The following is a 41,615-nucleotide window of genomic DNA, read 5'->3' as shown; positions in this document are numbered from 1 at the left end:
GGCGGACTCCACTCGAACAATAAAAGAAAACTATTGAATATTCATGATTGTTGGCGCACATCGACATGACCCAATGAGGGGGATGTGCGAACCGCTATCTGCGGTTATACACGCCATCGTTGAAACAACCTGAACGATATTGTGTTTATGCCCGGCCAGGATCGCTGGATCCCGATCGGGACCGCGGATCATAGCCTAAACTGAGCCAGAGATCTTCTGTTTCTCACAGATTCTTCCCGATTTATCCACAGGAAGATCCGAAACCGGGTAAGTGTAAACGATCCTGGCGGGAGTGCCCCACGATTTAGCCCGCATATTGGAAAATTTAATGAGAACAGACAATTTTTTGCTTAAATGATCTAACGAAGATCCAGGACGATCCTTGCGCTTTGTTGATGAGACCGTATAATCCTCGACCCGGCGCGTGATGCTCTTCTTCCTGCGTCGTCCGTTGCTCATTTTCCACGCGAAATCGTGCGGAAATACGCGGGAAATAAGGAAAGAGAATTGACTCCGGAGTGTACAATTATTACAATCCGGCCTCTTTAATCACCCACGCTGAGGCGTTAGTCGTTCGAATCTCGTTCGGGTATACGCAAAAGTCAGTGAATTTATTCAAGTTTAGGTAGAAATCGCCATGAAACGCACTTTTCAACCGTCTGTACTGAAGCGCAACCGTTCTCACGGCTTCCGTGCTCGTATGGCTACTAAAAATGGTCGTCAGGTTCTGGCACGTCGTCGTGCTAAAGGCCGCGCTCGTCTGACCGTTTCCAAGTAATAAAGCTAACCCCTGAGTGGTTAAGCTAGCATTTCCCAGGGAGTTACGTTTGTTAACTCCCGCTCATTTCACTTTCGTCTTCCAGCAGCCACTACGGGCTGGCACGCCGCAAATCACCATCCTCGGCCGCCAAAATTCGCTGGGGCATCCCCGCATCGGTCTTACTGTCGCCAAGAAAAACGTTAAGCGTGCGCATGAACGCAACCGGATTAAACGTCTGACGCGTGAAAGCTTCCGTTTACGTCAGCACGAACTGCCTTCTATGGATTTCGTGGTGGTGGCGAAAAAAGGGGTTGCCGACCTCGATAACCGTGCTCTCTCGGAAGCGTTGGAAAAATTATGGCGCCGCCACTGTCGCCTGGCTCGCGGGTCCTGATAGCCCTCATTCGGGTCTATCAACGCCTGATTAGTCCGCTACTCGGGCCACACTGCCGTTTCACGCCAACATGCTCAAGCTACGGAATTGAGGCATTGCGCAGGTTTGGAGTGATAAAAGGCAGTTGGTTGACGGTGAAACGCGTATTAAAATGCCACCCTTTACACCCAGGTGGAGACGACCCCGTCCCCCCAGGACCCTTTGATACCAGAGAACACTAACGATGGATTCGCAACGCAATCTTCTTATCATCGCTTTGTTGTTCGTGTCTTTCATGATCTGGCAGGCATGGGAGCAGGATAAAAATCCTCAACCCCAGCAGCAGACCACGCAGACAACGAGCAGCCAGGGGAGTGCCGCCGACCAGGGCGTACCGGCCAGTGGCCAGGGGAAACAGATCACGGTTAAGACCGATGTGCTTGAGCTGACTATCAACACCCGTGGTGGTGATGTTGAGCAGGCGCTGCTGTTGACCTACCCGAAAGAGCTGAAGTCTACCGAGCCTTTCCAGTTACTGGAAACCACGCCAGAGTTTATCTACCAGGCGCAGAGCGGCCTGACCGGTCGTGATGGCCCGGATAACCCGGCTAACGGTGCGCGTCCACTGTACAACGTCGAAAACGACACCTTTGTACTGGCTGATGGCCAGAACGAACTCGTTATTCCGATGACCTACACCGACGCGGCAGGCAACACCTTCACTAAAACCTTCACCCTGAAACGCGGTGAATATGCAGTGAACGTGGGCTACAGCGTACAGAACGCCGGTGCGAAACCGCTTGAAGTATCGACCTTTGGTCAGCTGAAGCAGTCCATCAATCTGCCGTCTCACCGTGACACCGGAAGCAGCAACTTTGCGCTGCATACCTTCCGTGGCGCGGCATACTCCACGCCTGACGCGAAGTATGAGAAATACAAATTCGACACCATTGCCGATAACGAAAACCTGAACGTCAGCTCCAAAGGCGGTTGGGTGGCAATGTTGCAGCAGTATTTCGCAACGGCATGGATCCCAAATAACGACGGTACCAATAACTTCTACACCGCGAATCTGGGCAACGGTATTGCGGCTATCGGCTACAAATCTCAGCCGGTTCTGGTTCAGCCGGGTCAAACCGGTAAGCTGGCAAGCACCCTGTGGGTCGGCCCGGAAATCCAGGACAAAATGGCTGCTGTTGCACCGCACCTGGATCTGACCGTTGACTACGGCTGGTTGTGGTTCATCTCTCAGCCGCTGTTCAAGCTGCTGAAGTTCATCCACAGCTTCCTGGGTAACTGGGGCTTCTCCATCATCGTTATCACCTTCATCGTACGTGGCATCATGTACCCGCTGACCAAAGCGCAGTACACCTCCATGGCGAAGATGCGTATGCTGCAGCCGAAGATTCAGGCAATGCGCGAGCGTCTGGGCGATGACAAACAGCGTCAGAGCCAGGAGATGATGGCCCTGTATAAAGCAGAGAAAGTGAACCCGCTGGGTGGCTGTTTCCCGCTGCTGATTCAGATGCCAATCTTCCTTGCGCTGTACTACATGCTGATGGGTTCCGTTGAGCTGCGCCATGCGCCGTTCGCGCTGTGGATCCATGACCTGTCCGCACAGGACCCGTACTACATCCTGCCGATCCTGATGGGCGTGACGATGTTCTTCATCCAGAAGATGTCTCCGACCACCGTGACCGACCCGATGCAGCAGAAGATCATGACCTTTATGCCGGTCATCTTCACCGTGTTCTTCCTGTGGTTCCCGTCAGGTCTGGTGCTGTACTATATCGTCAGCAACCTGGTGACCATCATCCAGCAGCAGCTGATTTACCGTGGTCTGGAAAAACGTGGCCTGCATAGCCGCGAAAAGAAAAAGTCCTGATTCGGTAAGTTAACGCTAAAATAAGGGCGGTCGATTGACCGCCTTTTTTATTTGTATTGAACGAGAGCAACCATGAGCCATAACGACACTATCGTCGCCCAGGCAACCCCACCGGGACGCGGTGGTGTAGGCATTTTGCGTATCTCCGGCCTGAAGGCGCGCGAGGTCGCTGAAGCGGTGCTGGGTAAACTGCCAAAGCCGCGCTACGCTGATTATCTGCCGTTTAAAGACAGCGACGGTACCCCACTGGACCAGGGCATTGCGCTGTGGTTCCCCGGCCCGAACTCCTTTACTGGTGAAGACGTGCTGGAGCTGCAGGGTCACGGTGGCCCGGTCATCCTCGACCTGCTGTTAAAACGTATTCTGACTCTGCCGGGCCTGCGCATTGCGAAGCCGGGCGAGTTCTCCGAACGTGCCTTCCTCAACGACAAGCTCGACCTGGCGCAAGCCGAGGCGATTGCAGACCTGATCGACGCCAGCTCTGAACAGGCGGCTCGCTCTGCTCTGAACTCGTTGCAGGGCGTGTTTTCCGCACGCGTAAATCACCTTGTGGAAGCACTTACTCACCTCAGGATCTACGTCGAAGCAGCGATTGACTTCCCGGATGAAGAAATCGACTTTCTCTCTGACGGTAAAATTGAAGCCCAGCTCAATGACGTGATGGCCGATCTCGATGCCGTTCGCGCCGAAGCGCGCCAGGGGAGCCTGCTGCGTGAAGGGATGAAGGTGGTCATCGCGGGTCGTCCAAACGCCGGTAAATCGAGCCTGCTGAACGCCCTCGCGGGCCGTGAGGCGGCGATCGTGACCGACATCGCCGGGACCACCCGCGACGTGCTGCGTGAGCATATTCACATCGACGGCATGCCGTTGCATATCATCGACACTGCGGGTCTGCGTGATGCCAGCGACGAAGTGGAGCGTATTGGTATCGAGCGCGCCTGGCAGGAGATTGAGCAGGCCGACCGTGTGCTGTTTATGGTAGATGGCACCACGACCGACGCCGTAGACCCGGCGGAGATCTGGCCGGACTTTATCGCCCGTCTGCCAGCTAAACTGCCGATCACCGTAGTGCGTAACAAAGCAGACGTCACCGGCGAAACGCTGGGCATCAGCGATGTGAATGGTCACTCACTTATCCGTCTGTCGGCCCGCACCGGCGAGGGCGTTGACGACCTGCGTAACCATCTCAAGCAGAGCATGGGCTTTGACACCAGCATGGAAGGCGGCTTCCTGGCGCGGCGTCGCCACCTGCAGGCGCTGGAAGAGGCGGCACGTCACCTTGAGCAGGGCAAAGCGCAGCTGATTGGCGCATGGGCGGGAGAATTGCTGGCGGAAGAGCTGCGCCTGGCGCAGCAGAATCTGAGTGAGATCACCGGGGAGTTCACGTCGGACGATCTGCTGGGGAGGATCTTCTCGAGCTTCTGTATTGGTAAGTGACCCCCGTTACTGAAGGGTGATTTCCCCCAGGAAATCACCCTTGTCCAGTCGATTGCCGTACTCAAAGAGAGCCATCCGGCCGAAAGCTACTGAACCGTTTTTTATTAGCCGGTTATTGAACGCTACCCTGTGCGTGGCGGCGATCCTCACCTATGTAACCGTTTCCCTGGTGCTGCTGATGGAAACCATGGGTTTTAATCGCGAGCAGTATTCCACGATGGTCAGTATGGCGGTCTCGTTCTTGACGCCGTTTGCGCGCAATATGCTGATCGGGATTCTGATTGGCTGTAGCATGCTCTGCATCCCTTTACTTATGGTCCTCCAGCCCTTCACGCAGATCTGGCATAAACGGAACAGCCATAATCCGAAAATCCTCTGGCTACGCGAGACCATCAAGGCGTTATAGGGTGTCAGCGATCCAATTTTCGCCTAAGAAAATGTAAAGTTCGGTCCTCAGCCTTTTCTTACTATCATTTACTGATTAAAACAGGAGTTGAGTTAAGCGATAATGATGTAACCGTTTAACCGACTACGACCATTATCAAGGAGCGAAAAATGGCTACGCACTTTGCAAGAGGGATACTGACAGAAGGTCGTCTCGTATCGGCCAGAATTTCTTCAGCGTGTCACAGTGAAGCGCTCAAACTTCCTGAGCACCGTCGGTCGCGTTTTTTGGCGTCCCGGGCGCTTCTTGCTGAACTGCTGTTTATGCTGTACGGCACCAGTGAGCTGCCGGACATCATCATCCAACCTGAAGGTCGTCCGGTCTTTGCCGACCCGGAGCTGCCGCGTTTCTCCATTGCCTATACGGGCAATATTATTGGCGTGGCACTCACCACCGAAGGCGATTGCGGGCTGGATATGGAGCTTCAGCGCGCGACACGCGGTTTTCACGGCGCCAGCCCGCATGATGATTACCCGCTCTCCAGCAATGAACAGCTATGGGTGCGCAACCAGAACGATCCCACTGAAGCCCGGGCTCAGCTTATCACCTTGCGTCAGAGCATTCGTAAGCTCTGTGGTTGCGCGTCAGACGATGCCAGTCAGCTGCAACTCCTGCCGGGCTCCGGACGCCTGCGCTCCACGCAAGCCGCGCTGGTAGAAGCGCTCAGCGATGTTGAGGATGTACTGATCTGGTCTGTAGCAGTCACACCTGCCATTGAACGGCTGAAAATCTGGGAATTTGACAGTAAACAGGGATGGAGTAGCCTTCCGGATGTGCCCGAACGAGCCAACAAGCCCGCCGCGCGCCTGATGAGATTAACCAGTTTACCGGCAGAAAAAGCATATACCCTTAGCTGATCCGTTCAGGGTCATCATGATGAAACAGGAGTAATCATGTCTGAAACGTTGAAAGTCGTTACATTACTGGGAAGCCTGCGCAAAGGTTCATTTAACGGGATGGTTGCCCGTACGCTGCCACAGTTGGCTCCGGCGGGTATGGAGATTAGCGCCCTGCCGTCCATTGGTGACATTCCCCTTTACGATGCGGACGTGCAGCAGGAAGAAGGCTTTCCGCAGAGCGTCGAAGCGCTGGCTGAGCAGATTCGCCAGGCTGACGGGGTGGTGATTGTGACGCCAGAGTATAACTACTCGGTTCCGGGTGGTCTGAAAAACGCAATTGACTGGCTATCCCGCCTGCCGGAGCAGCCGCTTTCCGGTAAGCCGGTGTTGATTCAGACCAGTTCAATGGGTGCCATTGGTGGTGCGCGCTGCCAGTATCATCTGCGCCAGATCCTGGTATTCCTGGATGCAATGGTCATGAACAAGCCGGAATTTATGGGTGGAGTGATTCAGAATAAAGTCGACCCGCAGACGGGTGAAGTGGTGGATCAGAGCACGCGTGACCATCTCTCTGGCCAGCTGACGGCGTTTGGGGATTATATCAAGAGGGTGAAGGCTTAAGTGAGGTGCGGGCTGATGCCCTCACCCCAGCCCTCTCCCACGGGAGAGGGTGCAAACATGTTTATTTCGCGTCGATAAACACAATCTTCAGCACAAACAGCAGCGCCACAATGATGACGCACGGGCTGAGGTCGCGGAAACGACCAGTGCCAATCTTCATCACGCAGTAAGAGATAAAGCCCAGCGCGATACCTTCAGTAATAGAGAAACTGAACGGCATCATTACCGCGGTAATAAACGCCGGTACCGCTTCGGTTAAATCATCCCACTTCACGCGCGACAGGCTGGAGGTCATCAGTACCCCCACGTAAATCAGCGCACCGGCAGCCGCATACGGTGGAACCATGCCAGCCAGTGGAGAAAGGAAGATCACCAGCAGGAACAGAATACCCACCACTACCGCGGTCAGACCGGTACGGCCCCCTACGGAGACACCGGAAGAAGACTCAATGTAAGCGGTAACAGAAGAGGTTCCGATAAAAGCACCGCTGACAGAGGAGATGCTGTCCACAAACAGCGCCTGCTTCATGCGCGGAAATTTACCTTTCTCATCCGCCAGGCCCGCTTTGTCGGTCACGCCAATCAGCGTGCCGGAGGAGTCAAACAGGTTCACCAGCATAAAGGAGAAAATCACCCCCGCCAGACCCAGATTCAGAGAACCCGCCAGATCAACATGGCCAATAACGGTAGAGACGCTCGGTGGTGCGGAGACAATGCCGTTATAGTGAACGTCACCCAGCATCCAGCCCAGCAGGGTGGTCACTACGATGGATACCAGCACCGCCGCATGAATATTGCGGGAAGCGAGGATCGCGATGATAAAGAAGCCCAGCACGCCCAGCAGCACGTTATGGGAGGTCAGATGGCCTATGCTGACCAGCGTCTCCGGGTTAGCGACGATAACACCGGCATTTTTCAGCCCCATCATACCGATGAACAGACCGATACCGCTGGTGATACCCACGCGCAGGCTGACAGGAATGTTAGCAATCATCCAGTAACGCACGCGGAAAATAGTCAGCAGCAGCAGACCAACCGCGCCCCAGAAGATAGCGCCCATGCCGACTTGCCACGGCAGCCCCATCGCCTGAACCACCACGAACGCAAAGAATGCGTTAAGACCCATCGCCGGGGCCAGTGCGACCGGCAGGTTAGCAAACACGCCCATCAGAATGCTGCCAAGTGCAGCGATCAGGCAGGTAGTCACGAAGACGGCGCTGGTATCCATGCCAGCAACGCCCAGAATTTGTGGGTTAACAAAAACGATATAGACCATCGTCAGGAAGGTGGTAAAACCGGCGATCACTTCGGTGCGTGCCGTTGTGCCGTGCTCGCGCAGTTTAAACACGCGCTCAAGCAGACCCTGACCCGATGTCTGGGTTGTGTGTTGTTGACTCATCATCAATTTCCGAACAAGGAGGGAAAATTCGTCGCTATCCTATACCAAAATGCGACAATAGTGGCGGTTACGAGATACTTTTTTCATTGATTTTGCTTATACGGCAACGATTGCGTCTCGTTGAACTGCAGTACGTAAACGTTAAACTTGTAAAAAGGGAAAGGCATGTCCGGAATTGAAGCGGTATTTTTCGACTGCGACGGTACGCTGGTCGACAGTGAGGTCATTTGTTCCCGCGCGTATGTCGCCATGTTCCAGGAATTTGGTATTACGCTCGATCTCGACGAGGTGTTCAAACGCTTTAAGGGCGTGAAGCTGTACGAGATCATCGACATCATTAACGCCGAACACGGTGTGGATCTGGCAAAAACGGATCTGGAACCGGTGTACCGCGCCGAGGTCGCACGCCTGTTCGATTCTGAGCTGGAGGTCATTGCTGGCGCAAACGCGCTGCTGGATGCCATGACGGTACCGATCTGCGTGGTGTCTAACGGACCGGTCAGCAAAATGCAGCACTCGCTGGGTAAGCTTGAGATGCTGCACCACTTCCCGGAAAAATTGTTCAGCGGCTACGATATTCAACGCTGGAAGCCAGATCCTGCGCTGATGTTCCATGCGGCAAACGCAATGAACGTCAACGTAGAGAACTGTATTCTGGTGGATGACTCGTCCGCGGGCGCGCAGTCGGGCATTGATGCAGGAATGGAAGTGTTTTATTTCTGTGCCGACCCGCACAACAAGCCGATCGATCATCCAAAAGTGACGACCTTTACCGATCTGGCGCAGTTGCCGGAATTGTGGAAGGCGCGCGGGTGGAATATTACACGATAGGTTTTTGTAGGCCCGGTAAGCGCAGCGCCACCGGGCATTTTAACCACCGATTACTCTTTCGGATCTTTACCCGCCAGCAGTTTGTCCAGTTCGTCGCCGCCCACGTGACGGAAGTCCTGACCTTTCACGAAGTAGAAAATGTATTCGCAAATGTTCTGGCAGCGGTCGCCGATACGCTCGATAGAGCGCGCGCAGAACAGGGCGGTCAGTACGCTTGGGATCGTACGTGAATCTTCCATCATGTAGGTCATCAGCTGGCGCACAATGCCTTCATACTCCTGGTCGACTTTCTTGTCTTCACGGTAGATACGTACCGCTTCATCCAGATCCATACGCGCAAAGGCATCCAGCACGTCGTGCAGCATCTGCACCGTGTGGCGGCCCAGCGACTCCAGGCTCACCAGCAGCGGCTGGTGCTGCTGAGAGAATTTCTCCAGCGCGGTGCGGCAGATTTTATCCGCTACGTCACCGATACGTTCCAGCTCGGCGATGGTTTTGATGATGGCCATCACCAGACGCAGGTCGCTCGCCGTCGGCTGACGCTTGGCGATGATGCGCACACACGCTTCGTCAATCGCCACTTCCATCATGTTGACGTTTTTATCGCCTTCGATAACGCGCTTCGCCAGTTCGCTGTCCTGGTTATGCATCGCCGTGATCGCATCAGAAAGCTGTTGCTCGACCATGCCACCCATGGTCATGACCTGAGTGCGAATACTTTCCAGCTCTGCGTTGAACTGGCCGGAAATGTGTTTATTAAGATTGAGATTGTCCATAGCGCGCTCCTGAATCAACCGTAACGACCGGTGATATAGTCTTCTGTTTGCTTTTTAGCGGGCTTGGTGAACAGATCGTCCGTGTTACTGAACTCAATCAACTCGCCCAGGTACATAAATGCCGTGTGGTCGGAGCAACGCGCAGCCTGCTGCATGTTGTGGGTCACGATAACCACGGTGTAATCCTGCTTCAGCTCGGTGATCAGCTCTTCGATACGACCGGTTGAGATCGGGTCCAGCGCTGAACATGGCTCATCCAGCAGCAACACTTCCGGGCGGATCGCGATTCCACGCGCAATGCACAGACGCTGCTGCTGCCCGCCGGAGAGAGAGTAACCGCTCTGGTGCAACTTATCTTTGGTTTCGTTCCATAATGCGGCCTTGGTCAAGGCCCACTGCACGCGCTCGTCCATATCGGCACGGGAGAGCTTTTCAAACAGGCGTACGCCAAACGCGATGTTGTCGTAAATCGACATCGGGAACGGCGTCGGTTTCTGGAAAACCATGCCCACTTTCGCGCGCAGCAGGGCGATATCCTGAGCCTGGGTCAGAATGTTTTCACCGTCCAGGATGATTTCGCCTTCGGCACGCTGCTCTGGATAGAGCGAGTACATTTTGTTAAAGGTGCGCAGCAGCGTGGATTTACCACAGCCGGACGGACCGATGAATGCCGTTACCTGGTTCTTCGCGATATCCAGGTTGATATTCTTCAGGGCATGGAATTTGCCGTAGTAGAAGTTCAAATCACGAACCTGAATCTTACCCGGGGCAGTATCAACCATACTCATTGACTCATTTCCTCATTCGGCGCCGCGAGCTGCCGCGCCGTAAAAATTTAACCGTGTTTCTTCTTCGCGAAAATGACGCGCGCCAGAATGTTCAGCAACAATACGCAAAGGGTGATGATCAGCACCCCGGCCCAGGCCAGCTGCTGCCATTCCGCGAATGGGCTCATCGCAAATTTAAAGATCGTCACCGGCAGGTTGGCGATCGGCTGCATCATGTCCGTGCTCCAGAACTGGTTGGAGAGGGCGGTAAACAGCAGCGGTGCCGTTTCACCCGCGATACGGGCAATGGCCAGCAGAATACCGGTCATGATCCCGGAGACAGAGGCTTTAAGCGTAATCGCGGAGATCATTTTCCACTTTGGTGTACCCAGCGCATACGCCGCTTCACGCAGACTGTCCGGCACCAGTTTGAGCATGTTCTCGGTGGTACGAATGACGATAGGCACCTGCAGCAGCGCCAGCGCAATCACACCCGCCCAGCCGGAGAAGTGTTCCATTTGTGCCACAACAATGGTGTAAACAAACAGACCCACCACAATAGACGGCGCAGAGAGCAGAATGTCGTTAATGAAACGAATCACTTCTGCGAGCCAGGATTTACGGCCATATTCCGCCAGATAGATACCCGCCATGATGCCAAGCGGCGTACCGAATACCGTCGCCCACAGGATCAGCAATCCGCTGCCTGCCAGGGCGTTCGCCAGTCCACCACCCGCCGTGTTCGGCGGAGGCGTCATTTCGGTGAACAGCGCCAGAGACATGCCGTCGATACCGCGAACCACGGTAGAGAAGAGGATCCAGATCAGCCAGAACAGACCGAATGCCATCGTCGCCATCGAGAGCGTCAGCGCGATACGGTTTTTAAAACGACGCTTCGCCTGCATTTTGCGGCGGGATTCCGCAAGCTGAGCAGGGCTTTGCATTTCGAGAGTTGTCATTAGCGTGCCCCCTCATTTTTCGCGAGACGCAGGATCATCAGCTTGGAGATCGCCAGTACGATGAAGGTAATCACGAACAGGATCAGACCCAGCTCCATCAGCGCCGCCACGTGCAGCCCGGATTCCGCTTCGGCGAACTCGTTTGCCAGTGCGGAGGTAATACTGTTGCCCGGCATATAGAGCGAGGCACTGTCGAGCTGGTAGGTGTTACCGATGATAAAGGTCACCGCCATGGTCTCACCCAACGCACGCCCTAAGCCCAGCATCACGCCCCCAATCACCCCATTTTTGGTGAACGGAAGAACGATACGCCAGATCACTTCCCAGGTGGTGCAGCCAATGCCGTAAGCCGACTCTTTCATCATCACCGGGGTTTGTTCGAACACATCGCGCATAACTGCCGCAATGTACGGAATAATCATGATGGCGAGGATCACACCAGCCGCCAGAATACCGATACCGAATGCCGGGCCGGAGAACAGCGCCCCCACAAACGGAATAGCGGAAAGAACATTACCCACCGGCTCCTGGAAATACGTGGCAAACAGTGGCGCAAAGATAAACAGACCCCACATGCCGTACACGATACTTGGAATGGCCGCCAGCAGTTCAATGGCGATACCCAGCGGGCGTCGCAGCCAGCCCGGTGCCAGTTCCGTCAGGAACAGGGCGATACCAAAGCTTACCGGAACTGCAATCAGCAGGGCGATGAACGAGGTGACCAGCGTGCCGTAAATCGGCACCAGCGCACCGTAGATATCATTCGGCGCGTCCCACTCTTTGGTCCACAGGAAGGAGAAACCGAATTTCTGAATGCTCGGCCAGGAGGAGAAAATCAGAGACACGATAATGCCGCCCAGCAGCAATAGCACAATCAGCGCAGCCAGTTTTACCAGCGCGCTGAAAATCATGTCACCTTTTTTACCCGGAGGGTTAAATGCAGGCTTGGTTGCAGCCATAAATTACTCTTCTGTTTGAGACGTTTTACGAATATGCCCGGTGGCGCTGACGCTTACCGGGCCTACAGCGTTAACCGTAGGGCGGGTAAGCGTAGCGCCACCCGCCATCTTCGTTAAATATATCCTGTTAGTACAGCGCTTTACCGCTGCTGTCTTTCACGTTGGTTTTCCATGCAGCACGAATCTGCTCAACCACGCTGTCTGGCAGGCTGGCGTAATCCAGGTCATTAGCCTGTTTGCCGCCGTTTTTGTATGCCCAGTCGAAGAACTTCAGCACTTCTGCACCCTGCTCAGGTTTCTTCTGCTCTTTGTGAACCAGAATGAAGGTGGTAGAGGTGATTGGCCACGCGTCTTCACCTTTCTGGTTAGTCAGGTCCTGAGCGAAGGATTTGCTCCAGTCAGCGCCTTTTGCAGCGTTGGCAAAGTTCTCTTCAGTCGGGCTGACAGGTTTGCCATCAGCAGAAACCAGTTTGGTGTAGGACAGGTTGTTCTGCTTGGCGTACGCATATTCTACGTAACCGATAGAGCCCGGCAGACGCTGTACGAACGCGGCGATACCGTCGTTCCCTTTACCGCCCAGACCGGTTGGCCAGTTAACGGTAGAGCCGGAACCGACTTTAGATTTCCACTCTTCGTTCACCTTCGCCAGGTAGCTGGTGAAGACGAAAGAGGTACCAGAACCATCCGCGCGGCGAACCACGGCGATGTTCTGAGAAGGCAGCTTCAGGCCAGGGTTGAGCTTAGCGATGGCTTCGTCATCCCATTTTTTGATTTTGCCCAGGTAGATATCACCCAGGGTTTTGCCGTCCAGCACCAGCTCACCCGACTTCACGCCCGGCAGGTTGATCGCCAGAACCACACCACCGATTACGGTCGGGAACTGGAACAGGCCTTCCTGAGCCAGTTTGTCATCAGACAGCGGAGCGTCGGATGCGCCGAAATCAACGGTGTTTGCGGTAATTTGTTTCACGCCACCGGAGGAGCCGATACCCTGATAGTTAACCTTGTTACCGGTTTCTTTCTGGTAGGTATCCGCCCATTTGGCATACACCGGCGCAGGGAAGGTTGCACCAGCGCCAGTCAGGCTTGCTTCTGCGAATACAGAGAAAGCGCTCAGAGATAAGGTCGCGGCGACAACAGTTGCGACAGTGGTACGCATAACTTTCATAATGTCTCCTGCAAGGATTTCGTAAATCATTGTTTAAGTGGCTACGATGAGCAAAATAGGACAAACAGGTGACAGATAAATGTACGAATTATGACAGTTTTATGACAATGGAAATTTAGCTTAAAAACCAGCGAAAGATTCCTGATTTATCATCATGTTAGCCACAATCATGACAACAACTTTTCAGAAATATTTTCTTTATGTGACACTGAAAAAAGTAGCTGAAGATGACAGATTGTCATAAATAAAAACGCGAATGCGTTGATTAAAAACAAACCAGGCAGGGTAAAAAAGCTCCACCCGAAGGTGGAGCCTGGAGGGATTATTCTACGGTGACCGATTTCGCCAGGTTACGCGGCTGGTCAACGTCGGTGCCTTTGATCAGCGCAACGTGGTAAGCCAGCAACTGCAGCGGCACGGTGTAGAAGATAGGGGCAATAACCTCTTCTACATGCGGCATCTCGATGATATGCATGTTGTCGCTGCTGGCAAAACCGGCGTCCTTATCAGCGAAGACGTACAGTACACCACCGCGGGCGCGAACTTCTTCAATGTTGGACTTCAGTTTTTCCAGCAGTTCGTTGTTAGGTGCCACAACGATAACCGGCATATCCGCGTCAATCAGCGCCAGCGGGCCGTGTTTTAGCTCGCCTGCCGCGTAGGCTTCAGCGTGGATGTAGGAGATCTCTTTCAGCTTCAGCGCGCCTTCCAGCGCAATAGGGTACTGGTCGCCACGGCCGAGGAACAGGGCGTGGTGCTTGTCAGAGAAATCTTCAGCCAGGGCTTCAATGCGCTTATCCTGAGACAACATCTGCTCAATACGGCTTGGCAGCGCCTGCAGACCATGAACGATGTCATGCTCAACAGAAGCATCCAGCCCTTTCAGACGCGCCAGTTTCGCCACCAGCATCAGCAGAACCGTCAGCTGCGTGGTAAACGCTTTGGTGGAGGCCACGCCGATTTCAGTGCCCGCTTTGGTCATCAGCGCCAAATCGGATTCACGCACCAGCGATGAGCCCGGCACGTTACAGATAGCCAGCGATCCCAGGTAACCCAGCTCTTTAGAGAGACGCAGCGCCGCCAGGGTATCTGCCGTTTCGCCAGACTGAGAAAGGGTGATCATCAGGCTGTTACGGCGCACGGCGGATTTGCGGTAGCGGAATTCAGAGGCGATTTCCACATCGCACGGCACGCCAGCCAGCGACTCAAACCAGTAGCGAGAGACCATCCCGGAGTTGTAGGAGGTACCGCAGGCCACAATCTGAATGTGCTCAACCTTGCTGAGCAGCTCGTTTGCGTTGGCACCCAGTTCGCTCAGGTCCACTTCGCCGTGGCTGATACGACCGGTCAGGGTGTTTTTGATGGCGTTTGGCTGCTCGTAAATCTCTTTCTGCATGTAGTGACGGTAAGCGCCTTTGTCGCCCGCGTCGTACTGCAGATTGGATTCAATTTCAGGGCGTTTCACCTGCTCGCCTTTGGTATCAAATACCGTCACGCTGCGGCGAGTCACTTCTGCGATATCACCCTCTTCCAGGAAGATAAAGCGGCGGGTGGCCGGCAGGAGCGCCAGCTGATCAGAAGCGATAAAGTTTTCGCCCATGCCCATACCGATAACCATTGGACTACCGGAACGCGCCGCCAGCAGGGTGGACGGATCGCGGGAGTCCATGATCACCGTACCGTACGCACCGCGCAGCTGTGGGATTGCGCGCAGCACCGCGTCACGTAGCGTGCCGCCCTGTGCCAGCTCCCAGTGCACCAGGTGCGCAATCACTTCGGTATCGGTTTCAGAAACGAAGATATAGCCGCGCGCTTTCAGTTCTTCGCGCAGCGGTTCGTGGTTTTCGATAATGCCGTTATGCACGACCACGATGTGTTCAGACACATGCGGGTGCGCGTTGCCTTCAGACGGTTCGCCGTGTGTCGCCCAGCGGGTATGCGCAATACCGGTGCCACCGTGCAGCGGGTGTTCTTCCGCGGCCTGGGCCAGCATCTGCACTTTACCGAGGCGACGCAGACGGGTCATATGACCTTCTGCATCCACTACTGCCAGACCGGCAGAGTCGTAGCCACGGTATTCCAGACGACGTAAACCTTCGAGAAGGATTTCAGCAATATCACGCTGCGCAACTGCGCCAACAATTCCACACATAGTTAGATTTCCTGATTATGGCGTTATGCCATGCGTTGTCGCTGACCTGTATTTGCCCTTTCCGGGCACCCCGAGCCTTGTAGAGAGTGGGGTTATTGTTATGGGTACTGCTTGTGGGGGGAGGATTATATTATCCCCTCACCCCGGCCCTCTCCCCAAAGGGGCGAGGGAGAAAAACACCGCACCGAACGATCCCCTCTCCCTTTGGGGAGAGGGTTAGGGTGAGGGGTAAATCCGTTACTTCTTCTTCACAGGGCGTTTCCAGCCCTGCTTGTGCACCTGCGGCACACGGCTTAATACCAGTTCGTTTTCGGCGATATCGCGCGTAACGGTTGTCCCGGCGGCAATCGTTACGCCGTTACCCACGGTAACAGGCGCCACCAGCTGAGTGTCGGAACCAACAAACACATCATCACCGATGATGGTTTTAAACTTATTCGCGCCGTCATAGTTGCAGGTAATCGTTCCTGCGCCAATATTCACGTTGTCGCCAATTTCCGCATCGCCCAGATAGGTCAAATGACCGGCTTTAGAGCCTTTACCCAGACGCGCTTTTTTCATCTCAACGAAGTTTCCAACATGGGAACCTTCCAGCAGCTCAGCCCCCGGGCGCAGACGCGCGAACGGCCCAATAGTGCACGCTGCGTCAAGACGGGCATCTTCCACCACGCTGTATGGGCTAATTTCGCAATCATCACCGATGATGCTGTTTTTAATCACACAGCCCGCACCAATTTTGACGCGGTTACCCAGCGTGACGTTACCTTCCAGGATAACGTTAGTATCAATTTCAACGTCGCGCCCGTGCGTTAACGTTCCACGCAGATCGAAACGCGCCGGATCGCGCAGCATCACGCCGGCCAGCAGCAGTTTTTCGGCCTGTTCGGACTGATAAACACGCTCCAGACGGGAAAGCTGAAGGCGGTTATTCACCCCTTCGGTTTCGCTGATACGCGCCGGGTGAACCGCCGCAATCTCACGCCCTTCCTGGTACGCCATCGCAATGATGTCGGTGATGTAGTATTCACCCTGCGCGTTGTTGTTGTTGAGCTTAGACAGCCAGCGCTTCATGTCCGCGCCGTTAGCCATCAGGATACCGGTGTTGATCTCCTGAATCTGGCGCTGTGCTTCGCTGGCGTCTTTATGTTCAACGATACCCGTGACGTTGCCGTTTTCACGGGTGATGCGGCCGTAGCCGGTCGGATCGTCCAGCACGACGGTTAATAAACCGATACCGCCCTGCGGTTTGGCTTCACGCAGGCGAGTCAGTGTGTCGATGGAGATCAGCGGAACATCGCCGTAGAGCATCAGAATGTCTTCATCATCGGCAAAGAACGGTGCTGCCTGCTGCATTGCGTGGCCGGTTCCCAGCTGTTCAGCCTGAAGCACCCAGTTGAGCTTGTCATCGCTCAGCGACTTTTTAAGCAGATCGCCGCCGTGGCCATAGACCAGGTGAACCTGGCGAGCGCCCAATTCATTTGCTGCATCAATAACATGCTGCACCATTGGCTTTCCTGCCAGTGTATGAAGCACTTTAGGCAGATCGGAATACATGCGGGTACCTTTGCCTGCGGCAAGGATCACCACGCTCATCGCACTGTTTGACATACGCATCCTGACGGTAGTTTGAGTGAGAAGTAAAAACGTTTGGTGCTTAAAATTCTACATCTTTTTCGTCATGAATTAAGGACGAAAAAAAAGCCAGCCTGGTATCCAGACTGGCTTTTGTGCTTTTCAAGCCGGTGTTACATCGCTTTTTTGGTCAACTCGATAACGCGCAGTTTGGCGATCGCTTTGGCCAGCTCCGCAGACGCCTGAGCGTAATCCACGTCACCATGAGAGCTGCTAATGTGCTCTTCAGCCTTACGCTTCGATTCCAGGGCTCGCGCTTCGTCGAGATCCTGGCCACGAATAGCGGTATCGGCCAGAACGGTCACACTGCCAGGCTGCACTTCAAGAATGCCGCCGGACAGATAGATAAACTCTTCGTGACCGAACTGTTTAACGATGCGGATCATACCAGGCTTAATGGCGGTGAGCAGCGGTGCGTGACCCGGGAAGATACCCAGTTCACCTTCACTACCCGTTACCTGGATTTTCTCGACCAGACCAGAGAACATTTGTTGCTCTGCGCTGACGACGTCCAGGTGGTAAGTCATTGCCATATCACCCTCCGATTAAGGCGTTAAAGTTTTTTGGCTTTTTCCACAGCTTCTTCGATGGAACCAACCATGTAGAACGCCTGCTCTGGCAGGTGATCGTATTCGCCTTCCATGATGCCTTTAAAGCCACGGATGGTGTCTTTCAGGGAAACGTATTTACCTGGAGAACCGGTGAATACTTCCGCAACGAAGAACGGCTGGGACAGGAAGCGCTGGATCTTACGCGCACGTGCTACCACCAGTTTGTCTTCTTCAGACAGTTCATCCATACCCAGGATGGCGATGATGTCTTTCAGTTCCTGGTAACGCTGCAGCAGGGACTGTACGCCACGCGCGGTGTCGTAGTGTTCCTGACCAACAACCAGTGGATCCAGCTGACGGCTGGTGGAGTCCAGCGGGTCAACGGCCGGGTAGATACCCAGAGACGCGATCTGACGGCTCAGTACCACGGTTGCATCTAAGTGCGCAAAGGTGGTTGCTGGAGATGGGTCAGTCAAGTCATCCGCAGGTACGTATACCGCCTGAACGGAGGTGATAGAACCGGTTTTGGTAGAGGTGATACGTTCCTGAAGAACACCCATCTCTTCCGCCAGCGTAGGCTGATAACCTACCGCTGAAGGCATACGACCCAGCAGTGCAGATACTTCAGTACCGGCCAGGGTGTAACGGTAGATGTTATCAACGAACAGCAGAACGTCACGGCCTTCGTCACGGAACTTCTCAGCCATCGTCAGACCAGTCAGCGCAACGCGCAGACGGTTTCCTGGTGGCTCGTTCATCTGGCCGTAAACCAGGGATACTTTGTCCAGAACGTTGGAGTCGGTCATTTCGTGGTAGAAGTCGTTACCCTCACGAGTACGTTCACCTACGCCCGCAAATACAGAGTAACCGGAGTGCTCGATCGCGATGTTACGGATCAGCTCCATCATGTTTACGGTTTTACCTACACCCGCACCACCGAACAGACCAACTTTACCGCCCTTCGCAAACGGACACATCAGGTCGATAACTTTGATACCGGTTTCCAGCAGTTCCTGAGAGCTGGACAGCTCTTCGTAGGAAGGTGCCGCGCGGTGGATAGCCCAACGCTCTTCTTCACCGATGTCGCCTTTCATGTCGATTGGCTGACCCAATACGTTCATGATACGACCCAGTGTTGCTTTACCTACCGGGACTTCGATCGGGTGCTCAAGGTCTTTAACTTCCAGACCACGACGCAGACCGTCGGAAGAACCCATCGCGATGGTACGCACGATACCGCCGCCGAGCTGCTGCTGAACTTCCAGCACCAGGCTCTCGTTACCATTCTGTACCTCAAGCGCGTCGTACACGCGTGGTACGGCGTCCTGAGGGAACTCGACGTCCACCACGGCGCCGATTACCTGGACAATCTTTCCAGTAGCCATCTTGAATCCTCTACGTAATTCGTAAACCTGGTTAAACCGCGGCGGCCCCCGAGACGATCTCGGTGAGTTCCTGAGTAATGCTGGCCTGACGAGCTTTGTTGTAAACCAACTGCAGCTCTTTAATCAGGCTGCCGCCATTATCGGTCGCGGCTTTCATCGCCACCATTCGTGCGGCCTGCTCGCTGGCCAGGTTTTCTACAACGCCCTGATAAACCTGAGATTCAACGTAACGACGCAGCAGGGTATCCAGCAGCGGTTTCGGATCGGGTTCATACAGGTAATCCCAGGCTTTCTGTTTCAGCTCGTCATCTTCTGAAGCCGGTAAAGGCAGCATCTGAGTGAGCGTTGGCACCTGAGACATGGTGTTAATAAATTTGTTGCTGACAACGTACAGTCTGTCCAGACGGCCTTCATCATAGGCCTGCAACATCACTTTAACCGGGCCGATCAGTTCGGACAGGGACGGGTTATCACCCATACCGGTCACCTGAGCGACAATGTTGCCACCAACGGAGTTAAAGAAAGAGACGCCCTTAGAGCCGATCAATGCGAGGTCGCACTGAACGCCTTTATCGGACCAGCCTTTCATATCCGCCAGCAGTTTTTTGAACAGGTTAATGTTCAAGCCGCCACACAGACCACGGTCGGTCGACACCACCAGGTAGCCCACGCGCTTAACGTCGCGTTCTTCCAGGTAAGGGTGCTTATATTCCAGATTACCGTTTGCAAGGTGACCAATCACTTTGCGCATGGTTTCTGCATAAGGACGGCTGGCCGCCATGCGATCCTGCGATTTACGCATTTTGGAAGCGGCGACCATCTCCATCGCTTTAGTGATCTTTTGCGTGTTCTGGACGCTTGCGATCTTACTACGTATCTCTTTTGCGCCGGCCATGAGCTTCTCCTCAATGCCAGGCGGCTTGTCCTGAGACAAGCCGCCGGACGATTACCAGGATTGGGTTGCTTTGAAGGAATCGAGGATAGCTTTCAGCTTGCCTTCGATTTCGTCGTTATAGCCACCGGTCTGGTTGATCTCTTGCATCAGCGGAGCGTGATCACGGTCGACGTAAGCCAGCAGAGCGGCTTCAAAGCTACCGATTTTCGCCAGTTCCACATCTTCGAGGTAACCGCGTTCAGCCGCGAACAGTACCAGGCCCTGCTGAGCAACAGACATTGGTGCGTACTGTTTCTGCTTCAGCAGCTCGGTCACTTTCTGACCGTGGCTCAGCTGTTTACGGGTTGCTTCGTCCAGATCGGATGCGAACTGAGAGAACGCAGCCAGTTCACGATACTGTGCCAGCGCGGTACGGATACCACCGGACAGTTTCTTGATGATCTTGGTCTGAGCAGCACCACCTACACGGGATACGGAGATACCCGGGTTAACCGCCGGACGAATACCGGAGTTAAACAGGTTGGTTTCCAGGAAGATCTGACCATCGGTAATGGAGATTACGTTGGTCGGAACGAACGCAGAAACGTCACCCGCCTGGGTTTCAATGATCGGCAGCGCGGTCAGAGAGCCCGTTTTACCCTTCACTTCACCTTTGGTGAAGTTCTCGACGTATTCCGCGTTAACGCGGGAAGCACGCTCCAGCAGACGAGAGTGGAGGTAGAATACGTCGCCAGGGAACGCTTCACGTCCTGGTGGACGACGGAGCAGCAGGGAAACCTGACGATAAGCAACAGCCTGTTTAGACAGGTCATCGTATACGATCAGTGCATCTTCACCGCGGTCACGGAAGTATTCACCCATTGCACAACCGGCGTATGGCGCCAGGTATTGCAGTGCAGCAGATTCAGAAGCGGTAGCCACAACAACGATGGTGTTAGACAGCGCGCCGTGCTCTTCCAGTTTACGAACCACGTTAGAAATGGTGGACGCTTTCTGGCCGATAGCCACGTACACACATTTGATGCCGGAGTCACGCTGGTTGATGATGGCATCGATAGCCATCGCGGTTTTACCGGTCTGACGGTCACCGATAATCAGTTCACGCTGACCACGACCGATTGGGATCATGGCATCAACGGACTTATAACCCGTCTGAACAGGCTGATCTACGGACTGACGGTCGATAACGCCCGGTGCGATAACTTCGATTGGAGAGAAGCCATCGTGCTCAACCGGACCTTTACCGTCGATTGGTGCACCCAGGGTGTTAACAACACGACCCAGCAGGCCACGGCCAACCGGAACTTCCAGAATACGGCCAGTACACTTAACCTTCATGCCTTCGGCGAGGTCAGCGTATGGACCCATCACAACTGCACCTACGGAGTCGCGCTCCAGGTTCAGTGCGATAGCGTAACGGTTACCCGGCAGGGAAATCATCTCACCCTGCATACAATCGGCCAGGCCGTGGATGCGGATAACACCGTCACTTACAGAAACAATAGTACCTTCGTTATGAGCTTCGCTCACAACATTGAACTGAGCAATGCGCTGCTTGATCAGTTCGCTGATTTCGGTGGAATTCAGTTGCATGCTCCAGTCCCCTTAAGACTGCAAGACGTCTGCAAGGCGCTCAAGACGGCCGCGTACGCTGCCATCAATGACCATATCACCCGAGCGGATGATTACGCCTGCCATTACAGACTTATCGATTTTGCAATTCAGCTTAACTTTGCGTGACAGACGTTTTTCCATCGCGGCGGTAATTTTCGCAAGCTGTTCATGACTCAGTTCAGTCGCAGAAGTTACTTCAACTTCAGCAGTAGCTTCACTAAGGGCACGTAAGTGCTCAAACTGCTCGAGAACATCCGGGAGCACACGGAGACGACCATTTTCTGCCATTACCTTAATCAGGTTCTGGCCGTTGGCATCCAGTTGCTCTCCGCACACGGCGATGAACGACGCGGCGAGGGTTTCAGGTGCTAATGCACCAGAAAGCAACTCGGCCATTTGTTCGTTTTTCGTCACCTCAGCGGCAAACGCCAGCATATTCTGCCAGCGATCGACATTTTGGTGTTCGACAGCAAAGTCAAAAGCTGCTTTGGCGTAGGGGCGAGCTACCGTAACAAATTCAGACATCAGCCCCTCCCTCCTTACAGTTCAGCGACAAGTTTGTCCACGATGTCGCTGTTAGCAGCTTCATCCACGGAACGTTCGATGATCTTCTCGGCGCCAGCAACAGCCAGAATCGCAACCTGCTTACGCAGTTCTTCACGAGCACGTTTACGCTCAGCTTCAATTTCAGCCTGAGCCTGTGTCACGATCTTAGTACGTTCCTGTTCTGCTTCAGCTTTGGCTTCGTCCAGGATCTGAGAACGGCGTTTGTTAGCCTGTTCGATGATTACCTGAGCTTCCGCTTTCGCTTTTTTCAGCTGGTCTGTCGCGTTGGCCTGTGCAAGGTCCAAATCTTTCTTTGCACGTTCTGCAGAAGCCAGACCGTCAGCAATTTCTTTCTGACGTTTTTCGATGGCAGCCATTAAAGGCGGCCATACATACTTCATGCAGAACCAGACAAAGATAATAAACGCGATGGCCTGGCCGAGGATTGTTGCGTTCATGTTCACAGCACAATACCTCTTAAATTTCTGTGGCTTGGGGTTTTAAAACAACTACTACGCGACAGCAAACATCACGTACAGACCCAGACCTACAGCGATCATTGGGATAGCATCCACCAGACCCATAACGATAAAGAACTGAGTACGCAGCAGAGGAATCAGATCAGGTTGACGCGCAGCGCCTTCCAGGAATTTGCCCCCGAGGATGCCGATACCGATCGCAGCACCGATAGCCGCCAGACCCATCATCACAGCGGCAGCCATGTACAGCAGATCCATATTCAGGTTTTCCATGACAGTCTCCAGTTTGTTTCAATTAAAACGTAGTAGTGTTGGTAAAAAATCAGTGCTCTTCAGACGCCATCGACAGATAGACGATCGTCAGAACCATGAAGATAAAGGCTTGCAGCGTAATGATCAGGATGTGGAAAATGGCCCACGGCACATTCAGAACCCACTGTGACCACCACGGCAGAAGACCCGCGATCAGAATGAAAATCAGCTCACCCGCATACATGTTGCCGAACAGTCGCAGACCCAGTGAAACAGGTTTGGACAGCAGGCTAACGCCTTCCAGGATCAGGTTGACCGGAATAAACGCCCAGTGGTTGAACGGCTGCAAGGTAAGCTCTTTCACAAAGCCGCTTACGCCTTTCATTTTGATGCTGTAGAAAAGAATCAGGATAAACACGCCCAGCGCCATCGACAGGGTGATGTTCACGTCAGCAGACGGAACCACGCGCAGAGCAGGCAGACCGAAGACATGCTCGCCAATCCACGGCAGGAAATCGATAGGCAGAAGGTCCATCAGGTTCATCAGGAAGACCCACACGAACACGGTCAGTGCCAGTGGCGCAATCAGCTTGCTCTTACCATGGTACATGTCTTTCACGCTGCCATGGACGAAGCCGATGATCATCTCAACGAACGTCTGGAATTTCCCTGGAACACCGCTGGTCGCCTTTTTAGCAACACCGCGGAACATGGCCAGGAACAGAAGACCCAAAACCACCGAGAAGAACATGGAGTCGATGTTGATCGTCCAGAAGGTGGCCGGGGGGTTATGCGGATCCACCAGCGAGAATGTACGCAGGTCCAGCTGAAGGTTATTCAGATGGTGACCTATGTAATCCTGCGGCGTCATATTTTCTGAAGCCATGATGCCTTTTACCCTTTGTTATTGATTACAGCTGGAGCCAGAACTTGTACCACCAGCACCAAAACCCACGTAGCTATCAGCGGCATGAATACCACTTTCAAAACCGCCAGCGCCATCACCAGTAGAGCAAAGGTCAGCAACACCTTACACACTTCGCCGAGGGCGAAGGACCAGGCCACGCGGCCTTTGGCAGGTGTATGCGCCTGATGACGCCAGGCAAAAATCATAAACAACACGTTTGGCAGCACAACCGCCAAACCCCCGCACACGGCGGAGATGCCCCAGAAGGGGTCTTTGAGGCTAAACAGCAGTCCACTTGCTATCACAGCCAGAAACTGAATGAACAGAAGCTTACGAGCAACGTTTCTACTCAAGAGCGACACAGACATCACGTTTTTACTCCTGCTCCCTTCGAGGTATGCCGCGTGTCGTATAAAACGTCCTTTAAGGCTCAGAGTCAAGCATCAAAAAGCGGTCAAATTATACGGTGCGCACCCGTGATTTCAAACATTAAGTAGCGAAAAGGTGAATAAATGTTTAAATATTTTTCCCCGCCGCTATTTTTCAACTTTTGATGAAAGCCCCGACCTTCGAGCAAAACTGCAAACAGCGCGAAAACGTTGACTATAAAGCGTGCACGAGATCACAAAATACACATTTGCGATAAGGTTGTATTTATCAAACTCGTAAATCGCTTAATTTCATCTTTCTGAAATTAAAGATAAAATGTCGCAACTATTTTCAAAACAGCCCCATATACAATAAAAACCTTTTATTGACATTCTTAATAAATATTTAACATTGCATTCTGGTTGCTGCTTTCCACTTTTAGCAGGCTGATATTTTCGTGGTTGATTATCTTCAGGGTGAACAATGGTGAGGAAGTTAACCATTAGAAAACCCTTAGTAAAAACACGGTTAAATTCTCTCCGGCAAAATCCGTTGTGTTGTGCTGTTTTTTAACACTGACAGAACAGCACAAATTCCACATTTTTTATTAAATTTTTAAAAATTGTTTGGCTTAATTATCACCAGATGACGTTCGCCTTCGAGCTGAGGAATCTGTAATTTCTCAATGGACTCGACGGCAAAACCGTCCGGAAGCTGTTCAATTTCATCGCCGGGCAACTGCCCTTTCAGCGCATAAAAACGGCCATTCTCTGCCGGTAAGTGCTTACACCAGCTCACCATGTCATTAAGCGAAGCAAACGCACGGCTGATAACCCCGTCGAACGGTGGCTCTGCCGGGAACTCCTCTACCCTGCTCTGCACAGGCGTGATGTTCTCAAGCTTCAGCTCATGCTGTACCTGGCGCAAAAAACGCACGCGCTTGCCAAGGCTATCCAGCAGCGTGAAATGGCTTTCCGGGCGGACAATCGACAGGGGAATACCCGGCAGGCCAGGACCCGTGCCCACATCGATAAAGCGCTCACCGTTCAGGTACGGCGCAACCACAATGCTATCGAGAATATGGCGAATCAGCATCTCGTTGGGGTCGCGTACGGAGGTAAGGTTGTACGCTTTATTCCATTTGTTCAGCATATCGACATAGGCCACCAGCTGATTTTTCTGGTGATCGGTGAGCGAAATACCTGCCTGATCCAGCAGACGAGAGAGTTTATTGAGCACGGTGAATACCTGTTGAGAGACTTAAGTGGCGGGTGGCGCTTCGCCAGCCCGCCCTACGGAGTTCTGTAGGCCCGGTAAGCGCAGCGCCACCGGGCGAATTACACATATTACGCGCTGCGGCGCAGCATGCCCTGCTTTTTCAGCCACACCAGCAGAATCGAAATCGCTGCAGGGGTAACGCCCGAGATGCGGGAGGCCTGGCCGATCGACACCGGTTTGTGATCGTTCAGTTTGGCGATCACCTCGTTGGACAGCCCCGTCACCTGACGATAGTCCAGCATTTCCGGCAGCAGCGTGTTTTCGTTACGCTGCTGCTTTTCGATCTCATCCTGCTGACGCGAGATATAACCTTCGTATTTCACCTGGATCTCAACCTGCTCTGCCGCTTCAGCGTCTTCAAGACCCGGGGCAAAGGCGGTGAGTTTCACCAGATTCTCATAGGTCACTTCCGGGCGACGCAGCAGATCTTCACCGCTGGCTTCGCGCGAGAGCGGCGCAGTTAAGTGAGCGTTCACTTCCGCAGCGGTTTCGGCCTGCGGATTAACCCAGGTCGTTTTCAGGCGCTGACGTTCCTGCTCAATGCGCTCCAGTTTCTCGTTGAAGCGCGCCCAGCGTTCGTCATCCACCAGACCCAGCTCACGACCCATTTCGGTCAGACGCAGGTCGGCGTTATCTTCGCGCAGCATCAGGCGATATTCCGCGCGAGAGGTAAACATACGGTACGGTTCTTTGGTGCCCAGCGTGCAGAGATCGTCGACCAGCACGCCCAGATAAGCCTGAGAACGCGCCGGAGCCCAGCCCTCTTTCTCGGCAGAGAAACGGGCGGCGTTCAGACCGGCCAGCAGGCCCTGTGCAGCAGCTTCTTCGTAACCGGTGGTGCCGTTAATCTGACCTGCGAAGAACAGACCGTGGATGAATTTGCTCTCCAGGGTTGGCTTCAGGTCACGCGGATCGAAGAAATCGTACTCAATAGCGTAGCCAGGGCGAACGATTTTCGCATTCTCCATCCCCTGCATTGAGCGAACAATTTGCATCTGCACATCGAACGGCAGGCTGGTGGAGATGCCGTTCGGATAGATTTCGTTCGAGGTCAGCCCTTCTGGCTCCAGGAAGATCTGGTGCTGGTTACGATCGGCAAAGCGCATGACTTTGTCTTCGATCGACGGGCAATAGCGTGGGCCGATCCCTTCGATCACGCCGGCGTACATTGGGCTGCGATCGAGGTTATTGCGGATCACGTCATGAGTTTTTTCGTTGGTATGCGTGATATAGCACGGTACCTGCTGCGGATGCTGCGCTGCATTGCCCATGAACGAGAAGACCGGCATTGGGTTATCGCCGTGCTGTTGTGCCAGCACGCTGAAATCAATGGTGCGCGCATCAATACGCGGTGGAGTACCGGTTTTCAGACGGCTGACACGCAGCGGCAGTTCACGCAGACGGCGTGACAATGGGATAGATGGCGGATCGCCAGCACGTCCACCGCTGTAATTATCCAGACCGATATGGATCTTACCGTCCAGGAATGTCCCGACGGTCAGAACAACCGCTTTGGCGCGGAATTTGAGCCCCATCTGGGTAACTGCGCCAACGACACGATCGTTCTCCACGATAAGATCTTCCACTGCCTGCTGGAAGATCATCAGGTTCGGCTGGTTCTCCAGGGCAGTACGCGCCGCCTGACGATAAAGCACGCGGTCTGCCTGAGCGCGGGTCGCACGGACAGCGGGGCCTTTACTGGCGTTTAGTATCCTAAACTGAATGCCTGCGTGATCGATCGCTTTCGCCATCAGGCCGCCAAGTGCATCCACTTCTTTTACCAGGTGTCCTTTCCCAATGCCGCCAATCGCCGGATTACAGGACATTTGTCCCAGCGTGTCGATATTGTGTGTCAAAAGCAGGGTCTGCTGACCCATTCGCGCTGCGGCCATTGCGGCCTCAGTGCCTGCGTGACCCCCGCCAATGATGATGACGTCAAAAGGATCCTGATAAAACATGGTGGTCTGCCTCGCGTAAAGCGGTATGAAAATGGATTGAAGCCCGGGCCGTGGATTCTACTCAACTTTAGTCTTTCGAGAAAGCATTGGGATCCTGGGCTATTAAAAAGAAGATCTTTTTATTTAGAGATCTGTTCTATTGTGATCTCTTATTAGGATCGCGGACCATTGTGGATAAGTCCGATCTCATAAAGAAGATCATGGGGTTAGAAAGGATCGTTTGCTGTGAATGATCGGTGATCCTGGCCCGTATAAGCTGGGATCAGATCGCGACTTTATACACAGGGCAAAAACGACTTCAACGTTGTTCTTTGGATAACTACTGCTTAATACGAGCTTTTAACCAGAGTTATCCACATCCGTTCGCGCGATCTTTAATCGTTTTTGAGTAAATTTTTCCATTCACCCAGCCAGATCTCAGCCGGATCTTCCGGAATATCATGATCGAGGATGTTGATCTTCAGCGTTTCACCCACCTGTTTTGCTCCGCAGGCGGTGACAGCGGCTTCCACTTTCTCTATAGCACCGCAGAAGGTGTCATATTCACGGCTGCCAATACCCACTGCGCCAAAACGCACGTTTGACAGGTCTGGCTGCTGTTCCTGCAGTTCGTCATATAAAGGTTGCAGGTTATCCGGAAGATCGCCTGCGCCATGCGTGGAGGTGATCACCAGCCAGACCCCATCAGTCGGGAGATCTTCAAGCAAAGGCCCGTGCAGCGTTTGTGTGGAAAATCCCGCATCCTCCAGCTTCTCAGCCAGATGTTCCGCTACATATTCCGCGCCGCCAAGGGTGCTGCCACTGATAAGGGTAATGTCCGCCATTGATCGCTCGCTCAGATAAAGAGGGGGCCATTGTACGCTGTGAACGGGCTGGGATCTACCTGTGGAAAATGTGGGTATGGATTTGCCTGATCAGGGGCGAATGGTACGCATGATCGGGTTTTGCAGGGAGATCAACGTCTCGGTGGATTGAATTTCATCGATTGTTTGGATCTTGTTGATAAGTACCTGCTGCAGGGCATCTATGGATCGACACATCACCTTGATAAAGATGCTGTAGTGGCCGGTGGTGTAGTACGCCTCTGTGACTTCATCGAGCGCGTTCAGCTTCGCCAGCGCGGAAGGATAATCTTTTGCGCTTTTAAGAATAATGCCAATAAAGCAGCAGACGTCATAGCCCAGCTGTTTTGGGCTGACATCGATACGAGCCCCGGTAATGATCCCCGCCTGTTTCATCTTCTCTACACGAACATGAATCGTCCCTGGGCTGACGCCAAACTGCTTCGCCAGTTCGGCATAGGCGGTACGGGCATTGGCCATTAACGCCTCCAGGATGCCGCGGTCCAGATTATCGATCTGATAATTTTCCATAGCTTTTTCTTATGAAGATTAATGAATCACTCTATTCTAGCGTTAAATTTTAACGAATCAAAAGTGAAGGTGGCTTTTTGTTGTTTGATTATTGAATTGAATGCCTTTTCTGTTGCTTAATCAATACCAACAGGACGCAGGAGTATAAATAATGAAAACCGCTTATATCGCAAAACAACGCCAGATCAGTTTCGTTAAATCCCATTTTTCCCGCCAGCTGGAAGAGAAGCTGGGTCTGATTGAAGTTCAGGCACCGATTCTCAGCCGCGTGGGTGATGGGACGCAGGATAACTTGTCCGGATGCGAAAAAGCGGTGCAGGTGAAAGTGAAAACACTGCCAGACGCCCAGTTCGAAGTGGTTCATTCCCTCGCGAAGTGGAAGCGTCAAACCCTGGGACAGCACGACTTCAGCGCAGGCGAAGGGCTCTACACGCACATGAAAGCCCTTCGCCCCGATGAAGACCGTCTGTCTGCCATTCACTCTGTTTACGTTGACCAGTGGGACTGGGAGCGCGTAATGGGTGATGGCGAGCGCCATGTCGGCACGCTGAAATCCACCGTTGAGGCGATCTACGCCGGGATCAAAGCGACCGAAGCGGCCGTAAGCAAAGAGTTTGGTCTGGCACCGTTCCTGCCGGAATCGATCCACTTTGTTCACAGCCAGGAGTTGCTTAGTCGTTTCCCGGATCTGGATGCTAAAGGTCGTGAACGTGCGATCGCCAAAGAACTGGGTGCCGTCTTCCTGATGGGGATCGGCGGTAAGCTGTCGGATGGTAAACGTCATGATGTTCGTGCACCGGATTATGATGACTGGAGCACCATGAGCGAGGGCGAGTTTGCTGGTCTGAACGGCGATATTCTGGTCTGGAACCCGGTGCTGGAAGATGCGTTTGAACTCTCCTCAATGGGGATCCGCGTGGATGCTGATGCGCTGAAACGCCAGCTGGCGGTGACCGGTGATGAAGATCGTCTCACGCTGGAATGGCACCAGGCGCTGCTGCGCGGTGAGATGCCGCAGACCATTGGCGGCGGTATCGGCCAGTCCCGTCTGACCATGCTGCTGCTGCAGTTGTCGCATATTGGTCAGGTGCAGTGTGGTGTCTGGCCGCAGCAGGTACGCGAAAGCGTCAGCTCGCTTCTGTAATTAACGCTGCCAGCGTCTGAGCAGGCGGCTACGCAACCCGGTATCAAAGCGCCAGATATGATCGAAGATGCGCATGATGCCGGGTTTTCCATGGGCGGACATCGCCACTGCGTGGAAACGGTGCTGATGCACCCGCTGTAACTCCTTCACTTTATTCACCACGTCATCCGGCAGCCGCTGGGCAATAAAATCGGAAATCACCACCGCGTCAGCGTCGTACCAGTCGCCGCCCTGCATACGTTCCACAATGCTGCGAAAACAGCTGGCCAGATCGGTACCGCCGCGAAAACGCTGGCTTAAAAAGCGGATCGCTTGCTCAATGCCCTGCTGATGGGTCAGCTCATAGCTCACCACTTCGCTGGAAAAGAGCATGATAAAGCAGCGACGCCGGTCAGCGAGCGCCACGCGCATCAGCGCCAGGCAGAACGCTTTGGCACACTGTTCGTTGAAACCGCCCATCGAGCCAGATGTATCCACACAGACGATAAATGGGCCGCGCGGTTGCTCATCAAAATCCTGATGGACCACCGGACGTTGGCTGATTTTTTCGCGCCAGGCTTCGCCATGCAGGCGATAGGTCAGAAGCTGTTTTTCCACCAGCCGACGATAAAACTCATATTCCAGCTCGGTCATCCCGAGCGTGCTCAGCTCCGTAGGCAGCAGGCGTAAAATGTCATCGCTTTGCTGGAGCCCATCCACCTGTTCCGGCACGGTGGCCGGTTCCCGCACCAGGGTGCGGAAGGTTTCCATCGGGGCATCCTTCTTTGGGACCGATTTAGCCTCCCTTGAGCGACCCAGCTGTTCCGCAAGCTTCATCAGCTCGGGCTGCTGCGCCAGGAAATCACCATACCGGACAATCAGCTGATAATCCCCACGCCTGATTTGGCCTGCACTCATATCCCAGAGACGTCCGGCGGCGTTTTCATTTTCTACCAGTACCTGCTCCAGCTGACCGCTTAAGGTCATGCGTTCCTGAACTTCGCTGAGCAATTGTTCACGCTCTTCATCCAGCAGCTGCTGGTTCAGCGTCGTGGCCTGAACCACAAGGCTGAGGCGCCAGCGCTGTAAAAAGAGTGTGTGTAAGGCGGGGGTGAAGGTGGCGTTATCGGTGACCAGCGCCCGGGCCTGGCTGGCAAATGGGGAGTGTACTTTATCGAGTAACGTCAGGGTTTGCGGGATCTGAACAATAAACTGCGACGTGGAAAGCCGCTGGCACTGCTGATAGCAGGCCACCTCTTCGGTTAACTCCTGTGGCACTTCGGTCTCTTTAAACCGCTGTCGCAGGTTGTCCCGCCAGCGCGGGAGATCGTCCGTCATCGCTTTTTTTAGCTTCGGGAATTTTTCAAAAAAAGCCGCCAGCTGAGGAGACGCCAGAAGAGTAATAATCACCTCTTCGATCAACCCATCTTCGCTGACGGCCAGCATGACGTTAAGCGTATCCAGCGTTAGCATTGACGAGCCTGTTTGATCTGCGCGCTCACATCCTGCAGGCTGGCTTCAATGCGACCTAACCAGTCGCTGTGAATAAAGAGGCACTTTTGCTGTTCGCTGAAGCGCGTATGCTGCTGATGCCATTCGGTATCCAGCGCCTCCAGCTGCTGCGTGATCTCTTCCGGTACGCTGTCAGAGGCGCTTCCCGGGAGGGCAAGGCGTGACCCCTGCAGGCTTACGTCGCGGATCACCAGGTGCTGACTGCTGTCCACTTCCATATTCAGCGGCTGTGCAAAGCCTATACCGTTAAGCTTACCGCGGATCTCTCCGCCCTTATCAAGCCACTGGGCCAGCGCGTCACGCTCAAGCGTAATGTGCACCACCTGCATGTCATGGAGTTTAAGCGGCTGCTGGAGAAGCAGCGTCAGCGTTGGGCTGGTCAGCTCAGCGGGCAGTTCGTAGTGCGGTTTACGGGCGAACATGCCGCCAAGACGGTTCACCTTCAGTGCTGTTTTATCACTTTGCTGCTGCTGTAGCTGAATGCGCCGTTGGGCTATCGCCCCAAGCTGGTTGAGCATTGATTGCTGGCCCCAGGCGTGTCCGGTCATCAATATTTCAAGCTGCTGCTGCATCAGATTCATCCCTTCGGCATCGTGCCAGAGGCAGTCTTTCAGCAGGATAAGATCGATAGGGGCAACCGCGTCGCGCCCGCTGAACAGGGCGCTGGCCTGCAGCAGACGGATTGCTTTTTTCCAGCGACGGTCGGAAACATAAGGTGCAGAAGGAAGGAGATCAAGCTGCTGACGGAGCTGGTAGATTAGCTCAAAGACCGCGTCCGGCAGTGTGATTTTGCCGATATCCACCTGCCACTGCTGATACTCCTCGTCCGTGACCTGCAGTGAAGCGGCTACCGGGTTTTCATTTTCATCCTGCTGGCTGATCAGCATGGAGCGGAAGTTCGATTTATCCTGCACTTTGTCCAGCCACAGGCGGATCAGCATGCGGTCATACAGCGCTTCAAGGCTGCTGTCGGCCTCGGGAAGTTCGTTCGAGGCGGCCACCAGCAGGCGCATCGGGATTTTCTCTTCGCTGGCGCCGTTACGGAACCGGCGTTCGTTAATCGCCGTGAGCAGGGTATTCAGAATGGCCGGTCCCGCTTTCCAGATCTCATCGAGAAAAACAATCTCTGCTTCCGGCAGATACCCCTCGGTAAGGCGTTGATAACGCCCCTCATCTTTCAGCGCCTGGATGGACAGCGGGCCGAAAACTTCTTCAGGGGTGGAAAAGCGGGTCATCAGGTATTCGAAGGCGCGTGCATTCTGAAAGGCAAATTTCAGCCTACGGGCAATCAGGCTTTTGGCAATGCCCGGCGGGCCAAGCAGAAATACGCTTTCACCGCTCAACGCCGCCAGTAAACAGAGGCGTATGGCGTGACTGCGTTCGAAAAGACCTTTCTCCAGTGCGCTGCTGAGACGGGAAATTCTTTCTGCTAATAAATGTGAGTGAGCCATAATAGTTTTTGCATCCTTTCGCCGTCGTGGCGGCTAATTGAAGCGAGTATAGACGTTTCAGTCAGGGCTGGTAATAGGCTGAAGTGCGGCGCAATTTTCTTTGCGCTACATTAATGCGGTTGCATTTAGGGGTTCGATTTTGCAACGAATCGTGCATACTGTGCGCTTTTTGTGGACCAAGGGAACAGGAACACATTTGTTATTTAAACGAAAAGACTAGTCTATGAGCACTGATAATAAGCAATCATTACCCGCAATTACGCTTGCGGCGATCGGGGTTGTCTACGGTGATATCGGCACCAGCCCGCTTTATACGCTTCGTGAATGTCTGTCCGGCCAGTTTGGCTTTGGTGTTGAACGCGATGCCGTATTTGGCTTCCTGTCCCTCATCTTCTGGCTGCTGATCCTGGTGGTTTCTGTTAAATACCTCTCCTTTGTGATGCGTGCAGATAACGCAGGTGAGGGGGGGATCCTGACCCTGATGTCCCTTGCGGGGCGCAACACCTCGGCCAGAATGACGTCGGTACTGGTTATTATTGGCCTGATTGGTGGCAGCTTCTTCTATGGGGAAGTGGTCATCACGCCTGCTATCTCGGTGCTTTCGGCGATTGAGGGGCTTGAGATTATCGCACCGCAGCTTGATACGTGGGTGGTTCCGCTGGCGATAATCGTTCTGACGTTGCTGTTTATTATCCAGAAGCACGGTACCGGGCTGGTGGGGAAACTGTTCGCACCGATTATGCTGGCCTGGTTCCTGATTCTGGCGGCGCTCGGTTTGCGCGGAGTTATTGGCAACCCGGAGGTTCTGCAGGCGCTGAACCCATACTGGGCTATCCATTTCTTCCTTGAATACAAAGTCGTTTCCTTCGTGGCGCTCGGCGCCGTTGTGCTCTCTATTACCGGTGTTGAAGCGCTGTATGCAGATATGGGGCACTTCGGCAAACTGCCGATTCGCGTGGCGTGGTTTTTAGTTGTCCTGCCATCGCTTGTATTGAACTACTTCGGGCAGGGGGCGCTGCTGCTGAAAAACCCGGAAGCGATTAAAAACCCCTTCTTCCTGCTGGCCCCGGATTGGGCGCTGGTGCCGATGCTTATTCTGGCCACGCTGGCCACCGTTATCGCTTCTCAGGCGGTCATTTCCGGCGTGTTCTCTCTGACGCGCCAGGCCGTGCGTCTGGGGTATCTCTCTCCCATGCGTATCATCCATACCTCAGAGATGGAGTCAGGCCAGATCTACATCCCGTTTGTTAACTGGCTGCTCTATTTTGCTGTGGTGATCGTGATCGTCAGCTTTGAGCACTCCAGCAACCTGGCCGCGGCGTACGGTATTGCGGTAACAGGCACCATGGTGCTGACATCGCTTCTTTCCACCACGGTGGCGTACCGAAACTGGCACTGGAACAAGTTCCTCGTGGCGATGATTCTGGTGGGCTTCCTGTGCATCGACGTACCGCTGTTCTCGGCAAACCTCGATAAGATTGTCTCCGGCGGCTGGCTGCCGCTGACGCTTGGTCTGTTGATGTTCATTGTGATGACCACGTGGAAAAGCGAGCGTTTCCGTCTGCTGCGTCGTATGCATGAACACGGAAACTCCCTGGAGGCGATGATTGCCTCGCTGGAGAAATCACCACCGGTTCGCGTACCGGGCACGGCGGTGTATATGTCTCGTGCGTTGAACGTTATTCCGTTCGCATTGATGCATAACCTCAAGCACAACAAGGTGCTGCATGAGCGGGTTATCCTGCTGACCCTGCGCACCGAAGATGCACCGTATGTTCACAATGTGCGCCGTGTTCAAATTGAGCAACTGTCGCCAACCTTCTGGCGCGTGGTGGCGAGCTACGGCTGGCGTGAGACGCCGAACGTGGAAGAGGTCTTCCACCGCTGCGGTCTGGAAGGCTTAAGCTGCCGCATGATGGAAACATCGTTCTTTATGTCGCATGAGTCGCTGATTATCGGTAAACGTCCGTGGTATTTGCGCCTGCGCGGCAAGCTGTATCTTATTCTGCAGCGAAACGCCCTTCGTGCGCCGGACCAGTTTGAGATCCCGCCTAACCGCGTGATCGAGCTGGGAACCCAGGTCGAGATTTAAGCTCCTTAAAATGCCGGGTGGCGCTTCGCTTACCCGGCCTACTCATACTCAATATTCCCGCCAAAATTTACGTCTCATTTCACTTAGCGAAACGTTTCGACACCGATCACAATTCTGTTACGTCATGGTGGTTTTCTGAACACTCTTAAGACTAAACTGATTTCAGCGAAACGTTTCGCTAGTGGAGCAAGAAAATGAAGAAAGGCACGGTTCTCAACTCAGAAATCTCGTCGGTTATTTCCCGTCTTGGGCATACCGATACGCTGGTGGTTTGCGATGCAGGCTTACCGGTTCCGCGCAGCACAACCCGTATTGATATGGCGTTAACGCAGGGCGTGCCCTCGTTTATGCAGGTACTGGATGTAGTGACCGCGGAGATGCAGGTTGAGGCGGCTATTCTCGCAGCGGAAATCAAACAACATAATCCGCAACTCCACGAAACGTTGCTCAATCACATTGAGCAACTGCAACAACACCAGGGAAACACCATAGAAATTCGTTACACAACGCACGAACAGTTCAAACAACAAACCGCAGACAGTCAGGCGGTGATTCGCAGCGGGGAGTGTTCCCCGTATGCGAATATCATTCTCTGTGCTGGCGTCACCTTCTGAGGCCATCATGGACGCATTACTGCAACTTAAAGGGATCGATAAATCGTTCCCGGGCGTAAAAGCCCTTTCTGGCGCGGCGCTGAACGTTTATGCCGGACGCGTAATGGCGCTGGTGGGCGAGAATGGCGCCGGCAAATCCACCATGATGAAAGTGCTGACCGGTATCTATCAACGCGATGCCGGTTCACTTTTGTGGCTGGGTAAAGAGACCACCTTCAGCGGTCCAAAAGCCTCGCAGGAAGCGGGGATCGGCATTATTCACCAGGAACTGAACCTGATCCCGCAGCTCACTATTGCGGAGAACATCTTCCTTGGCCGCGAATTTGTTAACCGGTTTGGCAAAATTGACTGGAAAACGATGTATGCCGAAGCGGATAAGCTGCTGGCGAAGCTGAACCTGCGCTTCAAAAGCGACCGCCTGGTGGGCGAACTCTCCATTGGCGACCAGCAGATGGTGGAGATCGCGAAAGTGCTGAGCTTTGAGTCGAAGGTCATCATTATGGATGAACCGACGGACGCCCTGACCGATACCGAAACCGAATCCCTGTTCCGCGTCATCCGCGAGCTGAAATCGCAGGGACGTGGAATTGTCTATATCTCTCACCGTATGAAAGAGATTTTCGAGATCTGCGACGACGTTACCGTCTTCCGCGACGGGCAGTTTATTGCCGAGCGTGAAGTGGCATCGCTGACGGAAGATACGCTTATCGAAATGATGGTGGGACGCAAGCTCGAAGATCAATACCCGCACCTCGACAAAGCACCGGGTGAGATCCGCCTGAAGGTGGATAATCTCTGTGGCCCGGGCGTGGATAATGTCTCCTTTACCCTGCGCAAAGGGGAAATTCTTGGCGTGGCAGGGCTAATGGGCGCCGGCCGTACCGAGCTGATGAAAGTGCTGTACGGTGCGCTGCCGCGATCCAGCGGTTATGTCACTCTCGACGGGCATGAAGTGGTGACGCGCTCTCCGCAGGATGGCCTGGCGAATGGTATTGTTTATATCTCCGAAGACCGTAAGCGCGACGGCTTAGTGCTGGGCATGTCGGTGAAAGAGAACATGTCTCTTACCGCCCTGCGCTATTTCAGCCGCAGCGGCGGCAGCCTGAAACATAAAGATGAACAGCAGGCAGTCAGCGATTTTATCCGCCTCTTTAATGTGAAAACCCCCTCGATGGAACAGGCGATTGGCCTGCTGTCCGGCGGTAATCAACAGAAAGTGGCGATTGCACGCGGGCTGATGACGCGCCCGAAAGTGTTGATCCTTGATGAACCTACCCGCGGCGTGGACGTAGGGGCCAAAAAAGAGATCTATCAGCTGATTAACCAGTTCAAGGCCGACGGTCTGAGCATCATTCTGGTCTCTTCCGAGATGCCAGAGGTATTAGGCATGAGCGATCGCATTATCGTCATGCATGAAGGGCATCTCGGCGGTGAATTCACTCGCGAGCAGGCCACCCAGGAAGTTCTGATGGCTGCCGCTGTGGGCAAGCTTAATCGCGTGAATCAGGAGTAAGAAGATGACTACCCAGGCTGTTTCTGGTCGCCGTTATTTCACAAAGGCATGGCTGATGGAACAAAAATCGCTGATTGCCCTGCTGGTGCTGATCGCGATTGTGTCGACCATGAGCCCCAATTTCTTCACCGTTAATAACCTGTTCAACATTCTTCAGCAGACCTCCGTGAACGCCATTATGGCGGTCGGGATGACGCTGGTGATCCTGACATCGGGTATCGATCTGTCCGTCGGTTCCCTGCTGGCGCTCACCGGTGCGGTTGCTGCTTCAATCGTCGGGATTGAGGTCAACGCGCTGGTGGCCGTTGCCGCTGCGCTGGCGCTGGGTGCGGCAATTGGTGCTGTCACCGGGGTTATTGTGGCGAAAGGTCGTGTTCAGGCGTTTATTGCGACGCTGGTCATGATGCTGCTGCTGCGCGGTGTCACCATGGTGTATACCAACGGCAGCCCGGTTAACACCGGCTTTACGGACAACGCCGATCTGTTTGGCTGGTTCGGTATCGGTCGCCCGCTGGGTATCCCGACGCCGGTCTGGATCATGGCCATCGTCTTCCTGGCGGCGTGGTACATGCTGCACCACACGCGTCTGGGCCGCTATATTTATGCACTGGGCGGTAACGAAGCGGCAACGCGTCTGTCCGGTATCAGCGTCAACAAAGTTAAAATTATCGTTTACTCACTGTGCGGTTTGCTGGCCTCTCTGGCGGGCATCATCGAAGTGGCGCGCCTCTCTTCCGCGCAGCCAACGGCGGGTACGGGGTATGAGCTGGATGCCATTGCGGCAGTGGTTCTGGGCGGTACGAGTCTTGCGGGCGGTAAAGGTCGCATTGTTGGGACATTGATCGGCGCACTGATTCTCGGTTTCCTGAATAATGGTTTGAATTTGTTAGGTGTTTCCTCCTATTACCAGATGATCGTTAAAGCAGTGGTGATTTTGCTGGCGGTCCTGGTAGACAACAAAAAACAGTAACTGACGACACTACAGGACATCTTAGATATGAACATGAAAAAACTGGCTACCCTGGTTTCTGCTGTCGCGCTGAGCGCAACCGTAAGTGCTAACGCTATGGCGAAAGACACCATCGCGCTGGTTATCTCCACGCTGAACAACCCGTTCTTCGTCTCCCTGAAGGATGGCGCACAGAAAGAAGCCGACAAACTGGGCTACAACCTGGTGGTGCTGGATTCACAGAACAACCCGGCGAAAGAGCTGGCTAACGTGCAGGACTTAACCGTTCGCGGCACCAAAATCCTGCTGATCAACCCAACCGATTCTGACGCGGTGGGTAACGCCGTGAAGATGGCAAACCAGGCGAAGATCCCGGTGATCACCCTGGACCGTCAGGCAACGAAAGGCGACGTTGTGAGCCACATTGCGTCTGATAACGTGCTGGGCGGTAAAATCGCGGGTGACTACATCGCGAAGAAAGCAGGTGAAGGCGCGAAAGTTATCGAACTGCAGGGTATTGCCGGTACGTCCGCAGCCCGCGAACGTGGCGAAGGTTTCCAGCAGGCGGTTGCGGCTCACAAATTTAACGTCCTGGCCAGCCAGCCTGCTGACTTCGACCGTACTAAAGGTCTGAACGTCATGCAGAACCTGCTGACCGCGCACCCAGACGTGCAGGCGGTGTTCGCACAGAACGACGAAATGGCGCTCGGCGCGCTGCGTGCCCTGCAGACTGCAGGTAAATCTGATGTGATGGTTGTCGGATTTGACGGCACACCAGATGGAGAAAAAGCGGTAAATGATGGCAAACTGGCGGCGACCATCGCTCAGCTGCCTGAGCAGATCGGCGCGACTGGCGTGCAGACTGCTGACAAAGTGCTGAAGGGCGAAAAAGTTCAGGCTAAATATCCAGTTGACCTGAAACTGGTCATCAAGCAGTAAAAAGGCGATTCAGGCAGTCGCTGGCTGCCTGAGGGACACCAATAAAGAAAAGTGTGGCATACGCCACCGGGTAACACCGGTGGCGCTCTCAGATGGACAGCTCAACCATGAAAACCGCAGGCAACCTCGTCGTCCTTGGCAGTATCAATGCCGATCACATTCTTAACCTTGAATCCTTCCCGACGCCGGGCGAAACCGTCACCGGCAACCATTATCAGGTGGCATTTGGCGGTAAAGGTGCCAACCAGGCGGTTGCAGCAGGACGCAGTGGGGCAAATATCGCGTTTATCGCCTGTACAGGTGATGATGATACCGGTGAGCGCGTGCGTAAACAGCTCGCCAGCGATAACATCGATGTTGCGCCAGTCAGCGTTGTTGCAGGGGAATCGACCGGCGTGGCGCTGATTTTCGTCAACGCGGAAGGTGAGAATGTCATCGGTATTCATGCTGGCGCGAATGCCCGTCTTACGACGGACCGCGTTGAAGCACAGCGCGAGCTTATCGCTAATGCCGACGCGTTACTGATGCAGCTGGAATCGCCCGTAGAAAGCGTACTGGCGGCCGCTGACATTGCGCATCAAAATCATACCACTGTCGTACTTAATCCTGCGCCTGCCCGTGTATTATCAGACGAACTGCTGGCGCGGGTGGACATCATTACACCGAACGAAACCGAAGCGGAAAAACTGACGGGCATTCGTGTTGAAAATGATGATGACGCAGCGCGTGCCGCGAAAGCGCTGCACGATAAAGGCATCGGCACCGTTATCATTACCCTCGGTAGCCGCGGCGTGTGGGCAAGCGTAAACGGCGAAGGCCGTCGCGTGCCGGGCTTTAAGGTCAAGGCGATTGACACCATCGCGGCAGGCGATACGTTTAACGGAGCATTGGTGACAGCGCTGCTGGAAGGAAAGGGAATGGATGATGCTATCCGCTTTGCGCATGCTGCTGCGGCTATCGCCGTCACGCGCAAAGGTGCCCAGCCCTCCGTTCCGTGGCGTAAAGAGATCGACGAATTCTTAAGTCAGCAGGGGTAACGCTTGGCCACAATGAAAGATGTCGCCCGCCTGGCGGGCGTTTCTACGTCGACAGTCTCCCACGTCATTAATAACGATCGCTTTGTCAGCGAGGCGATTCGGGAGAAAGTCGAAGCCGCAGTGAAAGATCTCAACTATGCGCCGTCTGCGCTGGCCCGCAGCCTGAAGCTCAACCAGACGCGCACCATTGGCATGCTGATCACCGCCAGTACGAATCCCTTTTATTCTGAACTTGTCCGCGGGGTGGAACGCAGCTGCTTCGAACGCGGCTACAGTCTGGTGCTGTGCAATACCGAAGGGGATGAGCAGCGCATGAACCGTAATCTGGAGACGCTGATGCAAAAACGCGTCGACGGGTTACTGCTGCTGTGTACCGAAACGCATCAACCCTCGAAAGAGATCATTCAGCGTTATCCGTCTATCCCCACGGTGATGATGGACTGGGCGCCGTTCGACGGGACCAGCGATCTGATTCAGGATAACTCCCTGCTGGGCGGAGATATGGCAACCCAGTATCTGATCGACAAAGGCCATACCCGCATCGCCTGCATTACTGGCCCGCTGGATAAAACCCCGGCGCGTCTGCGTCTGGAGGGGTACCTTTCCGCGATGGCTCGGGCGGGACTCGCGGTTCCGGAGGGTTACCGTATTACCGGCGATTTTGAATTTCAGGGCGGTTTCGAGGCGATGCAGACATTGCTGGCGCAGACACCGCGCCCGCAGGCCGTCTTTATTGGCAACGATGCCATGGCATTTGGGGCGTATAAGGCGTTGTACCAGGCGGGATTGCGTATTCCTGACGATATGGCGGTGATTGGCTACGATGATATCGAACTGGCCAGCTACATGACCCCGCCGCTGACCACGATCCATCAGCCAAAAGATGAACTGGGTGAGCTGGCCATTGATGTATTAATCCACCGAATGGCGCAGCCCACGCTGCAGCAGCAACGTCTGCAGCTTACTCCTGTTCTGATGGAACGGGGTTCGGTTTAGCTTTTGTTTTGTGGCGTTCTTTAATCAGGTTTCGACCATCTTTCGGTTTTAACAGCATAAAGACCAGCGCTGAAACGACGGTAAGTACGCCCATCGTGATAAAGGTATAGTGGAACTGCTCGACGGTGTTCGCGCTGTCAAAACCTTCATAGAACCGCAGTACCGCGGCACTGACAGCCACCCCAAGGCTGATTGATAACTGTTGAGTCACCGCCAGCACGCTGTTGCCACTACTGGCGTTGTCGTCAGTCAGATCCGCGAGAGTAATCGTGTTCATCGACGTGAACTGCGTTGACATTGCCATACCCAGCACAAACAACGGCAGGATCAGCATCCAGACGGGAAGCGAGGCAGATTGTAGCGAGAACTGCGCAATCATCAGCCCGATAAAGACCGTTACGCCAACCAGCGTCTTCCGATAGCCAAACCAGCGCAGCACCTGTGTGACGGTTGATTTGGCCAGAATTGAGCCCATTGCCGTGGGCGCCATCATGCAGCCGGCTATCAGGGCCGGATAGCCGAAACCGACCTGCAGCATCAGAGGCATCAAAAACGGTACGCAGCCCGTCCCCAGGCGCGAAGCAATATTCCCCGCGATACCTACCGAGAAAGTGCGCGTATTAAAGAGAGACAGCGAAATCAGCGGTGTCGGGTGACGGCGTGCATGACGTATATAAAGAAGGAACAGCAAAATACCGCCAAGAATGACAGCCAGCGCAAGCCATGTTGCCACTATCTTCTCACCAAACAGCTCCATCCCGCTGGAGAACAATACCAGG

At 54.1% G+C, this 41,615-nt stretch carries 41 protein-coding genes and 2 pseudogenes (1 of these 43 cut by a window edge); 18 read left to right on the top strand and 25 right to left on the bottom strand.

Annotation, left to right across the window (positions count from 1 at the left end; all coding sequences use genetic code 11):
- Positions 1-637 precede the first annotated feature (637 nt).
- The 9 genes and pseudogenes from rpmH to ACQG19_RS24875 all read left to right on the top strand — a co-directional run bounded on the left by rpmH (position 638) and on the right by ACQG19_RS24875 (position 6,360).
- On the top strand, positions 638-778 hold the full coding sequence (gene rpmH / locus ACQG19_RS24915) for a 50S ribosomal protein L34 (protein ID WP_000831330.1): 141 nt from the start codon (positions 638-640) through the stop codon (positions 776-778).
- 16 nt (positions 779-794) lie between these two features.
- A complete protein-coding gene (gene rnpA / locus ACQG19_RS24910) occupies positions 795-1,154 on the top strand; it encodes a ribonuclease P protein component (protein ID WP_028028049.1) in 360 nt (119 codons plus the stop codon).
- Positions 1,118-1,375: a membrane protein insertion efficiency factor YidD gene (gene yidD / locus ACQG19_RS24905; RefSeq protein ID WP_001307474.1), complete on the top strand. Its 258-nt coding sequence runs from the start codon at positions 1,118-1,120 to the stop codon at positions 1,373-1,375. The genes rnpA and yidD overlap by 37 nt, the downstream gene beginning before the upstream one ends.
- Before the next feature lie 2 nt (positions 1,376-1,377).
- A complete protein-coding gene (gene yidC, locus ACQG19_RS24900; protein ID WP_020685445.1) occupies positions 1,378-3,018 on the top strand; it encodes a membrane protein insertase YidC in 1,641 nt (546 codons plus the stop codon).
- A gap of 72 nt (positions 3,019-3,090) precedes the next feature.
- Entirely contained in the window at positions 3,091-4,455 is a 1,365-nt protein-coding gene (mnmE, locus tag ACQG19_RS24895; RefSeq protein WP_058678965.1) for a tRNA uridine-5-carboxymethylaminomethyl(34) synthesis GTPase MnmE, read from the top strand.
- A gap of 97 nt (positions 4,456-4,552) precedes the next feature.
- Positions 4,553-4,720 (top strand): annotated as a pseudogene (locus ACQG19_RS24890) (multidrug transporter subunit MdtL); the annotation flags it as partial.
- A 60-nt stretch (positions 4,721-4,780) separates the two neighbouring features.
- Positions 4,781-4,861, top strand: a pseudogene (locus ACQG19_RS24885) (hypothetical protein); the annotation flags it as partial.
- Positions 4,862-5,010: 149 nt separating this feature from the next.
- The gene (locus tag ACQG19_RS24880; protein WP_246932853.1) at positions 5,011-5,757 is read left to right on the top strand and encodes a 4'-phosphopantetheinyl transferase family protein; all 747 of its coding nucleotides are present in this window, start codon (positions 5,011-5,013) and stop codon (positions 5,755-5,757) included.
- Positions 5,758-5,793: 36 nt separating this feature from the next.
- The gene (locus ACQG19_RS24875; protein ID WP_013099415.1) at positions 5,794-6,360 is read left to right on the top strand and encodes an NADPH-dependent FMN reductase; all 567 of its coding nucleotides are present in this window, start codon (positions 5,794-5,796) and stop codon (positions 6,358-6,360) included.
- A gap of 61 nt (positions 6,361-6,421) precedes the next feature.
- Here ACQG19_RS24875 and adeP read toward each other — a convergent pair whose 3' ends face one another.
- Positions 6,422-7,759, bottom strand: coding sequence for an adenine permease AdeP (adeP, locus tag ACQG19_RS24870; protein WP_023621401.1), 1,338 nt, complete (start codon positions 7,757-7,759; stop codon positions 6,422-6,424).
- Positions 7,760-7,924: 165 nt separating this feature from the next.
- Between adeP and yieH the strand changes: the two genes are divergently transcribed.
- Complete coding sequence (gene yieH, locus ACQG19_RS24865; protein WP_013099413.1) at positions 7,925-8,590, top strand: 6-phosphogluconate phosphatase; 666 nt, start codon at positions 7,925-7,927, stop codon at positions 8,588-8,590.
- A gap of 50 nt (positions 8,591-8,640) precedes the next feature.
- Here the strand turns inward: yieH and phoU are convergent, their stop codons facing one another.
- The 21 genes from phoU to asnC all read right to left on the bottom strand — a co-directional run bounded on the left by phoU (position 8,641) and on the right by asnC (position 28,610).
- Positions 8,641-9,366 (bottom strand): phosphate signaling complex protein PhoU, encoded by a 726-nt coding sequence (gene phoU / locus ACQG19_RS24860; RefSeq protein WP_008500182.1) that lies wholly within the window; start codon positions 9,364-9,366, stop codon positions 8,641-8,643.
- A gap of 14 nt (positions 9,367-9,380) precedes the next feature.
- On the bottom strand, positions 9,381-10,154 hold the full coding sequence (gene pstB / locus ACQG19_RS24855; RefSeq protein WP_008500183.1) for a phosphate ABC transporter ATP-binding protein PstB: 774 nt from the start codon (positions 10,152-10,154) through the stop codon (positions 9,381-9,383).
- Positions 10,155-10,201: 47 nt separating this feature from the next.
- Positions 10,202-11,092, bottom strand: a complete 891-nt coding sequence (gene pstA / locus ACQG19_RS24850; protein ID WP_246932855.1) for a phosphate ABC transporter permease PstA — start codon at positions 11,090-11,092, stop codon at positions 10,202-10,204.
- Positions 11,092-12,051, bottom strand: coding sequence for a phosphate ABC transporter permease PstC (gene pstC / locus ACQG19_RS24845; RefSeq protein WP_013099411.1), 960 nt, complete (start codon positions 12,049-12,051; stop codon positions 11,092-11,094). Before pstC ends, pstA begins: the two co-directional genes overlap by 1 nt.
- Before the next feature lie 127 nt (positions 12,052-12,178).
- A complete protein-coding gene (gene pstS, locus ACQG19_RS24840) occupies positions 12,179-13,219 on the bottom strand; it encodes a phosphate ABC transporter substrate-binding protein PstS (protein WP_013099410.1) in 1,041 nt (346 codons plus the stop codon).
- Between the two features lie 322 nt (positions 13,220-13,541).
- The gene (glmS, locus tag ACQG19_RS24835) at positions 13,542-15,371 is read right to left on the bottom strand and encodes a glutamine--fructose-6-phosphate transaminase (isomerizing) (RefSeq protein WP_426725989.1); all 1,830 of its coding nucleotides are present in this window, start codon (positions 15,369-15,371) and stop codon (positions 13,542-13,544) included.
- A 237-nt stretch (positions 15,372-15,608) separates the two neighbouring features.
- Positions 15,609-16,979, bottom strand: a complete 1,371-nt coding sequence (gene glmU, locus ACQG19_RS24830) for a bifunctional UDP-N-acetylglucosamine diphosphorylase/glucosamine-1-phosphate N-acetyltransferase GlmU (RefSeq protein ID WP_013099408.1) — start codon at positions 16,977-16,979, stop codon at positions 15,609-15,611.
- A 137-nt stretch (positions 16,980-17,116) separates the two neighbouring features.
- The gene (locus ACQG19_RS24825) at positions 17,117-17,536 is read right to left on the bottom strand and encodes a F0F1 ATP synthase subunit epsilon (RefSeq protein ID WP_006177560.1); all 420 of its coding nucleotides are present in this window, start codon (positions 17,534-17,536) and stop codon (positions 17,117-17,119) included.
- Between the two features lie 20 nt (positions 17,537-17,556).
- Complete coding sequence (gene atpD / locus ACQG19_RS24820; protein ID WP_003862362.1) at positions 17,557-18,939, bottom strand: F0F1 ATP synthase subunit beta; 1,383 nt, start codon at positions 18,937-18,939, stop codon at positions 17,557-17,559.
- A 31-nt stretch (positions 18,940-18,970) separates the two neighbouring features.
- A complete protein-coding gene (gene atpG / locus ACQG19_RS24815) occupies positions 18,971-19,834 on the bottom strand; it encodes a F0F1 ATP synthase subunit gamma (protein WP_003862364.1) in 864 nt (287 codons plus the stop codon).
- 51 nt (positions 19,835-19,885) lie between these two features.
- On the bottom strand, positions 19,886-21,427 hold the full coding sequence (gene atpA, locus ACQG19_RS24810) for a F0F1 ATP synthase subunit alpha (RefSeq protein WP_003862367.1): 1,542 nt from the start codon (positions 21,425-21,427) through the stop codon (positions 19,886-19,888).
- Between the two features lie 12 nt (positions 21,428-21,439).
- Positions 21,440-21,973 (bottom strand): F0F1 ATP synthase subunit delta, encoded by a 534-nt coding sequence (atpH, locus tag ACQG19_RS24805; protein ID WP_013099407.1) that lies wholly within the window; start codon positions 21,971-21,973, stop codon positions 21,440-21,442.
- Positions 21,974-21,987: 14 nt separating this feature from the next.
- Positions 21,988-22,458: a F0F1 ATP synthase subunit B gene (gene atpF, locus ACQG19_RS24800; protein WP_013099406.1), complete on the bottom strand. Its 471-nt coding sequence runs from the start codon at positions 22,456-22,458 to the stop codon at positions 21,988-21,990.
- A 48-nt stretch (positions 22,459-22,506) separates the two neighbouring features.
- Positions 22,507-22,746 carry a F0F1 ATP synthase subunit C gene (atpE, locus tag ACQG19_RS24795; protein WP_000429386.1) on the bottom strand — a complete coding sequence of 80 codons (240 nt, stop codon included), beginning with the start codon at positions 22,744-22,746 and terminating at the stop codon, positions 22,507-22,509.
- 49 nt (positions 22,747-22,795) lie between these two features.
- On the bottom strand, positions 22,796-23,611 hold the full coding sequence (atpB, locus tag ACQG19_RS24790) for a F0F1 ATP synthase subunit A (RefSeq protein ID WP_013099405.1): 816 nt from the start codon (positions 23,609-23,611) through the stop codon (positions 22,796-22,798).
- Positions 23,612-23,619: 8 nt separating this feature from the next.
- Complete coding sequence (gene atpI / locus ACQG19_RS24785; RefSeq protein WP_008500194.1) at positions 23,620-24,000, bottom strand: F0F1 ATP synthase subunit I; 381 nt, start codon at positions 23,998-24,000, stop codon at positions 23,620-23,622.
- Positions 24,001-24,312: 312 nt separating this feature from the next.
- Entirely contained in the window at positions 24,313-24,504 is a 192-nt protein-coding gene (locus ACQG19_RS24780) for a hypothetical protein (RefSeq protein WP_146257232.1), read from the bottom strand.
- Between the two features lie 112 nt (positions 24,505-24,616).
- Positions 24,617-25,240 (bottom strand): 16S rRNA (guanine(527)-N(7))-methyltransferase RsmG, encoded by a 624-nt coding sequence (rsmG, locus tag ACQG19_RS24775; protein ID WP_013099403.1) that lies wholly within the window; start codon positions 25,238-25,240, stop codon positions 24,617-24,619.
- A 107-nt stretch (positions 25,241-25,347) separates the two neighbouring features.
- Positions 25,348-27,237 carry a tRNA uridine-5-carboxymethylaminomethyl(34) synthesis enzyme MnmG gene (gene mnmG, locus ACQG19_RS24770; protein ID WP_426725988.1) on the bottom strand — a complete coding sequence of 630 codons (1,890 nt, stop codon included), beginning with the start codon at positions 27,235-27,237 and terminating at the stop codon, positions 25,348-25,350.
- Between the two features lie 374 nt (positions 27,238-27,611).
- The gene (mioC, locus tag ACQG19_RS24765; protein WP_013099402.1) at positions 27,612-28,061 is read right to left on the bottom strand and encodes an FMN-binding protein MioC; all 450 of its coding nucleotides are present in this window, start codon (positions 28,059-28,061) and stop codon (positions 27,612-27,614) included.
- Between the two features lie 90 nt (positions 28,062-28,151).
- Positions 28,152-28,610, bottom strand: coding sequence for a transcriptional regulator AsnC (asnC, locus tag ACQG19_RS24760; protein ID WP_008500198.1), 459 nt, complete (start codon positions 28,608-28,610; stop codon positions 28,152-28,154).
- Between the two features lie 151 nt (positions 28,611-28,761).
- On the opposite strand from asnC, the gene asnA reads away from it, so the two are divergent.
- Entirely contained in the window at positions 28,762-29,754 is a 993-nt protein-coding gene (asnA, locus tag ACQG19_RS24755) for an aspartate--ammonia ligase (RefSeq protein WP_013099401.1), read from the top strand.
- On the opposite strand, the gene viaA is transcribed toward asnA, so the two are convergent.
- Positions 29,755-31,206 carry an ATPase RavA stimulator ViaA gene (gene viaA, locus ACQG19_RS24750; RefSeq protein ID WP_013099400.1) on the bottom strand — a complete coding sequence of 484 codons (1,452 nt, stop codon included), beginning with the start codon at positions 31,204-31,206 and terminating at the stop codon, positions 29,755-29,757.
- Entirely contained in the window at positions 31,200-32,696 is a 1,497-nt protein-coding gene (ravA, locus tag ACQG19_RS24745; protein WP_058679269.1) for an ATPase RavA, read from the bottom strand. The genes viaA and ravA overlap by 7 nt, the downstream gene beginning before the upstream one ends.
- 223 nt (positions 32,697-32,919) lie before the next feature.
- On the opposite strand from ravA, the gene kup reads away from it, so the two are divergent.
- The 7 genes from kup to rbsR all read left to right on the top strand — a co-directional run bounded on the left by kup (position 32,920) and on the right by rbsR (position 40,836).
- Positions 32,920-34,788, top strand: a complete 1,869-nt coding sequence (kup, locus tag ACQG19_RS24740) for a low affinity potassium transporter Kup (RefSeq protein WP_013099398.1) — start codon at positions 32,920-32,922, stop codon at positions 34,786-34,788.
- Positions 34,789-34,982: 194 nt separating this feature from the next.
- Complete coding sequence (gene rbsD, locus ACQG19_RS24735) at positions 34,983-35,402, top strand: D-ribose pyranase (protein WP_058679268.1); 420 nt, start codon at positions 34,983-34,985, stop codon at positions 35,400-35,402.
- Positions 35,403-35,409: 7 nt separating this feature from the next.
- On the top strand, positions 35,410-36,915 hold the full coding sequence (rbsA, locus tag ACQG19_RS24730) for a ribose ABC transporter ATP-binding protein RbsA (RefSeq protein ID WP_020690258.1): 1,506 nt from the start codon (positions 35,410-35,412) through the stop codon (positions 36,913-36,915).
- A 4-nt stretch (positions 36,916-36,919) separates the two neighbouring features.
- Positions 36,920-37,885 (top strand): ribose ABC transporter permease, encoded by a 966-nt coding sequence (rbsC, locus tag ACQG19_RS24725; protein WP_029883505.1) that lies wholly within the window; start codon positions 36,920-36,922, stop codon positions 37,883-37,885.
- Between the two features lie 27 nt (positions 37,886-37,912).
- Entirely contained in the window at positions 37,913-38,803 is an 891-nt protein-coding gene (rbsB, locus tag ACQG19_RS24720; RefSeq protein WP_013099394.1) for a ribose ABC transporter substrate-binding protein RbsB, read from the top strand.
- A gap of 107 nt (positions 38,804-38,910) precedes the next feature.
- Positions 38,911-39,840, top strand: a complete 930-nt coding sequence (gene rbsK / locus ACQG19_RS24715; protein WP_038982504.1) for a ribokinase — start codon at positions 38,911-38,913, stop codon at positions 39,838-39,840.
- A 3-nt stretch (positions 39,841-39,843) separates the two neighbouring features.
- Complete coding sequence (rbsR, locus tag ACQG19_RS24710) at positions 39,844-40,836, top strand: ribose operon transcriptional repressor RbsR (RefSeq protein WP_013099392.1); 993 nt, start codon at positions 39,844-39,846, stop codon at positions 40,834-40,836.
- Here rbsR and mdtD read toward each other — a convergent pair.
- On the bottom strand, positions 40,802-41,615 hold the 3' portion of the coding sequence (gene mdtD, locus ACQG19_RS24705; RefSeq protein ID WP_020690262.1) for a multidrug transporter subunit MdtD. The gene runs 620 nt beyond the window's last position; the window shows 814 of its 1,434 coding nt (coding positions 621-1,434); its start codon lies beyond the right edge, outside the window; the stop codon is at positions 40,802-40,804. The two genes, rbsR and mdtD, sit on opposite strands and share 35 nt — an antisense overlap.

It is taken from the genome of Enterobacter cloacae complex sp. 277I4 (genome assembly GCF_050031465.1).
Classification (GTDB): domain Bacteria; phylum Pseudomonadota; class Gammaproteobacteria; order Enterobacterales; family Enterobacteriaceae; genus Enterobacter; species Enterobacter cloacae.
Note: the sequence above shows the minus strand (reverse complement) of the source record. Positions and strands in the feature narration are given on the sequence as shown.

Excerpts from the sequence above, each read along its gene's own strand:
- atpI (WP_008500194.1), bottom strand. The coding sequence starts at position 24,000 with ATGTCTGTGTCGCTCTTGAGTAGAAACGTTGCTCGTAAGCTTCTGTTC.
- adeP (WP_023621401.1), bottom strand. The coding sequence starts at position 7,759 with ATGAGTCAACAACACACAACCCAGACATCGGGTCAGGGTCTGCTTGAG.
- rbsD (WP_058679268.1), top strand. The coding sequence starts at position 34,983 with ATGAAGAAAGGCACGGTTCTCAACTCAGAAATCTCGTCGGTTATTTCC.
- glmU (WP_013099408.1), bottom strand. The coding sequence starts at position 16,979 with ATGTCAAACAGTGCGATGAGCGTGGTGATCCTTGCCGCAGGCAAAGGT.
- mnmG (WP_426725988.1), bottom strand. The coding sequence starts at position 27,237 with ATGTTTTATCAGGATCCTTTTGACGTCATCATCATTGGCGGGGGTCAC.
- glmS (WP_426725989.1), bottom strand. The coding sequence starts at position 15,371 with ATGTGTGGAATTGTTGGCGCAGTTGCGCAGCGTGATATTGCTGAAATC.
- atpD (WP_003862362.1), bottom strand. The coding sequence starts at position 18,939 with ATGGCTACTGGAAAGATTGTCCAGGTAATCGGCGCCGTGGTGGACGTC.
- pstB (WP_008500183.1), bottom strand. The coding sequence starts at position 10,154 with ATGAGTATGGTTGATACTGCCCCGGGTAAGATTCAGGTTCGTGATTTG.
- mioC (WP_013099402.1), bottom strand. The coding sequence starts at position 28,061 with ATGGCGGACATTACCCTTATCAGTGGCAGCACCCTTGGCGGCGCGGAA.
- pstS (WP_013099410.1), bottom strand. The coding sequence starts at position 13,219 with ATGAAAGTTATGCGTACCACTGTCGCAACTGTTGTCGCCGCGACCTTA.
- rbsK (WP_038982504.1), top strand. The coding sequence starts at position 38,911 with ATGAAAACCGCAGGCAACCTCGTCGTCCTTGGCAGTATCAATGCCGAT.
- atpG (WP_003862364.1), bottom strand. The coding sequence starts at position 19,834 with ATGGCCGGCGCAAAAGAGATACGTAGTAAGATCGCAAGCGTCCAGAAC.
- pstC (WP_013099411.1), bottom strand. The coding sequence starts at position 12,051 with ATGGCTGCAACCAAGCCTGCATTTAACCCTCCGGGTAAAAAAGGTGAC.
- mnmE (WP_058678965.1), top strand. The coding sequence starts at position 3,091 with ATGAGCCATAACGACACTATCGTCGCCCAGGCAACCCCACCGGGACGC.
- asnA (WP_013099401.1), top strand. The coding sequence starts at position 28,762 with ATGAAAACCGCTTATATCGCAAAACAACGCCAGATCAGTTTCGTTAAA.
- yieH (WP_013099413.1), top strand. The coding sequence starts at position 7,925 with ATGTCCGGAATTGAAGCGGTATTTTTCGACTGCGACGGTACGCTGGTC.
- viaA (WP_013099400.1), bottom strand. The coding sequence starts at position 31,206 with ATGCTAACGCTGGATACGCTTAACGTCATGCTGGCCGTCAGCGAAGAT.
- ACQG19_RS24825 (WP_006177560.1), bottom strand. The coding sequence starts at position 17,536 with ATGGCAATGACTTACCACCTGGACGTCGTCAGCGCAGAGCAACAAATG.
- rbsB (WP_013099394.1), top strand. The coding sequence starts at position 37,913 with ATGAACATGAAAAAACTGGCTACCCTGGTTTCTGCTGTCGCGCTGAGC.
- rpmH (WP_000831330.1), top strand. The coding sequence starts at position 638 with ATGAAACGCACTTTTCAACCGTCTGTACTGAAGCGCAACCGTTCTCAC.
- rbsA (WP_020690258.1), top strand. The coding sequence starts at position 35,410 with ATGGACGCATTACTGCAACTTAAAGGGATCGATAAATCGTTCCCGGGC.
- rbsC (WP_029883505.1), top strand. The coding sequence starts at position 36,920 with ATGACTACCCAGGCTGTTTCTGGTCGCCGTTATTTCACAAAGGCATGG.
- asnC (WP_008500198.1), bottom strand. The coding sequence starts at position 28,610 with ATGGAAAATTATCAGATCGATAATCTGGACCGCGGCATCCTGGAGGCG.
- atpH (WP_013099407.1), bottom strand. The coding sequence starts at position 21,973 with ATGTCTGAATTTGTTACGGTAGCTCGCCCCTACGCCAAAGCAGCTTTT.
- atpB (WP_013099405.1), bottom strand. The coding sequence starts at position 23,611 with ATGGCTTCAGAAAATATGACGCCGCAGGATTACATAGGTCACCATCTG.
- yidC (WP_020685445.1), top strand. The coding sequence starts at position 1,378 with ATGGATTCGCAACGCAATCTTCTTATCATCGCTTTGTTGTTCGTGTCT.
- ACQG19_RS24880 (WP_246932853.1), top strand. The coding sequence starts at position 5,011 with ATGGCTACGCACTTTGCAAGAGGGATACTGACAGAAGGTCGTCTCGTA.
- ACQG19_RS24780 (WP_146257232.1), bottom strand. The coding sequence starts at position 24,504 with ATGGTTAACTTCCTCACCATTGTTCACCCTGAAGATAATCAACCACGA.
- pstA (WP_246932855.1), bottom strand. The coding sequence starts at position 11,092 with ATGACAACTCTCGAAATGCAAAGCCCTGCTCAGCTTGCGGAATCCCGC.
- atpA (WP_003862367.1), bottom strand. The coding sequence starts at position 21,427 with ATGCAACTGAATTCCACCGAAATCAGCGAACTGATCAAGCAGCGCATT.
- atpE (WP_000429386.1), bottom strand. The coding sequence starts at position 22,746 with ATGGAAAACCTGAATATGGATCTGCTGTACATGGCTGCCGCTGTGATG.
- ACQG19_RS24875 (WP_013099415.1), top strand. The coding sequence starts at position 5,794 with ATGTCTGAAACGTTGAAAGTCGTTACATTACTGGGAAGCCTGCGCAAA.
- yidD (WP_001307474.1), top strand. The coding sequence starts at position 1,118 with ATGGCGCCGCCACTGTCGCCTGGCTCGCGGGTCCTGATAGCCCTCATT.
- kup (WP_013099398.1), top strand. The coding sequence starts at position 32,920 with ATGAGCACTGATAATAAGCAATCATTACCCGCAATTACGCTTGCGGCG.
- phoU (WP_008500182.1), bottom strand. The coding sequence starts at position 9,366 with ATGGACAATCTCAATCTTAATAAACACATTTCCGGCCAGTTCAACGCA.
- ravA (WP_058679269.1), bottom strand. The coding sequence starts at position 32,696 with ATGGCTCACTCACATTTATTAGCAGAAAGAATTTCCCGTCTCAGCAGC.